A 57671-nucleotide genomic window follows, 5' to 3' on the forward strand; every position below is an offset into this window, starting at 1 on the left:
GTTTTTGCATCGATATTGTATTGGCTTTCGGACGATATGAGGGTTGTTTTCCTAGGTTTAACACCCGCATCACTCCTTACATTATCGTTTGCTCGTCTTGTGAAGAAAGTCAGGGTGTAAAGCCGTCCTTCGGGTGCTTGATGTGTAGCACCCCCCGGCCCTACCCAACAATAATAGACACCCCGTTAAGCGAGCAAATTACGTTAGCGCAGGAAAACACCCGTCTGTAGCACAAGTTGACTGACAGGTGGAAGAGCCTCCATTGTTACTGCCCCGACCCAGCGACGCCCTTCGGTCGCCACAGCATTTCAGGCGGTATTTGAGACTTTGCCGCCTTTCATTGGGGAGGGGACAACATCATCGGTCTCAACCTAGACCTCCCTCCCCCTTGCTAACGTTAGACTTAGAAGCTAAAGAGATGGTTTAAAAATAGGGCTGTAAAAAACCTTGTTCTCATCCAGATCCAAAGTCTTAAAACGGACTCTATAGTTCGCCTGTGGATTCCAACTCCAATTGGCCATGACTAAAATGGAGTTAGCCCCGCTCTCTTGGGCAAGTCCCGAATGCAGGTTAGAGATGAGAGTATCGCCAACATACAGGTCTAAACTGACACGACTGTCTATCCCGCGCCAAAACCAAATAATACTTAGTCTTTCGCCGCCACTGGAAACCGGGGGCACTATAACCATCTCTGGCTGTTTAAATGCGAACGGCTCGCTTAGGCTCATTATATTCGGGTTCTGGTTATCGCGGACACCGACTTTGAATAGCCCAGGCTGATTATAAGTGACACTCCAATTCAAACGATTGAGACCATCGTTCAAACCGCCATCGCGAGATATAGTGGCCACCTGCATTTCATCACCGGCCCTGACCAATGCGACCGTCGCACGACGACCAGGCTCAAAGCATTCAGCGTTCCAGGAAATCGGTAAATTCTGCCCGGGCACAACGGGTCCCACGAAACTAACATTACCAATGCCACTGTCACACGGCTCTTCAACGCCCCAGGTGGCAGTAAGGTCATAGGCAACTCCGTTCAATACCCCTAATTCGCCAGAGTACTCTGTGTTATTCGCGCCAATGGTATCGACAGTAGTCGCATTCTCAACGCTTAAATACCATTCGCCTTCACTCAAATTATCGAAAGCCAGGTCTTCGAGACCGACATCAATAAAGCTCTTGTCTGCGTTACTGGCAAAGGCTGGCTTATCTTTCTTCAAGTACAGATTAAAGCGATAGCCTTGCTCACGGTTTAATTCGATACTCAGGTACTTTTTACGATCGTCATCCACTCTGAACTTGAAGTGATGGTACTGTTTATCGCCGATTTTTATGTAACTGGGATCATGATAGCCCGTCTCTTCATGCATATAACGGATTTGACCATTTTCCAATTCACCTTTGATACGGACTTTGGGCTCATAATTCTCATCCAAGCTTTTCCGGATCGCGAGTGTATACATTGCTTCTGTTAATGGTTTAGCTCTTGGATCGTGACTGAGCTCAGGGTGTCTTCCACTGAGCACCAAAGTTCCTCCATAGGGATTACCCGGATCTTTCCAGGACCAAATCGCTGGATGGCCAGCGGCTACTCCCTGAATCTCTACCCCCTCAGGGTATTGATAGTTATATGGGTAGCGACTTGAAGGTGACTGCATGATGTAGCCACCTCCTTTGCTCCAAACATTCGGGACTTCACCAAAACCAAGATAATCCGTAAATAGGTCTTTTAGGTTTACAGTAGCGCTAGTGTCTGGCAAGGGGTATGTTTTACCTGGATACAAGCTCAATTGGAAAGGACTGCTACCAGCAATAATGGCGCCCGCACAAAACCCGACATATCCTCCACCATTTTTTACGAAGTCCTGGATATGTTGTACGCCTGTGCGACGAAGTGGGCTGAGACCATCATGTAGAACTTGTGAATGATATCCACCACCTCCATTGCCTGAGCCACCAGCCAAAAAAGATGCTTTCCCAATGCTCAGCATCCGATAACGAGGAGCGCCATCTGGGTACAATAAGCGACCATTAAGATCAATATCCGATCCAATAAACTTTTGTTTAAACTCTTCCTTATCCTCTTCATGGTAGGCTTTATAGCTCAATTGCTCATAGGACAAGCCCAGAGAATCAAAGTGGCTGACTGGAGGTGCACTTACACCAGGGCCAGCATTTATCAGAACATCTTTATAAAACCCTTCTCCTGGTGGGATGGGTTCATTAGTGAGTTTATCCGCTGCGGAATGACCTGCGAATAGCAAGGAGGAAAGAAACAGCTGCAGGGGTAGTCCAACCTGGGTTTTATAAGAGCGTACTTTCATAGTTATTCCCTTCATGAGTAAAGCCATAGAGACGAGAGCCGGCGGTTTTTATAAACACTTACGAAAAGCCTGCTCCAACAGAGTTCTTCTGCGCAGTATCAGGAGCACCACAAATCACATCTAGTCGTCACGTTCTCCGCCACACACCAATGTGGAGTAACCAACAAACCAAGGGTGACTCATTACCTGATACCTCATACTCTATGACTTAGGACTTCGCGTAGCTTGTATAAAGCCTGCATAGCCTGTCCAGAATTGTTTGCCGTACAACAGTCCAAGAATTATTGATCGCAAAACTGGCGCAGTTGCTTTCTTCTATCTAAATCATTCAGTTCAAGTAGTTTTGTAGAAGGCTTATAACCTCACTTCGATACCGCCCATACACCCCCAAACTCTGGTGGTAGCCGCTCTGGAGACTCGGTTCACTAGCAGAAGTCAGGCTACCCGTCATCAGCTCCCCCAGGGTTGTTGGGGCAGGATTATTACCAATAACTGGTTCTCCCAACTCCTGCCCCTGTGGGCATTCATCCAAAAAAACTGGTTCTACTATTTGCTTTCGTTTGTGAACCACTGTTACTTCAGGCAGGTCCTCAGCTATTCGTTTTGCATAGCTAACTAAAGTTGGCTCAGCAAGCATGAATAGATAACCTTTTAAGTCCCGCGAATTTTCCCTACGTAAGACTCGCCCTAAAATTTGTCGATAATGCAGCTCCGTTTTTATGCGAGTTAAGTGACAACATACCTGTAACCGTGGAATATTCGTTCCTTCGCTGATCATTCCAACGGACACAATCCAGGGTATATCTCCGTTCTTATACTGGGTAATAAGTGAAGCGGACTCGGATTCCTGATAAGTTACCAGAACCACTGGCTGCCGTGTTTTCAACTGGAGATAATCCCTGACACATTCAGCATGGGATACCGAAGAAGCGACAACGAGCCCTCCTGCACGGGGGTTAACCTTACGGAGCTGCAACAGCTTCTTTTGGGCAAGCCCTAGTAAACCTTCCAAAACGGAAGGATGTTCAATCAGTTGATGGTATGAATAGCTGGAGTGGGCAAGAAGCTCCTCTATGTTAGTAAAAACTTTAGAAGGCCCTTTTTCAGGCGTCCACTTAATGCAGTCGTTATCCACCACAATAATTTGAGGCAAACGACAAACCCCATCATCAACTGCAGATAGCATTCCGTAGGTGTAGTCGCATCGAATTTGAAAGCTTTCATCTGAGTACCGCGACAAAACAATTGGGAGCTGATCAGAGCGCCAAGGAGTTCCTGTTAATGATAACGTATAAGAAGCCCGGCCCCTGATACGCTGTAATATGGTCGCTCCCCAAGCATTGGCATTATTCATTTCACTTCCGGCGCAGTGATGAATTTCGTCGAAGATCACGAGTACACGGTAGTCCTCAACGATCTTCCATAGTTGAGGGCTTATAGTTAGCATGGCTTGATAAGTCATTGACCAACCCCGAGACCCTATTTGGCCATCAAATCTGGCGCTTAAACGGTTTTCCAAAGCCTCTCGGAAATCAAGCGCAACCACAACAGACGGAGAGAAGCAAAGAACATAGTCAACCATGCCTGCCATAACCATATGGTTTGCGACTTCAGTTGCTAGTACGGTTTTTCCCGCCCCAGGTGTAGCGAGACACAGATAATGCCGGTGAGATCGATAGTGCTCAATCGCATGCTCGAGACAGTCACGCTGCCAATGACGTAAATTCATGGATGGTAATGACTTGTCAGGAAACGGCTATAAGCGCCTCAAGCGCTTTTACCTTTCCTAAAATCTTTGAACTCTGATCACGTACGCTATCGTACCGGCTTTGTAACTCGGACTTTAACTCTGGAAAAGCCTCATAAAGGGCTTCATATTCTTCCGACTCCCCAAGACTTGTTAATAAGTCCACGCGGTAGCCTTGTAATCTGTCGAGTAGCTGTTGCTTCAAACTATCATTAGCAGAGGAGGAAGTTGATTCTGCATAGTCCTGACTATCAGTAACGTTGACAGAAAGCGGAACTTTTTTCTCAATTGCGAGTTCACGAAAATGCTCCGTTTTCTGATAACGATGCTCACGACAGTTTTCAGAAGAAGAAATCTTTTCTAACAGGCCATGCTTCAAAAGACGCAGTATCTGACGATACACAGTACGACGGGCTTCTATTTTTGATAAATTCAATACGCTCGATTTTTCCCAATAAGCGTTACGCAACTCCGTGACTGTAAACCGATCAAAACCAGGATCACACAAGACATCAGCGATATCGACGTCGATCTTTATTTGGGACTGATTCATAACTACCTTAGATAAGCTTTCTCATGACGCTTAATACAAGCACTTCTTCAATGTCTCGAATTTCGAGACAGTCTACTATGTCTCTAATAATGAGACAATGCGCCAATCTAGAAACTCAATTGCCTATGAGACTTTGCGAAACTGGTTAAAAAACAGACGCAAGAACTCTGGAATGAACATTCGTACACTAGCTGAAAAGCTTGGGGTGTCGCATAGCATTTTGGGAAAAATCGAAGATGGCAGCCGCAAACTAGACATCTTTGAGTTTGTTGAAATCTGCCAAGCCTTAGGCTTAGATCCCCAGCAAGAGATGGGTGTAATAATTAGCGCTTTAAAAGCATCCTCTCAAAGATTGGGTTCACGGCCCAACGCCTTTTGATGCTTCACAATGATTTTAGAATAGCGCACTCAATAGTTGTGAAGGTGTATAGATAGGTTTTCTTGCTCGAAGGAATGCACATGTCCGGCCGATTGAATATATCAATGACTCTTGCATTTCTCACCCCAAGTGAAAGGCGCTTGTGCAAGCCGTTAATAGTTTCCGCAAGAGCGTTGTCGTAGCAGTCTCCTGTGCAGCCAACCGAGCCCCTCAGCCAACAGCTCAGCGCACTTGACCGACAGGTGCTAGCACTTCGATCACCATGAAAAGACCATCCTTTGGCTTTACTCTCGGCCACAACGCCAGCCCCATGATATCAAGCACAATATTCGCCTGTGGTCTAATGGCCACATTACCCTCTAAAAAGCTGCAGCCTTGGATTCAAACCAAAGGTAAAACCGATTTGAAACAAGTTTATAGGCAGTAGCGATAACAACGGCTCTGGCAAAGCGAAACGCGAATGGAACGAGTCGGTCTGCTTATTGACTGTCATGCCAGCACAGATCGCAATAACAAGTTCAAAATTAGCAGCTACCTGATTACTGCTCACTGGATCTGCATTGTGATTGGAACATGCATCCGCCTTTATAAAAGGCCCGTTTGTAAGCATTAGACATAGACACCTGCCGATACCAAATCGCACCGCATTTGCCTTGGCAGTGTGGACAAGATCTTGTCATGGCAAACCCACCACACTCGACGCAGTCTAGCGTAAAATATCCCCGATCCCAATGTGACTGGCATGATGTGCATCTGTCCAATACTAATAGGCCTCTAGCGAACCAACGACTATCTCCATTCTGACATGACTAGTTTGACGTTAAAAGATTGCTATCGCACGAAAGAACAGATAAGGGTAACTCCCTTTTACGAACCTGACCAACTCTAGCTTGCCGAATTCGCTGCTCCCTCAGAAAAAGCATTGCGAGTTGGAAGTGATAGCAGGGGAATCGCACTTCGTTTCTTGCTTGAAGTCTTATTAAAGTGGCAGGAAATTGCTAAAAATACGATTTTAAGGAAATACTCTGCAGCAGAGAGTCCCCGGAAACCATGGCATAGAGAGTAAAGTAGCGAATTTGAGATATTGAGTGCCATTTTCACCTCTCATGGGGAAAAATATGGTCAATTATTCACCATATAGTACGATTTGCCTGGAAGTGATAGTCTCTCCTACATCAATCCGCGATTATAATTTTTCGTTTTGCAGCATTGCGGACAGGGTTGGCAATTCTCATTACGCAGTGCTTATGCAATTCAATATCAGAGAATTAACCGTTTTTAATCTTAAGGAAAACAACTAAAACAACAGAATAACTTGTTATTTCTATGGCAAGTCAATCTTCATCAAGCAGCCATTTACCATAGGCTTGAATATCAATCATTGGAACAGTACCACTGAACTGCAGCTCGGAGATAAGTTTAAACAAAAAAGCAGTTGCAGCTTTAGACTCTGATAACAAGTGGAATTGATCCTCTTGTTTATCATGATAGAAATATCCATGGCTTGCGACGCAACCCAGATTTAATAAAGCGCTATCTTTCTTCGCTTCAAGCTGGCTTGTCAGAGGTTTTCCCAATGCAGGACTCCAATCACTCTCTAATGTCAAAATACCGCCCATAATAGGAATTAGTGGTTTAGCGGGGTATACACCCCCTGCATGTGGAATTGGAAGAGATGTCCGGTGGAGATCACGCACACTTTTAGCTTTATCTTGGGCATACTTAGTCATTTCCAGATTTAATGTTTGCTTTGCTTCAAATACAGCATAGACGCTCTCAGCAGGAATTATAGTTTGTTCTTCATAGTGAAAAACAAATGGAGAATATTGCCTGTCAAAAACCACCACATCAATTTGATCGCTAAAGATACCGTTGCTATCCACTACAAAGGCTTTAGCAGCCTGATACCTTTTTGGAAGGTACGTGTTTAAAAGCTTTAACCATACTGCTTCACTTCCATCACCTTTAGCGCCAGGGTGAGCGATAGAATCACGAACGATTGACAGCTTCCTTTCAATATCCTTGTGAAGATTTTTTAATAATTTTGGGAGTGACCAATCGCTCATATTTACTTCTCCTGAAAAGGTGGTGTTGGCTCAATTCTTTGAGCGATTCTGAGAGCGCGTTCAGGAGCAATAGCCTGACTCGGATAGGCATCTAAAACGATGGCAGGTATTAGCCTTTGTGTAAGATCAGAAAAAGTAAATCCATGTTTCCTGTCTCCGCTTGGTCCTGTCGCCTCAACAACAGAGTTTATCTGCAGCTTTGAAAACCCCAGTTGTGATAGTAGGGAATTAAGCACCGAGAAGCGTTGCTCGGTGTCTGGCCTGTGGAATGTGAGTATGTCTGCCGCACGTCTTTGGATCGCAGGATCAAGGGCATTCAGGCGATTTGTACACATAATAACTGCGGCTGGGAGCTGCCCGTTGGCAATTCGGTCAATACCCCGGATAAACGCATTCACTCCGGCCTTGTCTTCGTGGTGCATCTGTGATGCTTCCCTCGATTGAGCTAAAGCATCAGCCTCATCAACCAGCAGAATTACTCCGCCCCGAGATGCACCGTTCGCAGACTTTAACTTCTGCGCTTCATTTACCGTGTATTCAAACGCACTAGAAATTAACTGTGTCATTTCTCCGACACGTCCTTGTCCTCGACTGGAAAGGCTCAATGGCAAAAGAGTGATATCAATGTCTTCCTGACGTGCTACCGCATCACCAATCGTTTCTGCCAGCTCTGATTTACCAGAGCCAACGTCGCCAGCCAATACAACAAGTGGTGGACGTCTCAAAATCATATCGACGAGCTGGCCCGCCCCCGAATGATGTGTGGCTACCCATTGTTTTAGCCCTTGTGGATTTACTAACAGAGATAGTATTTTAGTTAGTCTGTCTTTGTGTTCATCAAGGCCAACCAGCCGATTAAGCCGGTCTTGTGCATCGAAATCGGGATAGGTTTTAGCAGCTTCAAAAAGGCCACCCATCGCTGTTGCTGTATTCATTAATAACTCCTAACGCTGGAACGTGACAAAGATTTCCCTCCCGATGAGTAGGTTCTATCATCCTCTATATAACCATTTATTCCTGGAGTATCGGCAGTCCCCCGATCAAGCGGCAATGTGTTGTTAAACTGCTCCTTTTCACTATCGCTAAGAGCAAGCCACGCGTTTGAATATTCAAGGAAGCTGTAAAACGAAGCGCCGGAAACATCCCGACCCGGTCTTACTTTACCCGGATCATCATCAGATGAGTATTCAATGTCGATAGCACGATATATCAAGGTTGGCTCTATCCAATTTCCATCTTTCTTAAACCCGTAGGAAACCTTTTCCAGATACCCATGCTTTAAATATTGAATAATTTCTTGCTCAAACATTTCGATTTTTCTGTCGCTGGGATGACCATAAAAGCGTTGCATACGTTTGAGGTCAGTTGCGACCTTGGATGCGAGTCGTCTAGCATGAGTTATCGTAAATGTATTTGATTCTGTTCCCGTAACGCTAAAACTCATTTTTGCTAACCTCACACATGAAAGGAAGGCCCAAAGACCTTTTGCCAATAGTATATGGTTTCTTGTTTTGTAGTAGCCGCGAGTGCTGCATCAATAGCGTCTCCTGCATCAATGGCGGCATCAACAATCATGTCGGCCTGTGCATTCGTATATAAATCGCTAACGTTGTTATCTTCATTCACGGGATCAATAATTTTTACGGGGGTTGTAATCGAACCAACTTTGTCAGGAGAGTAATAGTCACTAAAGACAATTAATTCGCGCATATCCGTTGTCGCGATGTAAGTAAAGAAAGCTTGCAGCGCTTCCGGGTAATCAGAAAAGTTAACACCGTTGTCACTCAGCTTGGCAAGAATCAATTCGATCATAAATGACTTAAAGCGGAATCCATCCTTCTCGCGTTTTTCCTTGCGTGCCCAAAACTTTATCAATCGAACAACTTGGGCAAAGTCTTTGTCATGTTTCTGTTTTCGCTTTTTAATAAAATTTAGGTGTAGGGGAATACTGGTTTTCAGGAATGAGCCATCGTCCTGACTCACAAGATTTCCGTACCAGTTATCCCCCCCGTAGTAAAGGATTGGAACGATATCCACATCTAGGCCAGAGCCTTTGAACGATACGGTAATACTGTAGGTTTGCGGTCTTACTTGGTCGGGGGAAAAGTTGGGAAATGCCTTGCGCAGTCGTTCAGCGATATATTCCAGCAATTTGGGTATCTCCGACGGGGCATTTGCACCGCTCACATAACAGGCTACATCAATATCATTGAGTGTCCGAAGCGCTGTTCCCTTAGCCAAACTGCCAGACAACATCATCTTTTTAAGCGAGAAGTCCGGATGCTCGTTAAGGTAATTCTCCACTTTTTCCCTCAGCCTCCGTGCCTGTGCACGGTATTCATTAGCTTTGTCTGCGGGGAGATTCACCTTGTTTTGTGCGAAATCCGCTATGTCTTTGTGGTTCACATGATCGCGAGACATGCCGTACCTCTACAGAAATAAAAAATGTTCGGAATTCTGAACACATAAAAACATGGATATTTCCGGAAGTCAACACTATCATGTATGTCTATTCCGAACTTTTGTTGTGTGTTGGAGGGTCTATGACAAAAACCGCTTTAGGAGCGAAAATTAGAGATTTGAGGGATAAAAAGGGTTATACCCTTGAAAAGCTTGCAGAATTAAGTGATTCCAGCAAGAGTTATATTTGGGAACTGGAGAACAAAGCTCCACCAAGACCATCCGCAGAGAAACTATCAAAGATTGCCCATCATTTGGGCGTGACCATAGAGTATTTGATCGACGAAGAAGCCAGCATTACGGTAGAGGATGCCACGGACGCTAAGTTTTACCGAAAGTATCAGCAAATGGACGATAAGACCAAGGCTAAGATTCGGTCCATGGTAGATTTATGGGATGAGGATGACGACTGATAAGATTACCCCGCAGAAATGGGCCTTCCAGTTAACCCACATACTTAACGCTTATGCCAATGAACATGAGCGCTTCCCGGTTAATGTGAAGGCCATAGCAAAAGACTTTTCTCACCACAAATATCCTGATGACCCCATTACCAAAATTAAAGGCGCGTCGCTTCCCCGATTCGATGGGGGTCTATTCAAAGCCCCGGCAGGAAAGAAAGGCTGGGGCATTATTTACAACGATTCCATGCAGTCTAAAGGGCGCATAAATTACACGCTTGCCCACGAATTGGGGCACTACCTTTTACACAGAATGGCTTATCCAAACGGCATTGAATGCGGTGAGCAGGATATAGTTCGTTGGGATTCTGCATTTGGACAGGTTGAGCACGAAGCCAATGTCTTTGCCGCAAATCTTTTAATGCCGCTGGATGACTACCGGAACCAAATTGACCCCAAAATCGTGATTGACCTCGACATGATAGGCCATTGCGCTGATAGATACGAAGTGTCCTTGATTGCAGCCGTATTGAGATGGATAGAATATACAGAACGGCGTGCGGTTCTGGTGGTGTCACGTGATGGTTTTATTCTATGGGCTAGATCGAGTAAGGCTGCTTTCCGTAGCGGTATTTATTTTAAAACATCCAACTGCCCCCCGATTCCGATTCCCGCTGCTTCCTTAGCATCAGGCCGTATAACCTCAGAAAATCAACGGCAAGGGGTTGAACTTCCACCCGGAACGTGGTTTGAAGAAAGCTGCGCGGAAATGGTGGTATTTTCTGAACTTTATGACTTTACAATTTCTGTGTTACAACTTGAAAACAATCCCGCTGGCTATTACCGCAAACAGGATGAAGAAGATTAGAGGAATTGGTTACTCTTTACGCTCGATTTAAGCCTTTATTTTGAGCTAAAACCTTCAGTCGACCGGGTATGAGCCTTCTCTGTCGTAAAACAGCAATAAGGTCTGCGAAGCGCCTGAGGTGGCCAGCGATAAGAGCAAATACCCTACTGAGCCTGAGAGCAGCAGGTCACCCTCTGCGTTCCAAGGTATTACTTTCCTATTTCAGCAAGTGATTCTTCATATCTGTCTTTATTGAGATTTCCGTTTCCAGCTTGCCAGTCGACACTGACGCTTTGGCTTTCAAGGGTTGCAGCTAACCATACAGGGGTCCAATGACCATAGCCCCATTTTGTAACCAGACCGCCCCGAACCCCTTGCTATACGAGGCTTTCAAAGGCAGAGTGACGCCTGAAGCTGTTTGAATTGCCCTTGAATCACCGCTTTTTCCTGAAGGATGAACCTGTTCTCGTCAGTTAGGAGCATGATCTTGTCTTGGGCTGACCTCAGTTTGGCTTTGGTGATTTCCAGAGACTGAGATAGCAAAGCCATTGCTTTATCGGCATCCATGTTCTGACGTCCAAATGCTGACAGCTGCTTGCTCAACTGATCCTTTTGCTCTTGGTGCTCTCGACCTTTGAGGAGGGTTATTTCAAGCTCTTTATTCAACTTCTTCTCGATGGCCACAACTTTTTCGGTCAACTCGTGGATGAATTTAGCCCTCACCTAGACAGCTGACGTATCTCAGGATTCAGTAAAATAATCTGTTGAACTGTTGCAGGCCGGTCGCTCTTCTGCTCAAACAAGTTGAATTGGTCAAGCAGATAGAGCAGCAAGGCCTGCTTGATATGAATCTTCGCCTCACCATCGACCATTGCATAGTCCGCCTCAATTACAGTGCGCTGAGCGGCCGTGAGTTCAGGATGAGGGCCTACACGGGCGATAATCAACGTATTCCAGGCATCATCTTTTTCTTTTCCCCGCCCCGCGTCACCAAAAGTATATGTCTCAATAACTCTCCCCAGAACAAAATCACGGAATTCTTCGCTGCGGTGGCAAAAGGCCCTAACGTGGTAACGAGTACCTGTAAACACGATACTATGAGGGGTGATTCTACGAACTGTTCCCTCTGGGGTTGTTAGTGATCTGTAGCGTATTTCGATTGACCGTCTTTGATGTATGGCCTTCGTAAGCGCTTGCAATACCGTCATACTTGCACTTCGAAACGGAAGAGGAACTGTGGTTACCACATGCCCAATTTCTCCGGCCCAACCAATATAATCCTCGATACAGGGTTGAATAAACTCAGGCTTAAACGTGTCCGTAGGTACGTAACGTTTAATGGAGCCATTAAAACGTATAGTCTGCCCTACTCTATCTAGGTAAAGTTTTAGATCGGCAGAGGCCTGCTGCGGGGATATCCCAAAACGAGCTATAAGATCTGTCCGACCTACGCTACCCGCCCAGTAAAGCTGCCTGTCAATCTCTTCCAGACGGCGTTGCACTTCCCACTTTTTTAATGCTGTTGTCGTCATGTTGACTCAATAAGGTCTAATTCATACGCGCTATTGCGATTACTTACAGGCTCTTATTGTGAACCGATATATTGCATCAATCAATTAGATAATACACAATCTAGTTACTAGACCCTAATGAGAGGCTCGGCAACACCCATGGAATGGCCAATATTACTGGCGTCAACCGCAAGATTACTCGATCTGCACGATTCCGATCGTACAGTGGGAGGGAGTATTTATTCGCCAGATGAACGCAGGAGAGGAGCGGGTACGGGGCTTTGGCTGGATGTTGGCACTAGGCTACTGCAATATTTGTATGAACGAGACCTAGAAAGCAATGAGGCATGGGTACCACTAGAAGGAATCATCAGCGAACTCACTCAATTGCATGATGTTACCCGCGAAGACATTATTTTCGTGGCTAATTACCTAGCAACTCCCACTCGACTTATTACTCTCAGGGATGGTGAGAACGGTGCGCAACAACGTCAAACCTATAAGCGTGAAACGGCCCTCGTAGAGTGGCCCAAGAACACCAATCGGCGGGACAGGTGCCGGCTCAGCACATCAGGTACAAGAGCGGTCCTCCTATCTCAGGCCGCACAAAACTGGCTCTACGCTGCAGATGATGCTGGCAAGTTGGAGAGAGCTATAGACTTTGGTGCGTATGCCGACGTTCCGCAGTTAGCCGAGGGACTGATATCCCAAATCCGTCGTTTTTCAAAAGAGATCACCCTGCTCTTGGAGCGTCAGCATATGGAAGATTTGCTGAGCGACTTCGCTGAGCACCGAGACGACTACATGAAAGTCATCACAGAGGTCCAGAGCTCCGTTGAAGCTGCCAGCGAACAATTCAATACCAAACAGACGAAGGAGCAATACTCCCGTTGGCTAGAAACTGAGGCCGGTATTTCATTCACTCCTTACACTATCCCCCAATCGTTCACAGAGATCCTGCAAGCCATTGAACGACTCAGTCGAAAATTTCAGAAACTGGTATCGGTACTGGCATCATCCAAACGCGAAGTCATTGGGCTCGTGCGTTTTGATTTAGCCGCCGTTGGCCTTGCTTTTCATCCCTGCTCAGACTCTATCACAGAGCTATGTATCGCCGGACTAGGCCCTTGGAGCACAGATATCGCCGCTCCTTCACCTTTGGACTTTTCGGGAATACTCAGCCTTCAGCAAGAAGAAGATTCCAACACCACTCTCGTCTTTGATGACGAAGCTGTTGATGAACTCCCTTCTCTTATTGAGCGCTTCCTTTCCGCCTACCGTGAAGAGATTCTTTCCCAATTACGCGCTGGTCCAGTCCCTCTAAGCTCAGCCGTAGAAAAGGGGTGGCTCACTGTTGAGGATTTCGATGCATTACCACAACTTATTGGCGTTTATGCTTCCCCTGAATGGCTAGATGATACAGACAGCGAATTAGCCGTCTCCGTTGCACCAAACGCTTTGGACATTCAGCTCCCAGATGGTAACCGGCTTGAAGGGGATGATCTTATTCTACATTGGCTAAGAAGCCATTCTTAATAGTAAGAGAGGGTTAACGTCGTGGAAATGGAAGAAATTGGTCGTGTTTATCACTATTTACTGAAACACCGCTCCATCGAATCCAAACCGCAACTTCGCAAAAGTAGGCCAGATGAAACTCTAGTTGCCTCGATCCTAAGAAGTGCGTCAATCGATCAACTGGAACGATTTAATGAATTTCTTGCTCCACAAGGGTTCAAGTTGGTGGAGTTTGATGATCTCACTCGTGGTGTTGCTGTGGCGGGTCGAGTATGGATTTTGGCACGAAGTGGCGAGGTTTCTACTTCGAGTTTTCTTTCAACTGAACGGGTCTACTCAGAGATGAATATCCGCGGCAAGGACAGTCGAGAGGCGTCAGCAGTCTGGTTTTTACACATTTGGCTGATTTACCTGTCCCTTATCTATACCAGGGCTGGCCGTGGTGTTTCTGAGGTATCCAGCTATGTTGATGCGACATTTTCAAGAGAGGTTCTTGAGGAGTCCGTGCTGGAGCATATTGCTCACATTCGACAAATGGGTCTCAGTGATGGCGCATCATCAAAAGTCGTTGCAATTCTTGATGGCGAAAAAGGAAAGGATGTATCCCGTCGAGTTAGCGCCTTTTTAAAGCTGATGACAGCAGCTGGCCTCATTCAAGAATCCGAAAAGAACGAATACCAACAAACCTTGCTGGGAGCATATGAAATTGCTGAGCACTACGATAAATCGTTACGCATACCCATCGATAACACCCTAGATAACATAGTGAATATTGTTGCCCCTAACAGTGAAAACAACGACACAGAGGAATTGACTGATGGGATTGATTAACCGCGTAGCCATTAGCAACATGTTGAACTTTTACGGCGATGGCAAGCGCAAAAAGTGGTCCCCGCGCTTTCGCTACGAATGTCTGGACTTTCGGGGACAGTCTACAGCGGTAAATCTCACCAATGGAGGCGGTAAAACTACTCTGGCTGAGGCCATGCTGGCCGTCCTGTCTCGTGATCATACTCTGGTAAGTCGCACCAAAAAGAAATTTAGCCCGAAATCTGTGGGAACTTGGTCGCACATACAAGTCGAGCTGATAAGGCCATTGGCTAATACAGGACAATCCGACTTCATTACCGCGCAAGGCAATGAAGTGAATGGCGAGCACTGGGTCTTCGGTATGTACGGTTACTTGGGTGACCAGGGAGTGAATTATTACTATTACAAGGGCAGGCTAGAAGAGCTCCCTATTGGCACAAATGATGGAAATCAAAGAACCCTACTCAGCAATGAAAAATTTGTGCAAAACCGAAAGGCTCTTCCCGGGCTGGTAATGAGCCCGCATGAAGATGAATGGGAGGAGGCGCTGGCACTGAAGGTTAATCTACCCCAATCGACTATCCGCCAAATGACGGACTTCCAGAAACGAGGCGGACAGGACAAAAGTGCTTTGCTGTATGAAATAAAGACTCGACCTGGTCAGAGCTACGCTGAGGTCTTCTTTTACAAAGTGTTAGCACCCGCAATTATGGAAGGAATAATGGACCGGGAGGGCGAGGAAGGAGAGGTGAGCCTTGAAGACTCAGTAGAGCGCTCTGTCTTCAGTACCGTAAAGGCCAAACAGGACACTGCCGCAAAGCGCGCGGAGACCGATGAGCTAGAGGCAGGTGTGAAACAGCTTGCCAAAGTAATGAATGTCGCCGATGAGGTGGAAGAAAAGCAGCGTGAATACGACCGCTACTTGGCGAAAATACAACGTGATGTTCAAGTATTGAGTGAGCTGGTCGGTAAAGGGCGATTGCTTGGAGTGCCAAAGTTATCTCTACCTGATGGGTTAGTGGGTGATGTCGCCAGAGAGCTCGTGATTGAGCCTGGACGTTCCGAAGTCCGGGTGTTGGACCGAGGGTTGGCGAAACTGCTTGATAAACAAACAAAACATGTAAATGAGCAGGCCCAGAGAAACGGAATCGAGGGCAGTGAAAGCTCGCAAGTTATTGATATTCCTTGCGACCTCAAGTTACATGATGGCCTGCACGGTGGCAGGCGTAAGGGAAAATCATATTCAATCGAAGCCGCAAAGGCCTTGCTGAAAGCCACATCCTCAATGGGACATGATCTAACTAATGAAACAGCCATAAACCACCTAGAGGATGCAGTTTATTGGTTTGATACCTGCGCAGATACCAATCCCTACCGCCAGCTGTACGTGGAGCATGAGGCTGATCTCAAGCAACTAAAACAAGATGAGCGTGACCTCGATAATAAACTTGAGCGCTTACGGCAAGATCAGCTTCGACTTCAACAACAGCAAACCCGAATGGAAACAAACGAAGGTCTTTATACGGGCTTAGTCGAGTCAGGCCTGTTTAGTGAGGAAGAGCTTAAATCACCGAGGGAAACGGCTGTCATCGTAAGGGATAAGCTCAGTTTCGCACGCAAAGCGATGAATGACTTCTCCATTCTTGAAGCACAACTTAACGAGCACTATGGAGCGTGGAAGGACTATGTCGCTAAGTATGGTAAGGATTGTATACCTGCAGAAACTCTTGAACAAAAAAAGGCCGAGAAGAATCGTCTTTCTGAGTCAATGCGCGCTATTTCTTCCAGACTAAAAGAATGCACTGCAGGCCTTTCGAAGACGCAGGGTATGTTGCGAGAAGCTCAAGGAGAGCGTGACAAAGCAAGTCAGGCGCTGGAACGGCTTTCTGAACATCGAACCGCCTATGAGCATTTCGTTGAACGATTCGGTAATGTTTCCCCGGAAGGAAAGGAAAATAAGCTAAGGACTGAGCTCGATACCAAACAGATTCGGCTTTCGAAGTTGCAACAGCAGCAGGAGTCCTATCAGGAAGGCGTAAGTGCCCTCCATCGATTTAGAGAAACCGTCTCTGAAATCGTTTCTCCAGAACAATGGCTGAAAAATATAAGCGCCCGTCGAGCCGAGATTGCTGTTGAACTGAATCACTCAAACACACTGCTAAACGACCTTTGTAAGCAACGTGAAACCCTTGAAAACGAGCGAATTGCAGCAAACGCGTCTACGTGCAGCGCGCTAGATCGCTTAAGCAAGAAAAACATTTCATACAAAGTTCTGCATCATGTTATTGATGAGCTGGGCCTAGCGTATGAGCGCAAACGTGAGGTGTTGGGCGTTTTCTCTGCAGTGCTATTTGCACCAGTGCTCGCTACTGAACTCGAGGCGCAACAAGCAGCGGAAGCGTTAGCAGAGTTCGGTGCTCAGGTACCGGTTTTCCTTTATCGCAGCCTTATTGAATATTGTCAGAATGCACCGATCGAACATACCGACAATGATGAGCTGATGGTGGGGACCACTGCTGGTGTAATCACTCGATCAGTCTCTTGTTTGCTGGACCCCCAGCTGGTTGAGCGCGAGAAGGAATCGCTCGATACTCAGATTACTACAGTAAAAAACACCATCGAAACCCTTCAAAACGAGTCAACATCAATAGGTGATGATAGCGAGTCGGTAGTCTTAGCCCGCCGAGCTTTAAAAACCATACAAGACAATGAAATCGAAAAGCTCGAAACGGTAAATCAAGAACTCGAGAAATGCCAATTCAGGATAGAAGAACTTCGTCAGCACACGAGTCCGCAAGTTATCGACATAATTCGATCTGCTGATAGCTATGTAAAACTTGGCGGCGAAAAAAAGGATACTTCTCTACAAAAACGCCTGATTGATCTGAGCACTGATATTCAGACTTACGGGCTACAAATTTCCGAGCGACAAAATCAACAGTCCGAACTGGAAGAGCAGATATCTACCCTGAGCGAAAAGATTGAATGGATTTTGCCAAACGATTTAGCGGTCATGCTTAACAGTGCTGGCTCGTTTTACGAGAAAGGCGGCCCTGAATTTATGGCTAATTTTGATACACGCCACCGCGACCTTCTCCATGAGGTCACTACTGCCGAGGATCGTAATGCCTACAACAAACATTTTGACGGAGCACAATCTTATTTAGACAGCATCAGTGAAGACCAAGTGGATAAGCTGTCGCAGCAGCTTGGGGAGGTTTCCCGTCAGATCGAAGAAACGAAAGGAAAACGTGACGCCGCGCGTATTGAACGGGACAAGTTATCTGAGTCCGTTCCCCAACTGCGTAGCGCGATGGAGAGTATCGATAAGTTAGCGCTATTAGCACTTAAGAGATATCGAAAGGTAGCCAAGCTAAGCGCGGATGCCACCAACAACAGCGATATTGACTTAAACGAAGATCCTTTAATTGAACAATGTGAAAAACTTGTCAATGCAGACATTCAAGACAAGCCCGAAGCGGTCAAAGCTATTGCAGACGCCCTATCGGGTGAACTGGAAGAAATCGATATCGATCGCAAAGCAAGCGATTTAGGAAGGGTAAAAGATGATCTGCTAAGAAAAGGTAAGACGTTTGTGGACTTAGCCAAAGGCGTTACCAATTCACCCTCCGGCCTAAAGCCAGTCGAAGTTCAAACCCTGAATGAAATTAATGGTGTCACGGATATACCCAAAGTGCGAACGCTTTACGAGGGCATTTTGGAACAGCTCTCAAGATCCAAAGAATTGTTACACCAATATGAATCTTCCGAAAGAGAGTCTCGGCAGTTAGTAAGTAGTCGTCTCGCACACCTTATTGAATATGCCGCATTGGATCTTGAGATCTTACGCTCAGTTGTCGGGTCCAACCGCGGTAAACACACCTCGTATTTCAACGTGGAAGCCGAGGTGTTGGATAGAACCGGAATACAGCGGCTGATGGATGGTATTGTCGAGGAAATAGATATCCTTGAAAGACAGCGACGTGAGCGTGAAAAACAAGGAACGCGCTCAGAAGACAATGAAGATTACCACGAGTCACTACGCTCTTTGATTCGAACGAAGCTTTACCAAACAATCTTTTCTCAGCCAACCATCACCTACGTAAACACCTCAATACGCGGTGCCGGCGACGAGCATGAGTTCAATGAAAATCTTAGTGAAGGTCAGAAAGCCGCGTTATCGCTTATGTGGGCAATTCGATTGGCTGAGTTCGCCATAGAGCGAGAAGCTAAGCGCCTTTCATCACGCCGCTCGCAACAAAAGGCTAGAGAGATGTCCGTTAATATCATGCTTATCGATGGCTTATTTTCAAACCTATCAAATCGCGAACTCATTGATAGCTCTATGGCTGGCATCGAAAGTACACGAGGAAGTTTCCAGCTAATAGGACTCATCCATAACCCCCACTACCAGAATGATTTTGATAAGTTTCCTGTGTTCATAATTGGCAAGAACGAAGGTAATGGTAAGACAGGAGATAGTGGTAAAGGCTGGGTGAGCTTCCGTGAAGGCACTTCTGATGAGATGGCTCTGCGCACCGCGCAGATCCGCCGTATTCCACCACCACAGGTCGTCAGCTAATGGACGCTGTTAGTAGGCTGAGAAACGCGCTGTCCGTTGGCAAAAAGACATCCGTTCAAGGTGATCGCCTGGTCGAGCGCCTGTGCAGCAAAACAGGGCTTCATCGGAATGAGGTTATCAACGGCCTCAGGATGTTACGCGATACCGGAGAAGTGACTTGTAGAGATTGGCATCGAGGTGAACCCATAGGGCGCGTTGCGCTTTCAATTCAACAAGTGCGTTCACCATGTGAAGAGATTTGGATTGACCTCATGCATGACATGGGAATCGATCCTTCAGCTCAAGAAATGTTGATTACACTGAGCGATAATCTGGAAGGGTGGGCTGGAGACGATATGAAGCGCCTTTTGAGAGGCCTTTTGGCCTTACGAGAGGACCTCCCGCAACTAAAAGGGCAATCTCGGTATTTGGTAAGCGCCAAGTATCTTCTTGGCAGCTCAAAGCTGCTCGATGCGCTTCCATCTCCCATACTTCGCAAGTTTGGTATTAACATTGATCTGCTTATCGGCTCACCTTCCTATATCATCACTGCAGGCCCCAGCGCGCCAGAGTGTGTGGTGTTGGTGGAAAATCCACAGGCCATGGAGGCAGCGCTACAGACCTGCATGGGAGGCAAAATTGCCTGGGTCGCAACATTTGGCTACGGGCTTTCTCGTTCCGGCAATGAGTACGGCAGACAACTCGCAAGTCTTATAGAGGAGAATAATCGGCTAACAGCTCTTGTGCGTCAGGGAACTCCGCCATCGATTGAGCGTTTGCTTCAGCATTCTGATATCTTTTTTTGGGGCGACTTTGACCGCGAGGGTTTTCAGATCTACTGGCGACTAAGATCTAAGATCTCCCAGCTCAAGCTTAGCGGGCTCTACCATCCCATGCGAGCCATGATAGAGAATACTGACAACCACCATGCCTATAACCAGCTGGTCGCTAAACCAAACCAAAATATTTGGCAATGCTCAGACAAGGAAGTGCAGCAAATGCTTGATTTGTGCGAGAGCCGAGCCGTTGATCAAGAATCTGTTAGCCTTTCAGATATCGAGAAGTATGCAACACTCCCTTACACACATTGTTAGGCGGCAATTGTTTTGCAATCAACCTATCCTTCATGAGGGTGCCTGTATTTATGTCAATATCCGACTATTGCATGCGCTGACCCGTTTTGCGTAACGTACATGGTTTCCATAACAGAGGAAGGAATTGAGGAATAGGATCAGATTAGGTCTGAACTTCTACAGATTAGACCACCCTCAAAGAGGGTGGCTAAAAAATATCCTTCTATTCTTTTTCAGACCAGCATGGCTAATATTCAGTTCCTGGCCAGCTCTTGCCGTCACTCAACATCCTCATGTATCTCTATTTTCTCTACCACCAGATTCACAGGGGCAGGATTCATGGCCTGTAGAGCCTCTAGCATTCTCTGGCTGATGACATAGGCTTTGGGCCATTCCTTTATCCGGAAAATATCCGGCAAATTTGGCTGGTTAAGTTTTTTGCGGCTCAGCACATACCAATCAACGCTTACTACCTTTTCTGAGTCTTCGTAATAGTCCACACCCGACTTGTTAAGGTCTAGCACATCGTATGCCCCCAACGGATTGACGTAAAAGTAGTCTTTGGACTCCAAACGTGATTTATGGTTGTAGATCCAGAGCGGCAAAAACTCAATCGGGCCCTGGTTGACCTTTTCCATGGTTTTTTTCACGGCTTTACTAACAATTAAACACAGCTCGACATTTGCAATAAAGTCAGTCAGGACGCGGCCTGGATACTCATTGCTCATCGTGACGCCGATATCCTCTGGGTAGACTTCCGAGATTGGAGCGCCTTCCATCAACCTCCAAGATTGGAGGTGTATTTCCTTCGGCGGAAAATCGATAAAGCAATAGTCCCTGTCCAAGCGTTCATATTCATCAACAAAGTAGTAATCCAAAATAACTTTCCTCAAAAATGGTAAAGATCAAGAGCCTGACATCCTTCTGTGGGCTTGCTGATCCAGCGGCGCGCCCGGAGACATGCCTAAAATAAGTCTTAACAGCTTCTCAGACAGCTTTTCAAGTTTCGACTTATCCAAGTTCACGTCGGGAATGGGATGTCCGTCTGGATAATCCTTGACCGGATCACAAATCTTCCTGTATTCACCCAAAATATCTCTTAAGCCTTTCTTAGTTTCTCTCACCAAGCGGTCATAGATGGGATGCGAAGTACACTGTTTACTGACCTCTTGCTGGTCTTCCTCTTTGAGAACCAAATGCCTTGGCAACCCTAGTATCTGAGCCACCTCTTTATCCTGAGGCATCAGCAGCACATTCTTCTTGTGGTGGATATTGTATTTCGCCGTCAGTAGCGCTTTCTGGATGATATTACTTATCTTAGGCCCTTCATTAAGGATCATGTTCTTGAAGGTGCCTTTGGATATCAGGTGGTGAGCGTTGTTCCAATAGGGCCAAGTTTCCCTGGTGAAGTTATGGCCTTTCTTGATCGTTGTGGTAGATCGACCATTATACTTCAGGCGGGTGATATCTCTGTCAGGGCCGCCAACATCCCAATCCCCTTTATTGGGGAAGTTCAAGTCTATGCAATAAGCGCCTGGCTTCATTCCTCCGCTATCTGTCTCATACGCGGAGGTGACAATATGTCCCCGGTCTTTTATGGCTTTGCTGCGCTCATGTTCAATCCCGGTCATGTAACCATGCAAGGTGTTCTTGATGGCGGTATGGCTTTTCGCTTGCTCATATCCCTGATAACGATAATTGCAGGTAAATTTATTCCTGAATTCAATGAAAGTGGCCGAGCCATGGAAAACCAGACAGGCTCCGTTTTCCGTAGTGCCTTGCAAACGTTCGTGAAGATCATCAAGCAAGGCATCTCCAAAATGCCCTTCTGGTTCATCTTTTTTCTTTTTCGCCATAATTCTTTCTCCTCGACCAGATTGTTACAGTCAACGGCTCTTACTCACCACCATGGCGCCCACATCCCCGTTTTCAGATATCGAGCATATCAACGTATAAGGACCAGACGCGTACTGACGCGCATAGCTTCTTGAAGCGATGCAAAGTCCCGCCACCCCGGTCGCAGCGCCAATATCCCCCCAACTACTCATAGGGACGATTTCGTTACTGGCCTCCCAATTTATCCCGGAAGGACCCGCCAGCCGCGACTTTGCCGTTCCCCAAGCCATAGAGCGCCAATTTTCCCCGTTAACGTCGATAACGACATCGCCATGGAAGGACGAGACGCCAGCGGAAGCAATGGCTTCCGTGACCGCCTCCGCCAACAGCATTCCCATTTCACCGGCTTTGGTCATACGCCAGACCGCTGGCGTCACCACTTCTTCTGATTCGTCCGCCTGTTCACTTTCAGCCTCCAACTTATCGGGGAACGGTTTAAATGACGCGCCCATGATTTTTGATTCAGGCGAACTTGTGCGCGTTTGAACGCTTCGACTGGTTTCGACCAATACGCAGGCTGCCGCTTCTCCTGGGATCATGCCGGCCGCATTTTCCGCCGTCAGCAAACGCGCCTCTTCATCCAGCTGCGTCACACACAGATAGTCCAGGTAAGAGTCAACGCCCAACAGAATGGCGCGTTCATAAGGGCTGGCTTCCAGAGAACGCTGAATAATCCTCATTGCATGCGCCGCCCCCGCATGGCCAATACGAACAAACCCTTGCGCGGGCGTAGACAGAGGCAAGTCCAGGCTTTCGCAGAGCGGCTTCAGGCAGTATTCCCGCAAGAGGTTGTCTACCTGATCCTCGGGCCAATTAAATCTCTCGTAAGTTATTTCGGGCAGAATCCAGATAAGCGCCGTTTGTCGCCAAAATGCATGGTCCCGGGTTGGCAGCTTTGCATAGGCGATCAAGTCTTTCATCGCGATGCGCGCCAACCTCAACCATGCCGCGTTTTGGACATATCCCTGCGTTAGGGTATGCGCCGGCGCCCCCGGAATAGGCGCACTCATCTCATCTGGATCATAGGTGGTAATACCAGGCACGGAACCAAACCTGGAAATTCCGCAGCGCACGGAGGCGCAACTGTTCTTTACGCCATAGCCCACGCAGGACATCATCCCCAGGCCTGTGACCCAGAGTGGAGCAAGCTGATCGTGATTCTGACTCATTGACACCTTCTCAGTACCGCTTTATCAGGTCAGCGACCGGTAACGGGCGACCACTTTCCATTCCTCTCTTTGAGGCAACTCCGCCAAGCGAAGGAGTCTGGCGGTGGACGGAGCCAAGCTCACTTCTTCCGAAGTCGTCAGTCCCTGCCGCTCAGCCAGGATGAGCCACGCCAGCACTTCGGTGGAGACATGGGCCGTTGTCGCGGCCTCGGCGGATACATGGGGGTCCATGCTGTCGGCGTCAATCTTCTCTATATCGTCCAGCCGCTTTTGAATGCACTCCTTCAATGCCTCGTCAAAGGCAACCTGATCTTTATCCAGCAACGCCTGACATAGCGCATAATGAGGGTCGTAATTATCGTCGCTATATCCAGAAAACTCCTCCAGCCTCTCTTCAATCTTTTTCGGATCAGTCTGCAGGTAGAAGTGCTCCATCAGAATGCGAGTGTAGAGAAACTCTTCCTCGTACTCCTTCCGTGGATTGAGCTTGTTCGTACTCAATTCCGCAATCCGTCGGGCGCCTTCTTCATATCCACAAGCGATCGCATCGAAAAAGGGCAAGGCTAAGGAAACGGCTTGCTCCTCTTCAGGAGCCCTCTCCAGGAAGTAGATAAAAGCGTTTGCGCTATGGCAGAGTTGCTTGTAGAAGGGCTTGGGATTATCGGTAATCAGCAGCTCTCCCGCCGCCAGGCGACGAAATAGCGTGCACGTGTATGTATAGTACTGCAGCTTGGGCTCTTCCTTGGGGAGATGCGGAACGATATCTTCCAGCGACATTCCCGTATTTTTTATCGCGATGGGAAGGTAGTTTGATGACATTGCAGGCTTCCTGTTCGTTAAATATTCACGCCCATGTGGGGGCGACTGATTGCTCTCTCACCCACCCGGATAGATCGCGTAGCTGTTTCGATTGCCGTAACACGGGGTCATTGATATTGAGCTTATGACGCAAACCAAACTGAATGCCAAGCTCATCCATCAACCACTGTCGTACCTGAGGGGGCGTTCGGCGATGGCAGAGCCCGCTCCAAACGGCTTGTGCGCTATATGGTTGTCCCCCTCGATATCGCAAAGACGGATCAAACCGGCTTTCATTCTGTACCAGCCATTCGCGCCACTGAGCCGGTTCCTGACACAGCTGATCGACAGTGACGCCGAACTCCCGTCCCTCTGGGTGTTGTGGCGACTTACCTTCTTGAAAAGCCTCAAGCTCGTGTTCAAATAAGTCTTCTTTCGCGAACTGTTCAGGCACAAACGTTTCCTGATAAAGGGCCGCCCCTAGCATCAACTCCAATGCCAGCGCCGCATCCGGCGCAAAGGGTTTATCGCCCAGCTCCCGTAACAAGAGGTTTACGGAGGTTAAATCGCCCGCCAGTCCTAATGCGATCAAGATAGTGGATGAGACCTGACCATCACGAACGAGTTGCTGTAACTGGGCAGTCTGTTTCCTCACTCCCGCCAGGGCAATAGGAATAGCTAACGCAGCAGTTTTGCCATTAACGGAAGTCACTACCTGCCGCTGCCCTAATCGCAGTAACGCAATTCCAGCCGCCTCTACAACCTCGTCGTTTTCGTGCTGTAGATAAGGGTGTAAAAGCGCTACATGTCCCGCATCGCCGTTATCGGCGACAATTCGGATTGCGCGAGGCAATAGCTCCGGACCGGACGTCGACAGTAAGTTCTCCGCGCCCTGGCGCGAGATGCCTCCCGCTTGCGCGATGGCGGGCGCCACGATGGGGAATAACTTTTGGTGCTCAGACTCCAGCAAGGCGGCGGCGCGTTGACGCCATGCCATCGGGTAATAAACTCGCAGCGCTTCCGCGACGGATATAATCTTGTCGATAGCGTCCTGGTCCGCTTCGTCCTCCTCCTCTTCTGGAGGATAATCCAGGATATCGATCAACGTGCGCCATAACCCTGTCAACGCCGCTCCATCCTGGAGTTTGCACAGGTAGCTGGTTAACGCATATAGCTCGCCTACATCGGCTCCTTTTATGCGACTCAGACAGAGCGTCTTCGCTTCCTCTTCGCCATCGATTAACGCTTCAATATGCGCATCCAGCCGGCTTTCCAGGTCAAGGGTGTCCACCCAGGACAGCTCCCGATCATCTCGCCACGCCAAACGAGACGAGTACAAAAAGGACGCCTCTTCCAGATGCTCCAGGAACAACTCTCGATGAAAATCAGCTTTCGTCAGACTCATAGTTTTCAGCCTTCCCCTTTTGAGAGCCGTTGTCCGGCCAGGACGTCAACCCTGGGCAACCATAGGCTCACTCCGGCGACATGCTGATGCCCCTCGGGGACAACGGCGTAAGCGCGCCAGATCAAATACACTTGGTGCTCGTCAGTATTAATAATCAGGGTGTCGAGCCGGCATTCCATTTCCACATGATTGGCGTCATGGAAGGACAACTTGCAGCGGGGCGCCGCCAATCCCGGCAACGCAAACCGTAAAGCGCCCCGCTCCGATGCGTTGATCACGACGACGTCTTCGCCGCCACTCAGGTATTCCGCTGTCACGAGCCCCGGTGAGCCCGCGTTGAAGAAACGGCGATCAAAGTCCAATGGATAAAGCGGCGCCCTGGTTCTCTGCCATTCTTCGTCGTAGGTTCCCGCCAATGGCGTACGCGGAAGCCAATGCGGACTAATGAAACCAACCCCCGCTGGAGAAGGCTGATCCCGCCAGGATTGAATCAAGTGCCTGGGGTCTTCCAGATTAGGTAGCGGCATTCCCACCAGACAGTCTTGCCCGGGCGTCATATAGCCTTTTCCGACCGGGTTAGAGGTGCTCATATACTGTGACTCACCCTCGGGAACACGTGGATCGCGCCCACCGAAGGCGTGTTCATAGTTCAAGGGAATGCGTTCAATTGGTTGAGGCGGCGTGGGTTGAAATGTATCCCCCACCTTGTCCCAATGACGGTCGCCGAACACCTGCACGATCTTACTGACAGGGCCGACTTTAACGCCGACTTTTACCGCAGAATCGCCTTCTTTTTCAGGGACGGCATGACCGACCAGCACCACATCCGTGGTCAACTTTAGAGGGACGGCTTCGGGCTCATACTTATAGCTCGCCGTTTCGGGGGCGCCCCAGTACTCACCCGCTAAACACAGAGGAGCCTGTTGCTCGCTGAAGCGTAAGTGATGCGTTCCGACAATCTCACAGCTCGCTTTGACTGCGACGGTGACAATGGGGACATTCCGCTCATCGTAGAAAAACAAGGGCTCTACGACAAATGGGGTGTGATTTACGATGTTTGGCTGCGCCATTTACGTCTGCTTCCTGATGATGCGCCAACCCAAGCCTTACAGTGGTTTACCGCAAATAATGCAATCGATATCCGTTTTGATCGGCAGTGCGATGATCATCTTTTGAATGACCGGAAAAGGCGGCGTGTTCTTGCTGTTATGCAGCATCAAGTCAAAAGCGCGAGGCACATTCTTACCTTCCACCTTCACGTTGGGGCTGTAACTGACAAATTCGGCTTTGGACGTCAGTGTTCCTGAAATGATCCCGCCGCCAGCGGTGCCAGGGTTGTCGCCAACGCTTTGGGAAAAATTCGAATCTTTCACACACACTGGATTGCCGTCGCATTTAACGGTCTTTGCGCACTTGGCGCTATCCGTTGACTTCGCCACATTGGGATATGGAATAGGAATCGGTCCCGCGCCGGTCGGTGTTTTGCAAACATCGGGAAAGCACGGCGTCATTCCCCCACTGCCCTTATGCACAACAGACCGATTATTAACGCCAACAGTAACGCCCATGATGAGTTCCCTAGATGAGGATTAGTTACAAAGAATGCTTGAGCCTTTGATCTTGTTAGCGCCGGAAGCGCGACTCAGGATATTTTTTCCTTTAATCACTACTTTTCCGTCTGCACGCAATAAGATGCTGCTCTGCCCGCACACAAGATAAATCTCTTCCTGGGCGTCAAAACGGACTTTCTTCCCATCAACCACAGCATGACCGGGACGGTCGGAAGAAAAGGAATGTTCCTCATCGGAGACGAGTCGTTCGTTTACAACGCCAACGACGATTGGCCGCGAGTAATCATTTCCCTCAAAAAGAAGCAGCAACTTTTGACCAGCCACCGCCATCGTTGGAGATAAAGTGATTATCGTTTTTGCAGCGACCGGACCTGACGTATTACCGGGGTAATCAACGACCGCGCGGCCATCAGTCAGCTGAACCAAATGGCCAATCACAGGCGCTGCGCCGCCACTGAAGAAGGGATTCTTTAAAGGGGATTCCACGAGCGTTATTCCTTAAATCAGGGACAATCCACAATAATCGGATAGCTTGGCATTTTAAGCGGTTATTGAAATGGCGCAATCAGCAATATGCCTTGCCAGAATAGTCCGTTTGGATGATCAGGTCTTTGCCTGCAGCAGGGTGCAGTTACGCCAAGACAGGCTTCTTCGACAACACAGGCGGCAGCTCAATGCTCTCAAACTCATAGGAGTCAGGCGTTTCTTGAGCAACCGCAGGGAGAGGCTCTCCTTCGACTTCAGAGACCACATCCACCAGCCAGTCGGCCCCAAACGGAGAGATGTGTTCAGAGACGCGAAGGATTTCGATCACTTCCAACAACTTCCTGCGCTGCTTTTCCATAACAAAGCCCCAAAAATAACTACCGTCTTTATCGGCAATGATGCAAAGGATAGAAGTGTACGAAGTTATTTTCAGCTCGTTAATGAGCTAGTGGCGCATTTTGTTGTGAGATATCTCTTACGAGACTAAATAGGAATAAAAGCAGCAATATCACACTTAGGACTCTGATCCTATCAACTTGTCTCAGCAATAACCGCCAATGACAAAAATGTACACCCTTAAAGTGACATCTGCCTATAAGGGCTCGGAATGAGAATTAATAGGTAAAAGCTTAAAAGAAACGCTTGGGGAGTTCCTATCATGGCAGCAATATTCATAAACACAAGGCAAATATATCGGAACTTCGATGATCGCCCCGTGCCCTCTGGCTTAGCTGTAGTGTGGCAAACCTGTTGGCACCATAATACTTAGAATGGGTTATTGCCAAGTAAATAGTAAGACTTCTTCCCCATGACCTTAGTCATTGCTTGAAGCAACCGGGTCAGGTTAACAAATTATAGACTTGGCTGAAAAATTATGTTCATTGTCATAAGTCAGCACTTCTCTATTTTTAAATCCCCTAAATGAAAGAAAGATTTTCACGATGCCTGAGAGTAAGCGAAGTAATGAGATGGTTTCTGCAAGTAGAGTTGGAAGGGCTGCTTTTTGCCCTCACTACTTGGAACTGGAAGCGAAGGGCTCAACTCCCACAACTTCTGCGGTTGCCCGCCAGATGGCAGGTGAAGCCAAGCATGAAGAGTTCAGTAAGAAAGCGGAGGACAAACGCTGTTTTGTCGCAACTCATCTTTACGGAATTGATGACCCCCGAACTGAGGCTCTACGGCAATATAGAGATCTCAAGCTATCAAAAACCTGGTATGGAAGAAGGCTCATTTCTATCTACTACACCCTATCGCCAGCTCTTGTTCGAATCTCAAGGCCACACCCCATCGTCAGCAAAGTGTTGAAGCTAATCGTTGACCGCATACTGAACACGATTAGTTAACGGAGTCGCCATGTTTGAGATAATACTCCTATTAATTGTTAGCGCGCTTATCGTGATAGTTTGTAGGGTTGCTTACAGACTCAAGAATGAGGATCCGCTCGGCATCGATGGTAAATTAGTATGGATTGATAGAGGTCGACAAACTAAGCCATTCTTTAACAGGTCTTTTGGTGTCTTTGGAAAGCCTGATCTTATCTACAGAATTGCCCGCGGATTCCTCGCAGTTGAGTACAAATCCCGACGCGGAGTCATCTACGAAAGCGATATCGTCCAGGCAAAGGTAGCAGCTCTAGCTGCTAGAGGCGCGGGTTACAGGGTGACTCAAGTATTAGTGCGTACTGATGCAACTGAGAGGTATATCGACCTGCCCGCCAGTGATAAAGAGCTCTACAACGAAGTTGGAATCTTTATAGAAATAGCTCGGCAAGCAAAAGCTGGAATGAAAATGCCAGCGAAGCCAAACCGCGCTAAATGTGGCGCATGCGCATACAAACTAGATTGCAGCCAAGCCCATCATCATTGATGACCTTTGGTTCCGGAAGAGATATAGAGAAAGAAAGAGGGCGATGTATGACGAATACACTTCATTTAACAGCCAGAAGTTCAATTATCAGTCCGACTCGGAACCTACGGTTTTCAACTTTCCCGCCCTCTTGTACCCATAGGTTTTCGGCCAAAAGCCCGTAAACCCTGCTCCCTATGTGTTGATTGGAGGGCATATGCTTTCCTACTACACGGGTACAGCAAGAGCCACAGTAGATGTGAATTTCATTATCGGCTGGTCCGATTCTGAACGCTAAGCAGCACCCTATGACGTGCCAAGCTGTGTCTAAATCGGTTCGAAATGAGTTCCTACTATGAAGCGCGTTGGAACTGAAGATGAATTTTAGCGGCTACAATAAATATACCACGTCAGGCTTGAGCCGATACTCTCTGCCCGAATTGGAAGAAAACAACGGCCCAAGGAGACATGAAACTTCTATTGGATGGACTTGGAGAGCATTACCTTAACCATGCTCACGTAGTACCCAATATAGTCGTACCATCTATGGTTTCAACTCCAGCCGGGGCCAATAATTGCTGTATCCAGCCAATAGCATGCCCTCGCTCAACGCACTGGGAGAAAAACGCACGCTGCTTTGCTCTGGTAAAGGCAACAAAAAAGGTATTTAGCTCTTCACCCCGTTGCGGCGTAAGACTCCACCAAGTCTGATTATCGAGTCCGTAAAATATCATGGTATGGAACTCAAGACCTTTGCTTTTATGGACGGTCATCAAAGCGACTTGACCAATGCCCTCAAACTCATCCAGTGCTTCCGTCCAGCTACTGCTATGTTCTGCGCACTCTTTCAGGAGTGTGACAAATCCACTCCACACCCTCTCAAAATCCCTTTCACGCTGATAAGCGGGAAAGGATTGCCGCAGCGCCTGGGGACCGACAAATTCTAGGAGCATCTCTGAAATCACTTTCGCCGAATCTGGATCAGGCTGACGACGTGCTAGCTCTGCCCTTAATTGGCGGACAAATGCTTCAAGCTTGACCAGCAACCGCTCCTGCGTGAGATCGTTATCCGGATCGGCAGCCTCCAGAAACAGATAGTTCTGCTGAGCCTGCTCCCAGTTTTCCGGGCTTCGGTCCGTCGCTCCCAAGCGGAGCAAAGGAACGAATATACCGGTCAGCTCTTCACCAAGCAGGTCCTGTATCTGAATTTCACCGACTGATCGAGCCGCATTTCTGATCCTGAGACCTCGTTCACCAAAAGCCGGGGTTATCTCACCCTCTACCTGATCCGCCCACATCCTGATCAGAATCGCTACATCATGTGGCGCAACACGCCCTGACTGAACCTCACGGCTCACCCATTCAGCCAGATAATTGTTCTCGTCATCTGCGCTCCGGAATTGCCAGATAGCAGAAACCTCACCTTCGATTTCACGGGTCCCTTGTGCCTGCACTTCTTCCACATTGTCGTCTATCCGACGGGCAATCTCGTGCTGAATACGAACCAGATCCACATGCGAGCGCCAGTTCGAAAGCAATGTGATGCGCTTGGCACCAAAGTCGTTTTCAAACTGATCGAACGCATCATCCATGGCTCCCGCCCATCCCATGATACGCTGTTTATCATCACCAACCGCCGTAAAGACAGCATCGTTACCATCGAATGCCGTTTGCAGCATGTCGTACTGGGCATAGGTGGTATCCTGGTATTCATCAAGAAAGACGATGGGATATGTTGCCTGTAAGGCCCGGCGGATATATGCATTTTCCTGAAGCAACAGTTTTACAAGCCTGTTTATCATCGGGAAGGATAGAGATATCTCCTCGCCCCCGAAAAGTTGTTCATGCCAGTAATCAGCAAAAGCATGGCTGGACGTAGAACCATCTGATGTATCAACAGGCAGATCTGTTATTGCAAGCACATCCTCAAACCACTTCGCATTCAAACCATAATACTCATGGCGTTGAAGAAAACTCTCGTAATCTCCACGCTTCGGCGTAACAATCTGATAAGTGCTAGGAGCATTGAACGGCTCCGGTATGGCAGGACGGAACCGGTCCAGAAGTCCTTTGGTAAAGGCATCGAAAGTCATTGAATCAAAGCGCCGTGCCTGATCCCTCGGGCAACGCTTTGCAACCCTTTCGGCGAGGTTTCGGGCGGCATCTTTTTTAAAGCTGATAGCCAGAATACGTTTGGGTGCCGGACAAATACCTGTCTGCAAAAGATAAGTCGCCTTCTGTGCCAGAAACTCAGTTTTTCCGGCACCGGCACCAGCGGTCACAAGGATGCTGCTATCGGTTTCACGTAAAGCCTCCCACGCTCTGTCTTCCAGCAGATCGACACCCTGAGGTACCCAGTCGTGTCTGCTTACGCGGGTCATTCATCCTCTCCTGACAGATTGAGTTTATGCGTAACGTATTCAATGAGAGCCTTCAGCTCAGCAGGAGCGGACGTAGCAACATTGCCTTCCGCGATACGGGAAAACGCCGCCAGATGAGTTTCCGGCTTACTGCGGCTCAGGAACAGATACGGATACCATTTAAAAGCATCATCAAAATGCGCGGTATACAGGTCAGGATTACCACCTGTTTTCAGCGTGCTGACCTTTTTGGCCTGAATAGCGTCAGCACTACCCTTGGGCCCATTGCCACCTGAATTGGCAACCTGATAAGCGGCTGGAAAGGCAAGCAACATGGCAAAATCGAGATCAATGGGAGCGGAAAAGAAAACTCCCTGCTCATTGAAAGCTTGAAGCCATTGACCTTGCGGACCTTCTTTATAAAGCTGTTGGTCGGTAAGCTGAGCAGCATTTGCACTACCTCTGCTCCCCCAATCGCTCCCAATATCAGCCAGATTCTGAAGACAACTCCTCATGGCGTTCGCCCCACCATGCCTGCGCCCCAGATCAAGATCGAGCAATGTGGCATGTGGAATCTCAAGATCATTCAGCAGCCGCCAGAAATGCGCTACGAATCGCCCACCGAGCGGAACGACGGGAACGAATGATGGATCAAGGGGAACCCCCATTTCCTCCGCAATTTTTGGAATAACTACTCGCTCTGAGTCTCCCTCACCTAGGATTACAAATCGCGCAAAATAAAGTTCGGGATATGCCTTTACGGCCAGCCTGACATATACACTTGCCTCAGTACCATCCTCCGGTAAGGTGAGCTCGCGAATCGAGGAGCATCGGGTGCCTCGATCCATACGATGATATCTCACTTCATTCGGCTCTATTCGGCTCAGAATCGCCGGTGAATGGCTAGATAGCAGAACCTGTGCGGAAGGTAGTGCGCCTATCTCCCTCGCTTGCCTGATAATACGAGACAAAAAGAACGGTGAAAGGCTATTTTCAGGCTCTTCGATGGCAAGGATTGTTAGGTGAACACGGCGTAACTTATCCTGTTCAAATGAGCTGGCATCAGCAGGCAAAGAAAAAGCTTCCCGCTCGGTTTCGAGCGTTGCCGCTGTAAGTGCAATATGGAACAGAGAGCGCTGACCGTCACTCAGCTCGGACAAACCGCGCTCCTGACCTTCTTCATCAGGCGTAAACGTAAATTCAGCTTTACGAACAAGCTCCTCAAAACGGTTTTCGATAAGCCTTAAACGCGGCTGACTGTCTGTATCGGCTTCATGGACCTGTTGCCACCGTCTTGAAAGACGCCCCAGCAAGACCCTTAACGGCTCTTCCTCCTCAAAACTGCTCTGGATCTGACCGGCATTATTAGAGCTTGCATCCCTAAATGCTGTCGACCATTTGGCAGCCTGCCATAAACGCCCCTTTAGAAGTGCGGTCACCTGCGTCGTCGCATCACGATTTGCCGGTAAGTAAATAAACTGGATTGAAGAGCGCTCTACAGCCTGAACCCTGGAACAGTCATTCCATTCAAAATTATCATCCTGGGCTCTTATCCAGCGTATATCCTCCTCGATTGCTCCTTCCGGCGTACCGTCATCCGTCCATGTTGCTTGTAGTCGTATCCGGGCCTTAAGGGGCTCTCCCTCACCGGAAGCCGCCATCTGATTAAAGAACTCCGGAACGGCATCAAGAGGAGAAGCGTCTTGCTCTTCCAGTTCAGGGAAGGCAAGTATCGCTTCGACAAACAGACTGTCGCCAGACTGCAGCTCCTGCCGGTCAATAGGTATGTGAAAATCACGACGCTGTACCGATCGCTGTGCTGATGATGTACCAAACAACCGGGACACAGCTTGCAGCACTGCCGTCTTTCCAGAGCCGTTTCCGCCGACAAGTGTCGTCAGCTCTTCCTCGAAATTGAGCTCGACCGCCTCATGCCCGAAACAACGAAAATTCTGTAGCTTTATCTTCTCTATTTTCATCCCTGATTACCTTTTTTGTAAGAGGTGCCTTTAAAGGTTAACGAGCCTCTTCAATAACCCACCCACCAAGGCCAGAGCAAGCACGTTGCTCAAGAGCAGGCCGGATACATTGACGCAAACGTATTCTTCATATCGGTTGGAGCTTGTAAAATTGTAGCAGACCATACATTTTTTAGAGTTTCCTTTTCCATGCGCAGCTCTTTGTTTTCTTTGCAAAGCCGTTTTAACTCGGCGCGCTCGTCTTCAGCCAGAACCTGATTTTCAAGCTGAGCTTCAATCTTTTCCTTCCACTTGTAGAGCATATTGGCGCTAATGCCGAGGGATTTAGCCGCTTCTGGGACGGAATAACCTTGGTCGCGCACCAAGGAAACGGCCTCTTCTTTAAACTCTCTTGTATACTGCTTATACGACTTTTTCTGACTCATGCTGACACCTTAATCGTTGACGGGGATTGTCTCTTATTAATGTGTCCGGGACTATTAGACCACTACAGAGTGTTATGAAACTAATGACATCACCTCTATCCTTTCCGCCATACAGAGAACTCTTTCCCATTATGACTTTGACTACATATTCAAGGTGAGCATTCAAGGCGAAGAATATATTAGCTCAAAGAGTTTATTCGTAACCTTTAACAACAAACTCTTAATTCAAGAAATACATAATAGCGAAAAAAGCATTTTTTACTGCAATGATTGGTTCGCCATTTCTTATCCGCACTTCTCACTTTACGCAAAATTTAACCCATCACAAATAAATCAATATACAAACCCACTTCTAAAGCTTGGAAAAACCATTGAAAATATTTTATCAAAAAAGATTATCAAACCTGCTTCTGAAACCGCGCATATCGACCAATTCATGGGCAGCATTGAGCATACAGAAAGCTTATTAAAAGAAGTTATTGATATCGAAGAAGCCAGAGGCTCACTAGATTATGAGATCATATCAGAATTGAAATGGGCGGCGAGGAAAAATAACACTGTGATCGAAGCCCTGAGCATCAGTGACAAAACCTTAGTCAACTCCATTAAAAAGTCATAAATCACTTCGAAGTTAAAAAAGCATCTCATCGATTATTAGAAAACCATCTACATTCATTAAAAATCAGAATTAAACTTACATCAGAACAATAAGCAAATCATTTACTTAATCAATCACAATTTTTAAAATGAATCATTTAAAATTTCAACGGCTTTACGAAAATTCAAGTTACTAACAGCCTCATCCAAGTCTGTCATATTTTTATCCGACAGTCTTTTCTCAAATATATCTCTCGTCCTTTGAAATAAATCGTAAGCTTCCATATCATTATCATTAAAGAGTTTGAGAAGACGATCTTCAAATTCTGGAGGCAAATCGACCTCATTTTCAAGATGGCTCCAGCCTTTCTGGTGACTTAACCAAGACTCAGCCTCAACAGTTAAAGTGCTGAGCTCTTGGTGAATCTCATTAAATAGTGAATCTAAGTTATTGCTGCCATTTTCAGCAAGAGCACGCTCAACTGTAAGGGTTATCTGTCCCAACCTTTCTCCACCTACCGCACCGCAGCTCCCTCGCAAAGTGTGCAATTCCCGAATAGCATGCTCTAATGATCCTGTTTTGGCCATATCATGAGCAACCCGCACTCTATTTGGCCACCTCTTGATAAAATCCTCCACTAATATGTAAACACTATTAGCGCGACTTGGCGCAACAGAGATAAGTTGCGAAAGGCTTTTGGGGTTGAATGATGGCAGATCAATACAATCATCATGACTATTTAAACTTTCATTCATCATCTGCAACCTCTCTATAACTCTATCACCATTACTTGGTTGCGGCCGTTTTTCTTTGCTTGATATAGAGCCAAGTCTGACTTTTTGATTAAATCTGGGCCGCATATTGTAAGCGTGGACTCTTTAACAGCAACTCCCACGCTAACAGTTACGCAGTTCGCAACCTCAGAATTGATATGAGGTATGTTTAAATTTGCAATCTTACTCCGAATATTTTCTCCACACTTCTTAGCCTCTTCAACATTAGTATTCGGCAATATTACCGCAAACTCTTCCCCTCCATATCTGGCCACTACTTCGCCCGCTCTCTGAAACGCAAGTAACATTTCGTTAACGATAGCAACCAAACACTCATCTCCTTTCAAGTGGCCGTAACAGTCGTTATAGGGCTTGAAGTAATCTACGTCCAGCAAGATAAGCGCCAATGGGTGGTTACTTCTTTGATGCCGTCGCACCTCGCCAGCCAAAGTCTCGTCAAAAAACCTTCTGTTAAATGCACCAGTCAAGCCATCAGAGACCGCAAGCACACGTAACATCTCAGCATGCAGCCTAGCTGTTAGGTGAGCGTTTATCCTAGCTTTCGCCAACCTTCCGTTAATAGGCTTAGTTATATAATCGACAGCGCCTGCCTCTATGGCCTCTATCTCATGACTAATACTCAAATGAGCCGTTACAAAAACAACAGGAATTAACTCTGTCTGTGGATCAGCCTTTAGAGCACGACAAACCTCATAGCCGTTCATCTCCGGCATATTAATATCTAGCATTATTAGATGAGGCTGGCGCTTTTTGGCAATATTTAACCCATCGAGACCGTTGGTTGCAAATATGATCCTGGCGTCATCTTTCAGAATAGAGTGGAGGTGCTTTATCACATCGGCCGAATCGTCAATGACAAGAATTAATACCTCCGAGTTACCTTTTAGGTGCATATAAAGCCTATTCAGCCATTCAGAAATGAGTTGCTATCTTTAAAAAGTAGCACAGGTTTCGATCAAGTTCACCAAGCAGTAATCAAAGGCAAATCGCTACTGGCGAGCATCCCCCCTTGAGCAATGTATAGGCATAGATCATGAAAAGTCCGATAGCGAGGAGGCATCCGAAGGTGGCGTCGTCAATAGCCCCCATAATCAAGCGTCACTACTTCCAAACTTACAAAGCCATGCGCATAACAAGATCCATGCTTCACAAATTCACTGCCTTCCAGTTAATAGAGTTGATGAGTTATCGTTTTGATAGACAGCGTATGTATTACGCCCAGCGGCTTTTGCTAGATACAATGCTTCGTCCGCCATTCGAACAATAGCGTCAAGCGAAGCATCAGAACTGGGGGAATGTATAACGCCTATGCTGGTTCCGACCTTGATCTCCATTTCACTAAGTTGAAAATCTGCTTTCATCGACGATACAATTTTTTGAGCAATTTGTTCAGCATCAGCTAAAGTGGCTACATCCTCTGAGATAATCACAAACTCATCCCCACCTAGCCTCGCCAGCGTATCAGACTCTCTTATCGTTGACTTCACTCGCTGACTAAACGCCTTTAATAGTTCGTCGCCTACGCCATGCCCATATGTATCATTTATTGATTTAAAGTGGTCAATATCTAAATACATTAAGGAAAAATTTGAGTTATTTCGCCTACTTAATTCGCGTGCATGATTCAAGCGATCATAAAACAAGGAGCGGTTTGGAAGCTCTGTCAGATTGTCATATTGCGCCATATAAAGCAGTTTCTCTTCATTTTTCTTACGGTCAGAAATATCGTGAAGAAATGCGCAAAACTGCCATCCTTCATTAGTGCTTATGGCAGTAATAGTTATTTCGACCGGAATCTCAACGCCTTGACTATTTAAGGCGCTCAACTCTAAACGATTACCAATAACATGACCGTCCCCAGTGTCTAAAAATTTCCTCATTCCCTTTTCATGCAACTCTCTATATGGTTCAGGGATGATTAGCTCTGATAATCTTTGCCCAATAGCCTGACTAGAAGTCCAGCCCAAGGTTTCTGTCGCCTGCTTATTCCAGTCTGTGATGATTCCATTGGCGTCTATTGCGATAAAGGCCTCATGGGAGCTTTCTAAAATCGTTCTATTTCTCGCTTCGCTCTCTTTGAGTTTTCTTTCGACTATTTTTCTCTGCGCTACCTCTTTCTCTAATAGATGTAGCGCCTGAGTCTTCTGTTCCAGCATCTCTTCTTTATGCCGTAGCCTGAACTGTCTTCCAATAGCAGCACCGGCTAATCCTGCCATCATTTCAAGCGTTTTGGCGTCATCTTCATGAAAAGCGCGAGTTTTATCAGAAGTAATTTTTAATACTCCGACTACGTTTCCTTCATCAAATAGCGGAGCAACTACCATTGAGCAAACGCCTGTTCTTTTACATGTTTCGTAATCCACTCTTGGATCTTCTGCAGTATTTTCTGAAGCCAATACCTTACGTTTGGCGACGCAGAGTCCAGATAAGCTGTTATCTATACTTAAGCTAAGTCCTCTGTATGCCTTCGCTGAGCCGCTGGTTGCCTGATATGTCAAATCTTTTCCAGAGATAAGTTCAATCGCCGCTCCCGTTGCTGGAGTTATCGATAGCACCTGTTCTGTTACCAGGCAGGAAAAAGCCTCAATATCCAATTCCGCCTGTGACAAAAGGGCTTGCGCCTGGACGATCTGGTTAAGCTTCGCTGTAGCCTTCTCCAGTCTCTTTTCAGTTGTATAATATTCCTGCAAAACCTCCATCAAATAATCATTTGAAACTTCTAACAAATCCTTTTCGTCTAGAGCTTCAGCTAGGGGTGACCCGGCCTGCCCCCTGAAATCATGTATATCGGTGAAGGAAGCTAGCCAACAAGACACGCAAGTTTCGCCCTCAATAACGGGTAGAACACGACATATATGACGGCGGTATACTGAGTCTGAAGATCTTTTAAGCCTGATAAATAATTGGAAAGGCCCCTGCGACTCTATACCTGAGCGCCACAGCTCCAGAGCTGCAGAAACATCGTCTGGATGCACTGCATCTATCCACTGTCTGCCAAGCGATTTTACTGACGTATATCCTGTATACTCGGCCCATGACGAATTACTTCTTGTCCATTCACCATTCGAGTCTGTCTCAGCAAATAAGTGAGGTAAAGGTAACTTCCAAAGGCTGTCGTCTAACATTATCAACCTCTGACATATTATATTAATACTCTGGCAGTCAAAAAATACAGCTCACACACCTATACTTTTATTCCCTTTGGAGCTATCGAGTAATAGACCTGTAAGGTTATCGTGAGGCATAGGCTTGTAAAACAAAAATCCTTGAACTAAGGCTTCATTTCCCGTCTTTTCTCTAACAAACTCGAGTGTTTCAACATCTTCCACACCTTCCGCCACCAACATCAAGCCTAAGTTTTTTCCAATATCTATAATAGTTTGAACTATGGCCGATTTTTTATTGTCTTGATGAACTTCAAGCAAAAAAGACCGGTCAATTTTTAAGTAGGAAAATGGAAGTTCTTGTAAATAGCTTAATGATGAATATCCTGTTCCAAAGTCATCTAAGGCAAATTTAACGCCTTCTGCCCCTAACTGAACCATAGCGTCTTTGACCAAATCTTTATCAGCCATAAATAGCGATTCAGTCACTTCCAGTATTAATTTTGATGGTGAAACATCAGAATCTCGAAGCTCAGACAGTATACTGCTCACCAATTTTTTATCATTAAAGTCAGCAATTGATAAGTTTATGGCAATAGGCACATCAGAAATTCCTAAGGTGCTCCAATGTGCTAAAATTTTACATGCTTCTTTTACTGCAAGCTTCCCTATATCCCTTATCATCCCAGTCTTTTCTGCGATGGGGATAAACACGCCGGGAGATATGATGCTTCCATCTGGCTTTATCCATCTAATCAATCCCTCCGCTCCTTTTATTTCACCACTCTTAATATCAACTTTAGGCTGCAAGTACAAAGCCAACTCAAGATTTTCTATTGCCTTTCTGAGTTGACTCTCTACAGTAATTTTTTGCAGCTCTTCATCTGCAATATTTGAGCTAAAAAATTGAATAGAGACGCCTTTATTAAATCCATGATATTTCGCCAAGTCAGCCCTATGTACAAGTTCATTGGCAGTGTCTCCATCTTCAGGATAAAGGCTAATTCCTATATGACAAGAAACAAAATATAAGTGGTTAGACAGCTCCACAGGTTGTCCAACTTCCCTCTCTATTTTCTTACAAATCGTATTCACCCAGTCTTTATCTAGTATATCTTTCATTACAACAATTAGGCCGTCCCCCCCAAATCGTGCTATCACATCCTGGTCACGCAAACAAAGCATGATTCTATGTATAGAGTCTATTAATACGGCATCACCTACTTCATAGCCTTGGGTATCACTGATTCTTTTAAGGCCTACTAAATCAACAAATAATATAGCCATGCTCATCAAATGAAATTTATGAAATTTGATTTGCTCCTTTAAAATAATTTCCATGCAATTTCTATTTGGCAACCCTGTTAAAGAATCGTGTAACGCCTGAAATCTTATGACATCATCATTAATTTTTTGTACAGTAATGTCCTTAAAACTCCATACTCGTCCCTCAAGCTTTTCGTTAACAACTTTAGGGGATGAATAGTATTCATAGAAACGTCTACGTTTAAACTCAACAATTCCGTATACGTCAATAAAAGAGTCCTGCTCGATCCTCTCAAATGTATCTTCGAGATCGGATGTATTCTTACAAAGGCTGGGGAGGGCTCTTTCGTTAAAGTCAATACCATCCAACTGATTAACGAATTCCTTTCCTCTATTATTAAGCCGCGTTAAATTACCTTCACAGTCAAAAGAAATAATTGCTTCTCCTGTGGCGTCAAATATCGCAGCCAACTCAGCACCAGTTTGAGATACTTCGTTATTAGCTCGTTTAAGCTCCTGGACTTGTTGCTGCAACATTGCATTTCGATCATTCAACTCATTCGATACAACAAAGAGTGAGTGTTCTATTAACTTTAGCTCCTCCTCACCCTGCACATAGGCGTCAGAAATACTTTCAAAAAGCTTCGGATAAGAATCCACCAGGCTGGTTAAACCACACCTTTTTAATTGACGTAATAGCGCCTTGTGCATAATTAAACCTCTTCGAAGAGAGTCACCGTCATCGTCTGGTTCAAAAGGCCACAGCGACCATCACTACAGATAACAGAAGAGATCTCTCCATATGAATAGAATCCGGTCATACAGCAGTCATCTGAGATTAACTGCTGAACTTCTTCCAGCTCTTCTTCCGTTCTCACTCCCAGTACCAGTCTTCTACCCACGCAGCTGACAAGTATCGCCAATTGAGGATTTATACCATTCTGATCATTAACCGCATTCTCCGTTGCAGAGCCAGCGCCGGCTATCAGGTTCTCATAATTAGCATGCATTATCTGACAACTTGCTCCTTCAGGAACATTTCCGGCAAAAACCATGCTCCTATTTTCTTCGTCAATGGAGAGAATGGTACGAACTACAAGCTCTTCTGCTACCGAATGTTTAAGTCCGATTGGGAAACGAAGCGCTGCAGCAGGTAATTCCTTTACGCTTTCTCCCAAGTATTCCTTGTAAATATCGAGAGCGGGTTTGTCATCGATTTCATATAGGATATTTTTGTTAGACTTAGTAATACGCCTAAATGGACCAAAAGGCTTCCAGCCCCCGAAGTTTCCTTTTCCGACTTTTAAACGTTCACCATAAAAGCAGACTAAAGAAACCAATCCGCCTTTATATTCCTCATTTATCCAAACTTTCGTCTCTTTAAAATTTGTTCCATCCCCCGCCAGCCCCCCTGTTATAAAAACAGCTTCGGGCATTCTCTTACAAATAGAGCGAATTAAGTCTGATCCGTTTACGACGTGTCCATCTGAGAGTACGAATATATGAACGAGCCGCTCTCTATCGACTTGATCAGCAAGATAAGTTCCAAGAGCTTGACTGTCGCCGAACGCTGCGAATTCTCCTGAAAACGTAGCAACTCTGGTATTTTCAAAAGTAACCGCGGTCAAGCAAAGGCAGTCGTCATACAACAGACTCCCTTCAATGGCGCCACTGGTACTGCAACCTGTTATCTGCGCTTCAGGGAAGGCTTTCCTCACTTCGTTTCTAATAGCTTGATTTTCCATGACATTTTTGTCGCCGAATGCGATGACCCATTGGGCTAAGCTATTTTCTGGAAGAGGCTTATCCCAAGCGTCATCCTGAAGTATTGCTTGAAAGATACTTAGCATCTTGACTCACCCTCCTTGATTTAAAGAAACCTACTTTTAAGGTAGCCTTACTTTAAAAAATAGCCAGCATCAGTATTGTGAAAGCTACAATTAAAAACGACTCACAACAATAAACAAGAACCATCTATCAAAAAAACAAACCGGCAAAACATATCTATTCGTTAAAAGCGTAAACACATTAATCATAACCGTGAAAGCTAAATTAATCCCGAACGAAGCATGATGGTTAACGCTCTTTCAAAATCCAGGCTAGCAAACGCTTCGTCTAGTTCACTAATAGAAGAGCTTGTTAACTTATCCTTTAGTCCAGCCCTCAAATTTGAATATATATCGTACGCAGACATATTATTTGTTCTAATCATTGTAACAAACTCTTCAATTTTTATTTCTCCGAGCTCAAACGTTCCTTCTTCACCAGTATCAAGCGATACCCCTTCCGCCCATGCCTCTAACTCCTTACTAGCCTTATTCAACTCTGCCTTCACTGCAGATAAGCCCGCATCCACTAAAGCTGGGCTTCTTTCTCTTACTGCAATTTCTAGATTTGCGACAGAGGTGCTAAAGGCTTCTACTCCCACTGTTCCTGAAACTCCTTTCATTGTATGTAATATCCGATAAGCCTCGTCCCATTGCTCACTTAATATCTTTTTACCAACATCTTCAATCTCAGCCGGCCACTTTCGACAGAAATCTTTAACCATGGTTATTAAGCCTGTTGCTTGACAACCACTAACCTTAATTAAGCCATCTAACTTTTCCGTATTTAAAGTTACAGTTTCACCTGATGTAACTTTATTTTCGTAAATATCTTTTATATTAATTTCCGAGCCGAGATATTTTGACAAAACAGAAACGAATTCTTCATACTCAATTGGCTTTCCAAGTACTTCATTCATCCTTGCCTGATAGCACAACTCTTTCTCCCACGCCATCATCCCAGCAGTTAGCGCAATGATAGGAATATCAACCCCCAGTTCCGACTTAATAATTTTTGATGCCTCTCTACCATCCATGACAGGCATTTGAACATCCATGAGAATCAAATCGTAACCATTTGGATTATTTCTAATAATATCAACTGCTTGCCTCCCATTTTCAGCAACATCAATACTAACGCCTAACCCCCCCAGCATTCCTTGCACCACTAATCGATTAAACTCATTATCCTCCACTAACAACAATTGCTTACCGGTAAAATTTATTTTATCTACCTTCTTATTCGCGTCTTTTCTTTCTTCATCCGAGTCGAGTCTAATTATAGCCTCACGCAATGCTGGCCCCAATACGGGCTTATAGACCATATCAAAATTAATCTTGCTAAATTTTAGTGATAACTCTCTATACTGATGCGGGGAAAGCAAAAAAATAACTTTGATATTACTATCAGTTATTTTTTCTTGTAAGTACGCCAAAGTATCACTTGGATAGAGATCCACTGCTTTATAGTCGATTATTAAAATATTTCGCTTACTGGGATAAGCCTCCGACATTTTAATTAAGCTCTCAAAATCACTATTCTTACTTACTTCTCCTCCCCAAGTTTTTATTAATCTTTCCACATAACTATTTACGACAGAGAAACCAGCAAGGAATAGCACGCTAAAACCACAGCATGTATCCGTGTATTTTTTTTCATTAACAGGGAATTTATACTTAAAAGGAATATAAAAGCTGAACTGAGATCCTTTGTCGACTTCACTCTCTACAGTAATATCGCCGCCCATCATAGTAACCAACCTCTTAGTAATCGCCAGACCCAGCCCAGATCCCCCATACTCTCTAGTTGTGGTGGCGTCGGCTTGCTGGAATGCAGAGAACAAGCTACTCATTTGTTCTGGAGTCATTCCTATACCACTATCGGTAACCAAAAATTTGAGAGTGATCGTTTCATTATCTCTCTGTAACTCTCTCACAGATAAAGAAACAGTTCCGGAGTGTGTAAATTTAACTGAATTTCCAGCTAAATTAATTAATATTTGTTCAAGCCTCAGACTATCACCTATTAGTGTAATATCCAGCCCTTCCTGAAGATCGATAAAGCATTCTATATCTTCATTTCTGACACTAGAAAAGACTGCATAAGAAACAGCACTGATGGTCTCATTTATGTCGAATTCAACCTCATTTAATTCCAACTTATTTGCTTCTATCTTGGAGAAATCTAGAATGTCATTGAGCAATGAGAGAAGCGATCTTCCTGCTTTCTCAATCATGTTCAAATATTTCTTCTGGATAGGGCTTAAATCGGTATGGCTTAACACCTTTGAAAGACCAAGTACTGCATTCATGGGCGTTCTGATTTCGTGACTCATATTCGCCAGAAAATTACTTTTAGCCTTATTCGCTGCTTCAGCTTGTCCTTTGGCCAAGGAGAGCTCTCTCTCAATTCGTTTCAACTCAGAGATATCCCAGTTCATTCCTACCATACGCTCGGGCTCACCTTCTTCACCCTGAATAATTAGGCCAGCTGCTTTGATATCCCTAATTTCTCCGTTATCCAATATTATTCTGAACACCGTATCGTATTTGTCTCTGTTTTTAACCGCTGAAGAAAGAAGCTGCTCAGCACAATTCAAATCCTCCGGGTGCACCCTTGATTTCCACATTGCATAATTATCAGAACTCTTGGAAGAGTCTACTCCATAGATCTTGTACATTTTTGCATCCCAATAAAGATCATTCGTTTTTATATTCCAGTCCCATATACCTATTCCTATGGAGTTCGCTGCGGTTGTCAACCTCTCTGTCAAAACCTTGATTTCATCCTCCCATCTCTTACTTGCGGTTATATCCTCAACCTGATCAATTATCTGACGACTTCCATCCATATCCATCACCACGGACTTTACTTTCACCCAAAAAAAATCTCCATTTTTCCTTAACAATCTTTTTTTAATAACACTTAACTTTGAAGGATTATTAAACAGTCGTCCTTTTTGCTCATATGAAGGCTTAACATCCTCAAAATAAGTAATCTCATTCATGCTTCTTCCTATTAACTCTTCATTAGAATAACAGAGCATTTTCAATAAATTATCATTCACCTTCAATAATTTACCTTCTTCATCCGAAATAGCTAACCCGGTCGCCGCAAAGTTAAACACATGCTTAAATAAAACGTCACTATAGTTAGCCTGACGATCTTTTTCCTTAGTATGACTCAGCAAGAACATTACAATCACCGGGGTAAGACAGGATGTAGCAGCTGATATCCAAAACTGCTGGACCAAGTCTACGGAATAGCTTACAGGAATAACACCATCAGAAAAAATCAGTGCGACTCCTAAAAAAACTATAACCAGATTCGAAACAAGAGATGTTTCAAACACACTAGTTCCAAAGTTACACGCAATCAGAACCAAGGCAACAATGACGAATGGAAAATCGAAAAGATATAATGCAGAATATGAGGCGAACAATGACCCAATAAGCCGCAGAAGAAAAGAAGATAAATTAATACTTTTACGCAATGAGTTGTCTGGAATAGAGACGCCTAGTGAGATAATCATGAACCCGCCTATTGCATCTCCAATCCACCAGCCTTTTAGCGTGAGCAAAAAGTTCGTATCATAATAATTACTAACTATTAATGCTCCTATTCCGCCCCCTATAAAAGAGGCAAGAGCAGTGTATATAATCGTGACATAGATGTAGTATACAGCTCCGGAATAGTCTTCACTTTTTGTTAAGAATGATTTAACAATAAGTGCACCAAAGAATATTTCCGTGACATTAGCAACCATCAATAGCGATGCAAATACCAGATCATCGCCATAAATCATATTGGCAGCCACACCCGCAATAAAAATTAAAATTAATGAGTATACCCATCGCTTTGTTTGAGTTCTGATTAGTACTACAAACCCAAATGCATTAGAAAGCCAAATCGAGGCTACGCCGTTAGACTCTCTAGATATCAGTATGCAGAAGATAGAAAGGATGAAGTAAGCTACGGCCATCATGGCATATGAAAAGTGGCATGAATGTTCCTTTTTCTCGTTCTCACCAGCTTCCATGAGCCAAATCTCCTTATGCTGTTCACCAAGCCTTGCCTATTCTTAATAACGCGCAAGAACTAGCAGGCATCATCAGTAAGCTTAGTACATTGAAGGGAAGTTGCTTTCATGGTTTTGATATCTCCAGTCAGCCGCCGAAGACGCTGAGGGGCGTATCAGAGAGATGTTCTCAGTAAAACTACTGAAAACATCTCTCCAAATTGCGTATCGCTACGCATAATTTTTTAGCGGCGCTCTATCTATACTCACAGAATGGTGGAAGTGGAGTACTAGGTATGAGTTCACAAACAAGTGCAGAATTTAGGACTGATATATACAAAGATAGGAATGCTGATGAGATGGAGGGCTCGATAAAAGGTCTCCATAGAATGGGACTACAGCTAATTGACACAAACAATAATCTTCATAGAATACTTGATTTTATAGAGAACAGTCTGGATGTTGATGACCCGCTTGAGATTTTTTTCTCCGTGCAAAGGGTTCTAACCTTTTATGATTTTGAGTACATATTCAAAGTAAACACTCACCGCTTCACATATATAAGTGGCACTGATCTCTATGTTCCATTCCAAAAACTGGATCTAATAAACACCATATCAGGAATGGGGCAGCGGGTGGTCTATAGCCATGATCATTGGGCTGTCGTATACCCCCACTTTAGCATCTGTGCAAAGATTGACTTTTCAGAAAGAGATAAATATACAGATCCACTAATCAGACTTGCGAGGGCTGTTAACCTTGTATTAGCAAGGCTGACACAGAAAAAACCAGAATGCAGCACAATTTTACAGCATAATTATGCGACTATTGACCACACTTTAGAACTCCTTAATGATACCGTGGCTATCGAATCATCTAGGACCGTTTGTTCTGAGCTTCTTGTATCGGAACTGAGATGGTCTGTCAGTGAAACCTGTAAATATGACGAGACGTTAACAGAGCGGGAGCAAAAACTTATTGGCGTTATTAATAAGCTTCTTTACGACTTTGAAGAACAGCAAGCTTCCCATAGACTTATTGAAAGTTACTTGCGCTCCATCAAAACAGGTCTTCGAGGCCTTACAACAGAAAGCAGGCAGGCTATATAAGGCTATTCTATTCATACCGCAGCATCGATAAATATATTTTCCCTACGCCGCTCCATATTTTTCAGCGGGAGATAGGAGAGGCTTTTCACACATGTTTAACGCTAACTCTGCCTCTTCCCCCTTCTTTGGCTACGTATAGTGCTTGGTCTGCAGCGTTTATGAAATCCATCATGCTTGCGTAGTTTTCTGTTGAAGTATCACTGGCGCCAATGCTTACCGTCACCACCTCTGAGCATAACGACCCTTTATGAGGAATCGCTAAGGCCCGCACTGCATTTTCTATATTCTCAGCAATATGCTTCGCGCCCTTAATATCCGTTTCTGGCAAGACGCACGCAAATTCCTCCCCCCCATATCTAGCTACTAAATCGCCAGGCCGCCTCAATTGCTCTTTAATGCAGATAGCGACCCTTGATAAGCACTCATCTCCTTGCAAGTGACCATAGCAGTCATTGAATTTCTTAAAGTAATCGATATCTATAATCAGAGTCGCAAGTGATGTCCCGTTCCGTCTGCTCCTATCCCATTCCTCTTTTATTTTTTCGTTAAAGGATAGGCGATTCGCAACATTGGTTAGTCCATCTAAATAAGCTATTTCCCGCAACAAGTCTGCTTGAGCTTTTATTGTCAGGTGTGCATAAACTCGATTTAACACTGTAGAAGGATTGAAGGGCTTGGAAATAAAATCTACGCCTCCTGCGCTCCAACAGTTGTCCTGCTCTTCTGGCGAATCCTGCGCCGTCACAAATATGATAGGCGTATCTTTTGTTGTAGCGTATTCCCTGAGCACCTCACAAAGTTGCAGCCCGCTCATCTCTGGCATAATGACGTCGAGCAGAATTAGATCAAAGCTTTGCTTATCGCAGAGATCGAGAGCCTTCTTCCCACTAGACGCAGCATAAACGTCATAGACTTCTTTCAGGATACCAAATAACGCCTGCACAATAAGAGGCTGATCATCCACGATAAGTATTCTGGCTCTTCGATCTTTAAAAGGAGAAGGTCTTTCCACATGAATACTCTCAACCAATTTTTTTCAGCATGTCGGTGCAATCACCCAGTACAGCTTGGAAATCCAACCGCCCCATATCAGCCTCCAGCTTGCTAAAGTATTCCGGCATACGACGAGCATGCTTGCTTTTAAGGGTTTCGAAGAGAGACATCGCACTCATATCACGATTCCCAACAAGGAGGGCTAACTCAAGAATACCTTTACGTAGATCTTCGTAGGAATGGATTAAATTAATATCATCTGAATTTAACGCACCACTGAAGTTTTCAATAATTATGTCAGTCCCAGAAAGCGCCTCTGCAAGCTTTTCTTTGAATAACGCCTGAAGCTCTGGCCCAACTGCACCTTCATTTACCGCCTGTTCTAGCTCTCGGGTCACCGACTCCAGCTGCTTCGCCCCGACAGTACCAGCAATTCCCTTGAAAGTATGAAGACTTCTTGCTGCCTGAGCCTTCTCACTTGACTCATTGATCTGAAAGAGCAGTGTATTCGCCTTCTCAACTTCCAGCTTAAACCCCTTAATAGCCATCGAGTACGCATTTGCATTCGCTCCAAATCGCTTCAAGGCGCTTTGTATGTCAAAACCGTACCTCCACCCTAATGCGAATAGAGCTTTACTATCGATAGCCATTTCTAATACAGGGCTTTCACCAATTATATCCTCTGGATTTTGCACAGGTCGAACGCAGCGGAGTACTACTTTTATCAGTGCCTCCAAATCAAATGGCTTACCAACATGCTCATTCATTCCCGCAGATAGGCAAAGTTCGCGGTCGGCAGGCAGGGCATTTGCTGTCATCGCGATAATCGGTAAGTCCCGCTCGTTTAGCCTGTTGCGAATTTCCTTCGTTGCGGCATAGCCATCCATGTCTGGCATTTGGATGTCCATCAGCACCGCGTCAAATTGGGGAGAGGCTTTTTTTACCGCTTCAACCGCCCATTTACCAGTGCCAACAACTTCCACTTTTGCTCCCACACTGTTGAGAAGTTCGCTCGCTACTTGCTGATTTGTAGTATTGTCTTCAACCAATAAAATACGAAGCCCTTGTAACGGCTTGCCGGTGTCATGGGCTTCGTTGGGTGAGACCGACACATTCTCAGCCGTTCTGCTGAGTTGTTCAGCCTGCGCCTCCACGACTGAGTCCAGCAGCATCGATGCAGTAATAGGTTTGACAATAAAGCCGTCCAAGACTGTTTTGTAGTCGATACCAGTCGTATTGAGCACTTCCCGGCCATGAGCCGTCATCATGATAATGAGAGGGCGCTGATTAATTACAGCCAGTTTTTTAATTTGATAGCTGGCCTCCATACCGTTCATGCCAGGCATGCTGTAGTCCATAAAGATCACATCATATTGTTCTTCGCCGCCCTCAGATTCTCTTAGCTTCTGTATTGCATCCTCCGCAGACGGGGCAATTTTCACATTCCAGCCTAACGATTTGGCGACGCCAGAGACGATCACTCGAGACTGCTCATTGTCATCTACAACCAATACTTGCAAGTTTTGCAGTTTTTTTGACAAAGGTAATGAGTTGCATGCCTCTAAGGCATTCTTTTTCTGTAGCGAGAAGTCGGCAGTGAACTTGAATGTACTACCCAATCCAGGTTTGCTCTCAACTTTTATCTCTCCCCCCATCAGATTCACCAGACGCTGGCATATCGCCAGCCCTAAGCCCGTGCCGCCATAGTTACGGGTAGTGGAGGTTTCAGCCTGGGAGAAGCCGTCAAATATTAATTTCTGATGCTCATCCGAGATCCCAATCCCTGTATCAGAAACTGCAAAAACAAGGGTGGCTTTACCGTTTTCAAGTAAACTTGGTCGCACAGATAAAATAATCTCTCCTTCATTTGTAAATTTGATGGAGTTGCTGACCAGATTAAGTAAAACCTGTTTTAAACGCAGACTGTCACCGATTAAATTGATAGGCGCCCGAGGGTCAATATTGAAAATGAGTTCAAGGTTCTTCTCCCCAAGATTGGCGGACATAATCGCGCTCACTTCGCTCATCAAAGTGTCTAAATTGAAGGGGTGAGGGTCTAAAGTGAGTTTTCCCGCCTCAACTTTGGAGAAGTCCAGAATATCATTCAGGATTGAAAGCAAGGATCTGGCAGCGCCATTGGTCTTATCGACGTAATCCGCTTGCTGGCCGCTTAGTTTGGTCATTTTTAATAGCTGAAGCATGCCAATGATGGCATTCATAGGCGTTCTTATTTCATGACTCATGTTGGCGACAAACTCAGACTTGGCCAAAGACGCTTTTTCCGCCATTTCCTTCGCTTCAAGCAGCTCTTCAGTTCTTTGCTTGACCTTCAGCTCAAGATTGGCGTTTAGCTCCATTACCTGATTACGTATCACTACTTGCTCTGAAATATCTCTGATAGTGAACGCGGCTCCAACGATGTCCCCGCTATCAGATTTGATTGGCGACGAAGCAACAGATACATCGAGAAGCCTTCCATCCTTACGCTTTCTCCATGTATCAAAATGGGATACAACGACCCCATCTCGCACTTTCTCTAAAGTTGAGTATGCCTCTTCACGCTGCTCTGGGGGCATGATCAGATCATTCAGTTTCTTGCCAAGGGCTTCCTTTTCTGCAAAGCCAAACATTAACTCTGCGGCTTTATTCCAATCCGAGACTTCACCGCTTAATGTCACTCCAATCACCGCTTCGCTGGAACTGTTCACTATCGCAGCGAGCCTCGCTTGCCCAAGATTTGCCTGCAACCTCTGCTTTAGCATCAGCAAGTAAAAATACAAAATAACGCCCATAATCAGAATGACGCCAGCAAGCCCTCCAAGCGCCCCAAAAGCCCTGTTTCGCACCTTTTCTACCAAGCGTTCCTCCGTCGTGCTCATTACCAGAGTTAATGTTCTACTCTGAACGCTGGCGTCAAGCACGAACACTTTCTTATACGCGTACATATATTGCTGATTGTGAATGTAGCGGGGCAGATCCGCTCGTTGCTCTGTCAGTTTGAATTCATCCTGCCAACGATGAAGGGCCCCTAGATCAAAACCAAAGGTTTTACTCTGGTCTGGATGTATCAAAAAATCATTATCTTTGTTCAGCAAGTAAAGAAAGTGCCCATCAGGCAAACTTTGAGAGATGTTTTGAAACAAAAAACGCGCATCAATATTGAAGATAACTACTCCAAATATGCGTGCATCATTTTCAAAAATAGGAGTGGCGACTCTAAGAGTCGGCTTATGAGGGATTTCTACAACGCCGTGTTCCTGATTTAAGTTTATTTCTGATATATATATATCACCTTGCTGACGCTTTATTGTCTCAAGAAAGTAGTCACGACCGCCTTTTTCCTGAAGTTGCTCGTTCATTAGTATTACCGCACTACCACTAACACGATCAGATCTAACTATTTCCCGACCGTTATTCGCTACTCCAATATATCTGACTTGCAATACAGCGGGATTATTTTCAATATACCGTGAGAAAATAATTCCAAGGCGATCTCGCCAGACATCAATATCGTTATTTTCTTTGGGGTCATAACCATTATTATTTGCTGCGCGAATAATCCCTGAAATTGGCGGCGTTTGAGAAAGAAAAAGAACATCTCTTTTAAACTCAGACATTTGCTTTTCAAACGCTTCAGATCGATACAGAAGCTGTCCCTGCAGAAGCCCAGCTTCCTGATCAAGCGCCCGGCTCAGTTCTAGCTGGAAAGCCAATAAGTAGACTGGTAACGCCAACACCAGAAAAATCAAGAGGGCGAGCAACGCCGCTTTAGCTCCTGTATGGTTTGCCGATGAAATCCAATGCCTGAACATCAAACCCTCTCCCTTAAAGTCTCTCACTTCAATGGCATTCACTCACAATAAACAAGTTTAGTATCGACCTCCCTTTAATTCAGTTTAGATGGAGTTTGTCTCAGTAGCGTAAGTTTTTGTAAAAGCACGGAGGAGAGTTACATATCGATATTTTGCAAGAACAGACTTCAGAAAATTCGTTAAATTACGACTTTTTTGTAACTCAAATTTAGCTCCTCCTTCACTGAGTGAACAGGGGGGATAATCGTTAAAGGGCTGAAAAAGGCCATTGGGGCAATTCTTCCTTCATGACTTTTGCAAGTTCATCCACAGCCCTATTTGCGTCGAGGTATGCTCTTTTTCTCCCGTTCTCGGTAATAGTGGTTTTCAGTACACCAACTCGGCGAGATAACTCATCCGCCTTCTCCACGATAGTTTCCGGATAGTTATAAGTGCGAATTTTTGCTAATATTTCCTCCAAAGACTGAATCAAGGCAGCCACCCGTTCAAAGTCACTTAAGTTATGAAGGCCTATATTACTCCACGTTGCATATATTATATTTATCGTCATCATCCGTGTTCCTCCACTACAATTTGAAAGAGCCTAATGGCTTTCTCTGAGCCAGAGAATAACGATCCACTTAAACCATCAATAAAAATATAGCTATTCTTTGTTACGCGCGCGCGCAAGTGTATATATTTTTTTATTATATACAAAAATTCTCATTTACGACGCCCCTATAACCAAAAAAATAACCGGCAAAGAATCGTACTCCTAAATAGCATACGACGAGAGGGAGGGGGATAAATGAGCACAAAGCCTTCACCTTTCCTCTTAAAAGAAAATCATCTACCTTAATATTCCAATTTTATATTCCTCAAAACATATTTAAACCCAAACTACAAAAAACAGTTTGTTATGAAAACACGCCAATCCTAGAGAGAACTCCCAATACAAATAAATACTTATAGTTACAATTATAAAGCGCCTTTTAGTATTTAATTAAAGCTAAAGGCTAGAATAGTTCAATGTCAGCGCCAGTTTCGGCAGCTTTAGCAGAGCCATGCGGTCCCGTATCGTATCTGCTGGCTTCAAGCTGTTGTCGTACATATGAGATATCTACTGGTCCGCCTTGATCCAAACACAACTCTTTCTGGAGTCTAACTGCATGATCCAAGGCTTCCAGCCTTTTCACCATCCGCCCGCACATTTGAGTCGAAATATCGCCAAATTGAAGTCCCTGTACGCAATGCTCCACAGCTAGTCCAACCTCCTTCGTTAGTCGTGTCATGCGCTCCACGGCTGTGTTCATTTCTATATTGTTCTCACGCATCATATCCATCATCTGATCAATGTAACCACGTGAGTTCAACGCATCCTTCATATCCAAAGACGCCACATCTCCCACTATGCTTCGTACTTTACTAATAGCATCGAGCGCTTCACTAGCTTTGTCTTTGATCTCTGTATTTAAATCACTGGAATTACGTGACAAGCGTCTAACCTCATCAGCAACTACAGCAAACCCGCGGCCGGCTTCGCCTGCCCTGGCGGCCTCTATGGCCGCGTTAAGCGCCAGTAGATCTGTCTGCCCAGCAATATTCTGAATCTGCCCGAGAAGGCTAAACATCTGATCTATATGAATAACCATGTCTTCAATTCTGTGCACGGCATTCACACTCTTTTCACTTACATCAACCAAAAGGTCTACATAACCACTAATTACCTTGTCTAACGATTCGGCAAAAAACTCCATGTTGAAGCGTTGATCTCGGACCTCGCTACTATTACCAAAGCCCTCTTCAGTTTGCGGTTCCTCAGAAGGCTTGATTTTCATTCGCTCAAAAATCTCTCTCGACAACAGCCCTTGCTCCTGACACAGCCTACTTAGCGACATAAATGAACGACCAAGAAGGTCAATATTTCCACTGATAGTCTCGGATACGATACGGCTTTCTTCACTGACTTTCGCGAAGTGTTCACCGGTGTACGAATTGACTTCTTTAACCATTCGTCGATATTCCCTTATAACTTCGTGGTCAACCTGACCGCGTTCGATAACGTCCCGGTCTACACGCCCTTTCATAATGTATCGCAGAGCAAGGAAGGCTAGGCTGGCGGCAGTGAAGAGGTAGGCTGATACTGAGCCCGACGTGAGCCAGCCAGCACACAACAAACTAGTGCCTATTAGAAGGCCTAATTTTGAGCTTGGAAGCTTGAGCTGGGCGTTCCACATAGATGGCGGCATTGTGGTCACTCTGGTTTCAACAAAAGCCTAATAACTATAGAACAAGCTCACAGTCACTGCGGAAGAAATCCACTTTCCACTAATAATCCTTTGCTTAACACTTGAAAAGCGCCATCGGAGCTGGGTTAGGTCCCTCAGCGCCAAAACCTGACCCGATCATTGATCTTTCACATTGGCTGTTCACCAACGAGGTCAATAACTTTCAGCTAATAAAACCAACAAGCATCCTCTAGGCTAAACTTTAATAGAGGCCTTATAGATGACGGAATACCAGGGAGGTTAACGATGATTCAATGGGAAGTATGGATAGTGTTGACTTTGGGGGCTCTTGTCGCTGCGTTGCTCTGGGCCATGAGTCGTGAGCAAAGCCGTTACTCTATGACCAAGCCCAGCTATATTCTTCTAGATCAAAGTTTTTCAACCACCGGTAGGCGGCAATGTGAAGTTCGCCTTCTGACAACGCTGTCCTGCAAATCAAAGAATGGAGTAACGATCCGTGGGCAGGTTGTTTGGCTGATAAATGATGAACAAGTGATTGAGTTCCCACACTGGTTTCACTTAAACAGCAAAAGCCAAAGAGTCAGCGAAAAGTTAGTCGTGCCGAGAGAAGGTATCACGGTTGAGCAGCACTTTTTGTCTGCAGACTCCGAAGATGTCAACTTCAAGGCGGGCACGTATGAGCTAGTGCTGTTTGAAACGGTCAGAGGGAAGTTAAGAGGAAGTGCTATGGGCAGGGTTTTGTTCTTAATAAATGAGTACCAGGCCCAAGAACTTAAAGCCGCACCTGTTGGCCTATGTTTGCGCTGGGATGACAAGTATCATTGTTATCACTCCAGCATGACTCCTTCCCAAGTCGCCGCCAACTATGTGGAGAGTAGGTGGCAGAAACACCCCGTTCATTGATCTACGATGGAGATCGCTTGCCAGTGGAAGCTCCCGAAAAAGAAAAAATTACTTAATTAGTATCAAATCTGGGTTTGAAGAGCTTTACCTGTCTGAAGTCGCTAACAGTACGACAGCGCCCTGCTCAATCTTGTCTACCGCCATTAAAACAGCTTTCTTTTTTAGGGGAAGCATTACCCACAAACACCGCATCTATGGCCCGTTTTAGAGGGGACGAATTCGGGCTCATAGTTGTAGATCGCCGTTTCCAGCCCTCCCAGTACTCACTCGCTAAAGACAAAGGGGTCTGTTGCTCACTGAAACGTAAGTGATACATTCCAGCAATATCGCAGCTCGCTTTGACCTGGACGGTGGTAACGGGAATTTCAAAGTCACTTATCAGCGCCTATAGAGATTCACTTTTATATCATTACCAAACAAGCCACCTTCAATCCATGACGAAATAATCTTCCTTGAATCTAGCCATTTGACCAAAACCCGATTCTCGGGAGTGTTTTTCAGTCTCGGCGCATGGTATCCAGTTTTTATTTCAGAAAATGGTTTCGGTAGATTAGCCAAGACAAGGCGCACTTCGTCATCCGTCAAACGAGAGTGATATTTGTTAAAGAGTGAGATTTGCGTCGCTATGGGCGCCGAACGCAGAATCAGGGATTGCACAATACTCCCATTGAGATTGGATATGCTGCCGTCGGCGCTGACAAGAATCGAGACGATGAGCGCTAATCTCTTGGGATGATTCACAAGCGCTTCTAGGTCCATCAATTCGACTATCCCGAGCTTGGCTTCATCATCAATTTTAGTTCGAAGAAGCTCCTCTCGAAAGTCATCGTCGAGTCCAAAGTTATCAGTATCCGCCAGATATTCGTCGATGTTGGCCGCTACGAATAGTACCTGTAAATCCCTGTTGTCAGCGAGCGCGCCCAGATTTTCCTTGGTGAATGTGATTTTTTCTTCATCTATCAGGATTCGAAGTTTGGCTGGCTCGAGTCCTTTGGGTTGCGTCTTGAACGGGTTTGGTAGGGCGTGAACATATTCTCTGTAGGCAGCATCAGACAACGAGCCTGCCTCGAAGAGGAATCGACGCAGCTGCTGTGCATCTGCATCGCTGGGTATAGGATGTTCCAAAATCTTGGCGCGGACATCATCTCGCTCGAGATAGCTAACCAGGATATCTGGAACGAACCCTTTACCTGTTATAAAAGCAAGACAGTTCATCCAAGTTGGTTCAATCCTGTTTAGCTCAAACAACATTGCGTCCAATTTCTCGGGTACTTCTTCTAGAGTTGGCAATAGGCTCGACTGCCGTCCAAGAAACTCCCGAAGATCATTTTGATCAAGTGTATCGTGGCGAACCACGTCAAGAATAGCGGTGGCATCCTCCTTTGAGTTTCCTGGAAGCTTCAAAAGGATATCATGTAGGTAGAGGTCGAAATCACGCTCGACCCGATTGATCAAGATTGTGTTATTCGTCGAACGTATGGCCGTATAGTTCCCTTCACGCAGTGGCTTAAGGTCGTTCTCTCCCAAAATCGCCTGGTAGACGTACTCCAAGTTCGGAATCGTGAGTTCGAAAAGCCCCTCCTCGAACATAAAGCGTACAATTTCAGAGTGTTCTTTGATCGCAACCAGATCTTTGACCTCAAAACCTAGCCATCCAAGACGTTCAGGAGCTAGTTCGGGTAAAATCACCAGAATCTCTGGAAGGTTCACCGAAACAAATTCTGGTAGCTCGCTAAAATCACTTGCAAGCCTTTTGAGCGAGGTTTCCGGTAGGCTCGCGACCAGTTGGGTGACGTGGGAGACATTGTTGGAGCTGGCAATGGCAGCTGGAATAAGACCTTTCCACGTGCTGGCCAGTCCCGAAAGTAGTTCTACGATATTGCGACCGCTAGCGTAATAGGCACTGAAAAAGTCCTCGCTACTCTCGAATTCTGACGAGAAATACTCGAAAAGCTTCTGTGACTGGCTGTGGTAACGGCTAAGATCACTCAGGAGACTATCAACGAGTTTGACGTTTAAGACATAGCTTTGCCGGAAATCTTCTTCTCGCATCGCTGCAATGACTTCACCTGGATTGTCTATCGGAAAACCCGGCTCAGGCGTGACAAATGCCCGTATCTGGATCAGAAACTTGTTGTCATTCGGCGACAAACGGCCTGAGTGAAAGAGTGAAGTGTATTGGTAGTAGGTATCGTCGAGATGACCTTCTAGGATCAGAAAACGGGCAAGCTCTCCGTTTTCCCCGAAGCCCCCGAAAAGATCCTTTACGCTGTCGGCGTTCAAACGTAACAACTCATTGAGTTTAGTCGTGCGAAGCGCTGCGATCTTTAGTCTTAGATCGCGTATTCGGCGCGAGTTCTTGTTCTTATTCTCAGCCGCCTTGCTTTCAATCTCCGCTTTGCGTTGTTGATAAGATCTCTGAGAATCCACCTCACTTTGCAAATTGGAAACATTTACCCGCTGTCGTTGATTATGGATGTTACGGTAGTACAAGTGGGTGGCCACTGTAAATTGTTCAAACACATCGTGCGCAGCCAGCTGTTGAAGAGTGCCCCATGTTCTGTCATCAAGGCTAATGCTGATAACCCCCTCTGAGAACTTCTCAATCAGAGCCATAGCGTAGATTTGTCGTAGCTCTCTCAGATCCGAAGGAGTCTGTTGCTCGGCGACTTCAAGCTGTTTTTCGAGTTCCGCGATTTCGCTCCTATATGTGCCTTCACCATGCCTCATGAGCTCGTCTTGACAATTCAATATTTCAGCGAGAGTCCCCGCGCCGCGGTGCAATTGCTCAAAGTCCCTGGGATAGACATTTTTATAGATCAGGATCGCTAGGAG

At 45.8% G+C, this 57671-nt stretch carries 43 protein-coding genes and 1 pseudogene (1 of these 44 only partly in view); 12 read left to right on the forward strand and 32 right to left on the reverse strand.

Annotated features, from left to right (window positions below):
• Positions 1-410: 410 nt before the first annotated feature.
• The 3 genes from ONV78_RS17715 to ONV78_RS17725 all read right to left on the reverse strand — a co-directional run bounded on the left by ONV78_RS17715 (position 411) and on the right by ONV78_RS17725 (position 4627).
• Positions 411-2327 (reverse strand): BPL-N domain-containing protein, encoded by a 1917-nt coding sequence (locus ONV78_RS17715; protein ID WP_279505126.1) that lies wholly within the window; start codon positions 2325-2327, stop codon positions 411-413.
• Between the two features lie 328 nt (positions 2328-2655).
• Complete coding sequence (locus ONV78_RS17720; protein WP_279505127.1) at positions 2656-4056, reverse strand: DEAD/DEAH box helicase family protein; 1401 nt, start codon at positions 4054-4056, stop codon at positions 2656-2658.
• Positions 4057-4072: 16 nt separating this feature from the next.
• Positions 4073-4627: a hypothetical protein gene (locus ONV78_RS17725; RefSeq protein ID WP_279505129.1), complete on the reverse strand. Its 555-nt coding sequence runs from the start codon at positions 4625-4627 to the stop codon at positions 4073-4075.
• 97 nt (positions 4628-4724) lie between these two features.
• Here ONV78_RS17725 and ONV78_RS17730 point away from each other — a divergent pair, with 97 nt between their 5' ends.
• Positions 4725-5006, forward strand: coding sequence for a helix-turn-helix transcriptional regulator (locus tag ONV78_RS17730; RefSeq protein ID WP_279505130.1), 282 nt, complete (start codon positions 4725-4727; stop codon positions 5004-5006).
• Between the two features lie 1334 nt (positions 5007-6340).
• Here the strand turns inward: ONV78_RS17730 and ONV78_RS17735 are convergent.
• Genes ONV78_RS17735 through ONV78_RS17750 form a run of 4 tightly spaced genes read right to left on the reverse strand, consistent with a single transcriptional unit; the run spans position 6341 to position 9493 of the window.
• Positions 6341-7072: a DUF6602 domain-containing protein gene (locus ONV78_RS17735; RefSeq protein WP_279505131.1), complete on the reverse strand. Its 732-nt coding sequence runs from the start codon at positions 7070-7072 to the stop codon at positions 6341-6343.
• A gap of 2 nt (positions 7073-7074) precedes the next feature.
• Entirely contained in the window at positions 7075-8007 is a 933-nt protein-coding gene (locus tag ONV78_RS17740; protein ID WP_279505134.1) for an AAA family ATPase, read from the reverse strand.
• Complete coding sequence (locus tag ONV78_RS17745; protein WP_279505136.1) at positions 8007-8516, reverse strand: hypothetical protein; 510 nt, start codon at positions 8514-8516, stop codon at positions 8007-8009. Before ONV78_RS17745 ends, ONV78_RS17740 begins: the two co-directional genes overlap by 1 nt.
• A gap of 11 nt (positions 8517-8527) precedes the next feature.
• On the reverse strand, positions 8528-9493 hold the full coding sequence (locus ONV78_RS17750; protein WP_279505137.1) for a CBASS oligonucleotide cyclase: 966 nt from the start codon (positions 9491-9493) through the stop codon (positions 8528-8530).
• A 122-nt stretch (positions 9494-9615) separates the two neighbouring features.
• On the opposite strand from ONV78_RS17750, the gene ONV78_RS17755 reads away from it, so the two are divergent.
• Positions 9616-9945, forward strand: a complete 330-nt coding sequence (locus tag ONV78_RS17755) for a helix-turn-helix transcriptional regulator (RefSeq protein WP_279505139.1) — start codon at positions 9616-9618, stop codon at positions 9943-9945.
• A complete protein-coding gene (locus ONV78_RS17760; RefSeq protein ID WP_279505142.1) occupies positions 9935-10801 on the forward strand; it encodes an ImmA/IrrE family metallo-endopeptidase in 867 nt (288 codons plus the stop codon). The genes ONV78_RS17755 and ONV78_RS17760 overlap by 11 nt, the downstream gene beginning before the upstream one ends.
• 369 nt (positions 10802-11170) lie before the next feature.
• Here the strand turns inward: ONV78_RS17760 and ONV78_RS17765 are convergent, their stop codons facing one another.
• Both ONV78_RS17765 and ONV78_RS17770 read right to left on the reverse strand, forming a co-directional pair.
• Positions 11171-11464 carry a hypothetical protein gene (locus tag ONV78_RS17765; RefSeq protein ID WP_279505143.1) on the reverse strand — a complete coding sequence of 98 codons (294 nt, stop codon included), beginning with the start codon at positions 11462-11464 and terminating at the stop codon, positions 11171-11173.
• Positions 11465-11499: 35 nt separating this feature from the next.
• Complete coding sequence (locus ONV78_RS17770; protein ID WP_279505145.1) at positions 11500-12312, reverse strand: WYL domain-containing protein; 813 nt, start codon at positions 12310-12312, stop codon at positions 11500-11502.
• A 138-nt stretch (positions 12313-12450) separates the two neighbouring features.
• On the opposite strand from ONV78_RS17770, the gene ONV78_RS17775 reads away from it, so the two are divergent.
• Genes ONV78_RS17775 through ONV78_RS17790 form a run of 4 tightly spaced genes read left to right on the forward strand, consistent with a single transcriptional unit; the run spans position 12451 to position 20271 of the window.
• Complete coding sequence (locus ONV78_RS17775) at positions 12451-13827, forward strand: hypothetical protein (protein ID WP_279505146.1); 1377 nt, start codon at positions 12451-12453, stop codon at positions 13825-13827.
• A gap of 21 nt (positions 13828-13848) precedes the next feature.
• Positions 13849-14637, forward strand: coding sequence for a hypothetical protein (locus ONV78_RS17780; RefSeq protein WP_279505147.1), 789 nt, complete (start codon positions 13849-13851; stop codon positions 14635-14637).
• Entirely contained in the window at positions 14624-19198 is a 4575-nt protein-coding gene (locus tag ONV78_RS17785; protein ID WP_279505149.1) for a hypothetical protein, read from the forward strand. The genes ONV78_RS17780 and ONV78_RS17785 overlap by 14 nt, the downstream gene beginning before the upstream one ends.
• Complete coding sequence (locus tag ONV78_RS17790; protein WP_279505151.1) at positions 19198-20271, forward strand: Wadjet anti-phage system protein JetD domain-containing protein; 1074 nt, start codon at positions 19198-19200, stop codon at positions 20269-20271. Before ONV78_RS17785 ends, ONV78_RS17790 begins: the two co-directional genes overlap by 1 nt.
• 257 nt (positions 20272-20528) lie before the next feature.
• Here ONV78_RS17790 and ONV78_RS17795 read toward each other — a convergent pair whose 3' ends face one another.
• From ONV78_RS17795 to ONV78_RS17835, 9 genes are all read right to left on the reverse strand, one after another.
• Positions 20529-21128, reverse strand: coding sequence for a DUF1629 domain-containing protein (locus ONV78_RS17795; RefSeq protein WP_279505152.1), 600 nt, complete (start codon positions 21126-21128; stop codon positions 20529-20531).
• Positions 21129-21155: 27 nt separating this feature from the next.
• Positions 21156-22106 carry an AHH domain-containing protein gene (locus ONV78_RS17800; RefSeq protein ID WP_279505154.1) on the reverse strand — a complete coding sequence of 317 codons (951 nt, stop codon included), beginning with the start codon at positions 22104-22106 and terminating at the stop codon, positions 21156-21158.
• Positions 22107-22136: 30 nt separating this feature from the next.
• Positions 22137-23315, reverse strand: coding sequence for a hypothetical protein (locus ONV78_RS17805; protein ID WP_279505156.1), 1179 nt, complete (start codon positions 23313-23315; stop codon positions 22137-22139).
• 24 nt (positions 23316-23339) lie between these two features.
• Complete coding sequence (locus ONV78_RS17810; protein WP_279505157.1) at positions 23340-24134, reverse strand: immunity 49 family protein; 795 nt, start codon at positions 24132-24134, stop codon at positions 23340-23342.
• Positions 24135-24159: 25 nt separating this feature from the next.
• Positions 24160-25518: a hypothetical protein gene (locus tag ONV78_RS17815; RefSeq protein ID WP_279505159.1), complete on the reverse strand. Its 1359-nt coding sequence runs from the start codon at positions 25516-25518 to the stop codon at positions 24160-24162.
• Between the two features lie 5 nt (positions 25519-25523).
• Positions 25524-26588, reverse strand: coding sequence for a DUF2169 domain-containing protein (locus tag ONV78_RS17820; RefSeq protein ID WP_279505160.1), 1065 nt, complete (start codon positions 26586-26588; stop codon positions 25524-25526).
• Between the two features lie 36 nt (positions 26589-26624).
• Positions 26625-27086, reverse strand: coding sequence for a DUF4150 domain-containing protein (locus tag ONV78_RS17825; protein ID WP_011400721.1), 462 nt, complete (start codon positions 27084-27086; stop codon positions 26625-26627).
• Positions 27087-27107: 21 nt separating this feature from the next.
• The gene (locus tag ONV78_RS17830) at positions 27108-27575 is read right to left on the reverse strand and encodes a DUF6484 domain-containing protein (RefSeq protein ID WP_279505163.1); all 468 of its coding nucleotides are present in this window, start codon (positions 27573-27575) and stop codon (positions 27108-27110) included.
• Positions 27576-27720: 145 nt separating this feature from the next.
• Positions 27721-27933, reverse strand: a complete 213-nt coding sequence (locus ONV78_RS17835) for a hypothetical protein (protein WP_279505165.1) — start codon at positions 27931-27933, stop codon at positions 27721-27723.
• 583 nt (positions 27934-28516) lie between these two features.
• On the opposite strand from ONV78_RS17835, the gene ONV78_RS17840 reads away from it, so the two are divergent.
• Positions 28517-28918, forward strand: a complete 402-nt coding sequence (locus ONV78_RS17840; protein ID WP_279505167.1) for a CFI-box-CTERM domain-containing protein — start codon at positions 28517-28519, stop codon at positions 28916-28918.
• A 10-nt stretch (positions 28919-28928) separates the two neighbouring features.
• Positions 28929-29441, forward strand: coding sequence for a PD-(D/E)XK nuclease family protein (locus ONV78_RS17845; RefSeq protein WP_279505168.1), 513 nt, complete (start codon positions 28929-28931; stop codon positions 29439-29441).
• Positions 29442-29935: 494 nt separating this feature from the next.
• Here the strand turns inward: ONV78_RS17845 and ONV78_RS17850 are convergent, their stop codons facing one another.
• The 3 genes and pseudogenes from ONV78_RS17850 to ONV78_RS17860 all read right to left on the reverse strand — a co-directional run.
• On the reverse strand, positions 29936-31801 hold the full coding sequence (locus ONV78_RS17850; protein WP_279505171.1) for an ATP-dependent helicase: 1866 nt from the start codon (positions 31799-31801) through the stop codon (positions 29936-29938).
• The gene (locus ONV78_RS17855) at positions 31798-33759 is read right to left on the reverse strand and encodes an AAA family ATPase (protein WP_279505173.1); all 1962 of its coding nucleotides are present in this window, start codon (positions 33757-33759) and stop codon (positions 31798-31800) included. Before ONV78_RS17855 ends, ONV78_RS17850 begins: the two co-directional genes overlap by 4 nt.
• 170 nt (positions 33760-33929) lie before the next feature.
• Positions 33930-34184: pseudogene (locus ONV78_RS17860) on the reverse strand (transposase); the annotation flags it as partial.
• A 154-nt stretch (positions 34185-34338) separates the two neighbouring features.
• Between ONV78_RS17860 and ONV78_RS17865 the strand changes: the two are divergent.
• On the forward strand, positions 34339-34803 hold the full coding sequence (locus tag ONV78_RS17865) for a hypothetical protein (protein WP_279505175.1): 465 nt from the start codon (positions 34339-34341) through the stop codon (positions 34801-34803).
• Positions 34804-34925: 122 nt separating this feature from the next.
• On the opposite strand, the gene ONV78_RS17870 is transcribed toward ONV78_RS17865, so the two are convergent.
• From ONV78_RS17870 to ONV78_RS17895, 6 genes are all read right to left on the reverse strand, one after another.
• Positions 34926-35540: an Hpt domain-containing protein gene (locus ONV78_RS17870; protein ID WP_279505177.1), complete on the reverse strand. Its 615-nt coding sequence runs from the start codon at positions 35538-35540 to the stop codon at positions 34926-34928.
• A gap of 11 nt (positions 35541-35551) precedes the next feature.
• Positions 35552-36469, reverse strand: coding sequence for a diguanylate cyclase (locus tag ONV78_RS17875; protein ID WP_279505179.1), 918 nt, complete (start codon positions 36467-36469; stop codon positions 35552-35554).
• 261 nt (positions 36470-36730) lie between these two features.
• Positions 36731-38701, reverse strand: a complete 1971-nt coding sequence (locus ONV78_RS17880; RefSeq protein WP_279505180.1) for a diguanylate cyclase — start codon at positions 38699-38701, stop codon at positions 36731-36733.
• Positions 38702-38752: 51 nt separating this feature from the next.
• Positions 38753-40657 (reverse strand): bifunctional diguanylate cyclase/phosphodiesterase, encoded by a 1905-nt coding sequence (locus tag ONV78_RS17885; RefSeq protein WP_279505182.1) that lies wholly within the window; start codon positions 40655-40657, stop codon positions 38753-38755.
• A gap of 2 nt (positions 40658-40659) precedes the next feature.
• Positions 40660-41796, reverse strand: a complete 1137-nt coding sequence (locus ONV78_RS17890) for an FIST N-terminal domain-containing protein (RefSeq protein WP_279505184.1) — start codon at positions 41794-41796, stop codon at positions 40660-40662.
• A gap of 197 nt (positions 41797-41993) precedes the next feature.
• Positions 41994-45812 carry an ATP-binding protein gene (locus tag ONV78_RS17895; protein ID WP_279505186.1) on the reverse strand — a complete coding sequence of 1273 codons (3819 nt, stop codon included), beginning with the start codon at positions 45810-45812 and terminating at the stop codon, positions 41994-41996.
• A gap of 275 nt (positions 45813-46087) precedes the next feature.
• On the opposite strand from ONV78_RS17895, the gene ONV78_RS17900 reads away from it, so the two are divergent.
• Entirely contained in the window at positions 46088-46900 is an 813-nt protein-coding gene (locus ONV78_RS17900) for a hypothetical protein (RefSeq protein ID WP_279505187.1), read from the forward strand.
• Between the two features lie 85 nt (positions 46901-46985).
• Here the strand turns inward: ONV78_RS17900 and ONV78_RS17905 are convergent, their stop codons facing one another.
• The 4 genes from ONV78_RS17905 to ONV78_RS17920 all read right to left on the reverse strand — a co-directional run bounded on the left by ONV78_RS17905 (position 46986) and on the right by ONV78_RS17920 (position 53696).
• Positions 46986-47912 carry a diguanylate cyclase gene (locus ONV78_RS17905; RefSeq protein ID WP_279505189.1) on the reverse strand — a complete coding sequence of 309 codons (927 nt, stop codon included), beginning with the start codon at positions 47910-47912 and terminating at the stop codon, positions 46986-46988.
• 10 nt (positions 47913-47922) lie between these two features.
• Positions 47923-51705 carry a response regulator gene (locus tag ONV78_RS17910; RefSeq protein WP_279505190.1) on the reverse strand — a complete coding sequence of 1261 codons (3783 nt, stop codon included), beginning with the start codon at positions 51703-51705 and terminating at the stop codon, positions 47923-47925.
• Positions 51706-51952: 247 nt separating this feature from the next.
• A complete protein-coding gene (locus ONV78_RS17915) occupies positions 51953-52258 on the reverse strand; it encodes a hypothetical protein (protein WP_279505192.1) in 306 nt (101 codons plus the stop codon).
• Positions 52259-52700: 442 nt separating this feature from the next.
• Positions 52701-53696 carry a methyl-accepting chemotaxis protein gene (locus ONV78_RS17920; protein ID WP_279505194.1) on the reverse strand — a complete coding sequence of 332 codons (996 nt, stop codon included), beginning with the start codon at positions 53694-53696 and terminating at the stop codon, positions 52701-52703.
• A 522-nt stretch (positions 53697-54218) separates the two neighbouring features.
• On the opposite strand from ONV78_RS17920, the gene ONV78_RS17925 reads away from it, so the two are divergent.
• Positions 54219-54836: a hypothetical protein gene (locus tag ONV78_RS17925; protein ID WP_279505195.1), complete on the forward strand. Its 618-nt coding sequence runs from the start codon at positions 54219-54221 to the stop codon at positions 54834-54836.
• 378 nt (positions 54837-55214) lie between these two features.
• On the opposite strand, the gene ONV78_RS17930 is transcribed toward ONV78_RS17925, so the two are convergent.
• On the reverse strand, positions 55215-57671 hold the 3' portion of the coding sequence (locus tag ONV78_RS17930) for an ATP-binding protein (RefSeq protein ID WP_279505196.1). The gene runs 1155 nt beyond the window's last position; 2457 of the gene's 3612 nt are visible here — the last part of the coding sequence; the start codon falls outside the window, past its right edge; it ends in the stop codon at positions 55215-55217.

The organism is Hahella sp. CR1, assembly GCF_029813005.1.
In the GTDB taxonomy this organism is placed as follows: domain Bacteria; phylum Pseudomonadota; class Gammaproteobacteria; order Pseudomonadales; family Oleiphilaceae; genus Hahella.

Coding starts and splice junctions, on each gene's coding strand:
- ONV78_RS17760 (WP_279505142.1), top strand. CDS start 9,935: ATGACGACTGATAAGATTACCCCGCAGAAATGGGCCTTCCAGTTAACC.
- ONV78_RS17920 (WP_279505194.1), bottom strand. CDS start 53,696: ATGGTTAAAGAAGTCAATTCGTACACCGGTGAACACTTCGCGAAAGTC.
- ONV78_RS17900 (WP_279505187.1), top strand. CDS start 46,088: ATGAGTTCACAAACAAGTGCAGAATTTAGGACTGATATATACAAAGAT.
- ONV78_RS17755 (WP_279505139.1), top strand. CDS start 9,616: ATGACAAAAACCGCTTTAGGAGCGAAAATTAGAGATTTGAGGGATAAA.
- ONV78_RS17895 (WP_279505186.1), bottom strand. CDS start 45,812: ATGGAAGCTGGTGAGAACGAGAAAAAGGAACATTCATGCCACTTTTCA.
- ONV78_RS17810 (WP_279505157.1), bottom strand. CDS start 24,134: ATGTCATCAAACTACCTTCCCATCGCGATAAAAAATACGGGAATGTCG.
- ONV78_RS17805 (WP_279505156.1), bottom strand. CDS start 23,315: ATGAGTCAGAATCACGATCAGCTTGCTCCACTCTGGGTCACAGGCCTG.
- ONV78_RS17840 (WP_279505167.1), top strand. CDS start 28,517: ATGCCTGAGAGTAAGCGAAGTAATGAGATGGTTTCTGCAAGTAGAGTT.
- ONV78_RS17910 (WP_279505190.1), bottom strand. CDS start 51,705: ATGTTCAGGCATTGGATTTCATCGGCAAACCATACAGGAGCTAAAGCG.
- ONV78_RS17870 (WP_279505177.1), bottom strand. CDS start 35,540: ATGATGAATGAAAGTTTAAATAGTCATGATGATTGTATTGATCTGCCA.
- ONV78_RS17785 (WP_279505149.1), top strand. CDS start 14,624: ATGGGATTGATTAACCGCGTAGCCATTAGCAACATGTTGAACTTTTAC.
- ONV78_RS17770 (WP_279505145.1), bottom strand. CDS start 12,312: ATGACGACAACAGCATTAAAAAAGTGGGAAGTGCAACGCCGTCTGGAA.
- ONV78_RS17790 (WP_279505151.1), top strand. CDS start 19,198: ATGGACGCTGTTAGTAGGCTGAGAAACGCGCTGTCCGTTGGCAAAAAG.
- ONV78_RS17880 (WP_279505180.1), bottom strand. CDS start 38,701: ATGTTAGACGACAGCCTTTGGAAGTTACCTTTACCTCACTTATTTGCT.
- ONV78_RS17820 (WP_279505160.1), bottom strand. CDS start 26,588: ATGGCGCAGCCAAACATCGTAAATCACACCCCATTTGTCGTAGAGCCC.
- ONV78_RS17875 (WP_279505179.1), bottom strand. CDS start 36,469: ATGCACCTAAAAGGTAACTCGGAGGTATTAATTCTTGTCATTGACGAT.
- ONV78_RS17800 (WP_279505154.1), bottom strand. CDS start 22,106: ATGGCGAAAAAGAAAAAAGATGAACCAGAAGGGCATTTTGGAGATGCC.
- ONV78_RS17835 (WP_279505165.1), bottom strand. CDS start 27,933: ATGGAAAAGCAGCGCAGGAAGTTGTTGGAAGTGATCGAAATCCTTCGC.
- ONV78_RS17730 (WP_279505130.1), top strand. CDS start 4,725: ATGCGCCAATCTAGAAACTCAATTGCCTATGAGACTTTGCGAAACTGG.
- ONV78_RS17715 (WP_279505126.1), bottom strand. CDS start 2,327: ATGAAAGTACGCTCTTATAAAACCCAGGTTGGACTACCCCTGCAGCTG.
- ONV78_RS17720 (WP_279505127.1), bottom strand. CDS start 4,056: ATGAATTTACGTCATTGGCAGCGTGACTGTCTCGAGCATGCGATTGAG.
- ONV78_RS17740 (WP_279505134.1), bottom strand. CDS start 8,007: ATGAATACAGCAACAGCGATGGGTGGCCTTTTTGAAGCTGCTAAAACC.
- ONV78_RS17850 (WP_279505171.1), bottom strand. CDS start 31,801: ATGACCCGCGTAAGCAGACACGACTGGGTACCTCAGGGTGTCGATCTG.
- ONV78_RS17775 (WP_279505146.1), top strand. CDS start 12,451: ATGGAATGGCCAATATTACTGGCGTCAACCGCAAGATTACTCGATCTG.
- ONV78_RS17815 (WP_279505159.1), bottom strand. CDS start 25,518: ATGAGTCTGACGAAAGCTGATTTTCATCGAGAGTTGTTCCTGGAGCAT.
- ONV78_RS17745 (WP_279505136.1), bottom strand. CDS start 8,516: ATGAGTTTTAGCGTTACGGGAACAGAATCAAATACATTTACGATAACT.
- ONV78_RS17915 (WP_279505192.1), bottom strand. CDS start 52,258: ATGATGACGATAAATATAATATATGCAACGTGGAGTAATATAGGCCTT.
- ONV78_RS17925 (WP_279505195.1), top strand. CDS start 54,219: ATGATTCAATGGGAAGTATGGATAGTGTTGACTTTGGGGGCTCTTGTC.
- ONV78_RS17725 (WP_279505129.1), bottom strand. CDS start 4,627: ATGAATCAGTCCCAAATAAAGATCGACGTCGATATCGCTGATGTCTTG.
- ONV78_RS17825 (WP_011400721.1), bottom strand. CDS start 27,086: ATGGGCGTTACTGTTGGCGTTAATAATCGGTCTGTTGTGCATAAGGGC.
- ONV78_RS17855 (WP_279505173.1), bottom strand. CDS start 33,759: ATGAAAATAGAGAAGATAAAGCTACAGAATTTTCGTTGTTTCGGGCAT.
- ONV78_RS17750 (WP_279505137.1), bottom strand. CDS start 9,493: ATGTCTCGCGATCATGTGAACCACAAAGACATAGCGGATTTCGCACAA.
- ONV78_RS17845 (WP_279505168.1), top strand. CDS start 28,929: ATGTTTGAGATAATACTCCTATTAATTGTTAGCGCGCTTATCGTGATA.
- ONV78_RS17885 (WP_279505182.1), bottom strand. CDS start 40,657: ATGCACAAGGCGCTATTACGTCAATTAAAAAGGTGTGGTTTAACCAGC.
- ONV78_RS17735 (WP_279505131.1), bottom strand. CDS start 7,072: ATGAGCGATTGGTCACTCCCAAAATTATTAAAAAATCTTCACAAGGAT.
- ONV78_RS17890 (WP_279505184.1), bottom strand. CDS start 41,796: ATGCTAAGTATCTTTCAAGCAATACTTCAGGATGACGCTTGGGATAAG.